The following is a 44,306-nucleotide window of genomic DNA, read 5'->3' on the forward strand; positions in this document are numbered from 1 at the left end:
TGCGTTTCCGACTCTATCAGACCGTTTCCGGTTCCGATTTCCTCGGTGCTTTCCAGGTTCCCGCTTCCGCGTTTCCCTTTCCGGCGGTTCCGACTCTACCAGATCCTTTCGGGCCTGATTCCCAGTCAGGGGGCTTGTCTTCCCGGCCGTTGGGCCGTTCCGACGTCTCAAACCTTAGCGGACTCTCGCTGCGGCCCCAAATCGAGGAGCCGCACCCAAATCGAATTGAATTCGGGCACACCGAATTCATCCCGGCTGGGAGATCGTTCTGATGGTTTGAGTGGCCGCTTTCGCGGCGAAGGTGCTGCCGCAGAACCGTTACGGCCCCGTGGCAACCCGAAGAACTCTACGGATCCAGCAGGGGGCTGTCAAGCGTCCTCTGTCAAGATCTTTTCAGTCGAGGTCGCTGAGGCGCCCGCCGGCGTCCGGCTGTGCGTGTTCCACCCTACGCAGGAGCCGGGTGAGGACGTCCCCGAGGGTGTTGCGCTCGTCTGCGGACAGGTCCTGGAGCAGGTCCTCCTCGAAGACCGTGGCGAGGCGCATCGCCTCCAGCCACTTCTCGCGGCCTTCGACGGTCAGCTCCACGATCACGCGGACGCGATTGGACTCGTCCCGCTCCCGGGTCACCAGTCCCTCACCGAGCATGCGGTCGATCCGGTGGGTCATCGCGGCCGGCGTGAGGCCGAGCCGCTTGGCGAGGTCACTGGGCCCCATCCGATAGGGGGCACCGGAGAGCACGAGCGCCTTGAGTACCTCCCACTCGGCGCTGCTGATGCCGAGGGCGGCGGTCTGACGGCCGTAGGCGACGTTCATCCGGCGGTTCAGCCGGGAGAGCGCCGAGACGATCTGCTCGACCTGGGGGTCGAGGTCCTGGAACTCGCGCTGGTAGGCAGCGATCTGCTCTTCGAGCGTGGGCTCGGGGATGCCAGGGGTCTCTGCCATGGCCGCAGTATGGCACGCACCTCCTTTGCCTTGAAGTCCTTCAGTATGTACTCTTTAGCTTCGAACTTTAGCTTTGAAGTCTTCACTCCTAACTAGTGAGAGAGGTGAACGTGACCAGGGCGATGGGCGCAGCGATGCGCCGGATCCACGTGGGCAACGCACTCAGTGCGTTCGGGCTCGGTTTCACCGTCCCCTACCTGTACGTCTACGTGGCGCAGGTGCGGGGGCTGGGAGCCACGACGGCGGGGCTGGTCCTCGCCGTCTTCGCCGTGGCGGCGTTGATCGTGCTGCCGTTCGCCGGGCGGGCCATCGTCCGGCGGGGCCCGCTGCCGGTGCTGCTCACCGCCCTGCTCACGGCCGCACTCGGAGCGCTGAGCCTCGGACTGTCGAGCCATGCGCCGACCGTGCTGCTGTCGGCGGCCGCGCTCGGGGCCGGTCAGGCGGTCATGCAGCCGGCGCTGGCCACGATGATCGTGGACTGCTCCACCTCGGAGACGCGGTCCCGGGCCTTCGCCATGCAGTTCTTCCTGCAGAACCTGGGGCTCGGTGTCGGCGGTCTCATCGGCGGGCATCTCGTCGACACGTCGAGCGCGGCGTCCTTCACTCTGCTGTTCGCGATCGAGGCGGCGATGTTCCTGCTGCTGGTGGTCGTGATGGCGACCCTGCGGCTGCCGCACGCGCCGCGCATCGAGGGCGCGCCGACCCGGTCCGGCACGGGCAGCTGGAAGCAGTTGCTCGGCAACCGGGCCATGGTGCAGCTGTGCGTGCTGGGCTTCGTGCTGTTCTTCGCCTGCTACGGACAGTTCGAGTCCGGCCTGAGCGCGTACGGCGTGGAGGCCGCCGGCATCTCCACCTCCGCGCTGGGGACGGCTCTGGCCGCCAACACCGCGATGATCGTCGTCGCGCAGTTCGCCGTGCTGAGGTTCGTCGAGCGGCGGAGGCGGTCCCGGGTGATCGCCCTGGTCGGGCTCATCTGGGCCGTGGCGTGGGTCACCGCCGGTTACGCCGGGCTCGGACACGGCAGCCAGGAGATGGCCACGGCCGCGTTCGTGTCGACGTACGCCCTGTTCGGACTGGGTGAGGCGATGCTGTCGCCGACGGTGGCCCCCCTGGTCGCCGATCTGGCGCCGGAGGGGATGGCGGGCCAGTACAACTCCGCCTTCGCCCTGGTGAAGCAGCTCGCCCTGGCGGTCGGCCCGGCGGTCGGCGGCCCGATGGGAGCCTCGCTGCACACGCCGTACATCGTGACGTTCCTGCTGTTCTCGCTGGGCATCACGTACCTGGCCCTACGGCTGGGCAGGCAGCTGACCCCGGTGCAGAACCAGCCGTCGCTGCGGAAGAGCCGAGTGGTGGCACAGGGTGGGGCATCGGCGAAGTCTCTGGCCGCCTAGCTGCGACTCCTCAGGGGCGCGGGGAGCTGCGCGGCAAGCTTTCATGCACCCGCAGCCGCCCCGCTCCCTCAGGCCGCTACCCCTTGGGCAGCACGAACTCGCACCAGACCGCCTTGCCACCCCCCGGCGTCCTCCGGGCCCCCCAGTTCGACGCGATGGTCGCCACAATCGCGATCCCACGACCGGATTCGTCGCCCGGTTCGGCCCTCCGACGCCGCGGCAGATGGTCATCCCCGTCCGTCACCTCGACAATGAGCCGCCGATCGGTGCGTCGAAGCCGAAGGCGCATGGGCGGGGTGCCGTGCTGCAAGGAGTTCGCCACGAGTTCGCTCACCGCCAGCACGCCCAGGTCGTGCAGCTCGACCGGGAACCGCCAGCTCGTCAGCACGCCGGAGGCGAACGCACGCGCGCGTGGAGCCGCCTCGACGCCGCCCAGCAGTTCCAGCGCGGCGTTGCGGAAGAGATCACTGTCCGGGCCCGTGTGGGCCGGGTGCTGGAGGACCATGACGGCCACGTCGTCGTCGTGCTCGGCGGTGACGCCGGCCGAGCGGACCAGGCGGTCGCAGATCACCTGGGGGGTGCCGGTGGCGCCGGCCAGGGCGCGTTCGAGGGCCGCGATGCCCTCGTCCAGGTCTTCGTTGCGGCGTTCGACCAGGCCGTCCGTGTAGAGGACGGCGGTGGAACCGGGGCCGAGCGGGATGGAGCCCGAGGCGTGCATCCAGCCGCCGGTGCCGAGCGGCGGGCCGGTGGGTTCGTCGGCGCGCAGGACGACGCCGCTCTCGTCGCGGACCAGGATGGGCAGGTGGCCGGCCGAGGCGTAGACCAGCTTGCCCTCGTTCGGGTCGTGGATGGCGTACACGCAGGTGGCGATCTGGTTGGCGTCGATCTCCATGGCGAGGCCGTCCAGGAGCTGGAGGATCTCGTGCGGCGGGAGGTCCAGGCGTGCGTAGGCCCTGACGGCCGTGCGGAGTTGCCCCATGACCGCCGCCGCGCGCACCCCGCGGCCCATGACGTCGCCGATGACCAGGGCCGTGCGCCCGCCGCCGAGGGTGATGACGTCGTACCAGTCGCCGCCGACCGCGGCCTCGGTGCCGCCGGGGTGGTAGGTGGCGGCGACGCGCAGGTCGTCGGGTTCTTCGAGTTCCTGGGGGAGAAGGGAGCGCTGGAGGGTGACGGCGGTCTCGCGCTGGCGGCGCTCGCTGGCTCTGAGGCGTTCGGCGGCCTCGGCGTGGTCGGTGACGTCGGTCGCGAATACGAGGACACCACTGCCACCACCGCCACCACCGCCTCCTTGGGTCACCGGTGTGCAGGTGAAGGTGTAGGAGCGGCCGTCGGGGGCCTTGCGGGACTTGACCGTGCGTGGCTTGCCGCTGCGCAGGACCTGGTCGAGCAGGGGGAGGAGGCCGATCTCGTCGAGCTCCGGGAGGGCTTCACGGGCCGGTCGGCCCGGGGAGCGCAGGCCGAAGGCGACCACATAGGCGTCGTTGACGTAGGCGAGGCGGTGGTCGGGGCCGTGGACGAGGGCGACGAGGGCGGGGACACGGTCGAGGACCTCGCGTACGGGGAGTTCGTCGACGGCGGGGACCGGCACGGTCAGTTGTTCGGCGCGGGCCGCGGGGACGGCACCCTCGCTCAGGCGGTCCTCGGTGACCAGGTCGTCGGTCCGCGCTGCGGCGCGGCGCTGCGTTCCGGGGAGGCGGGCGCTCCAGCGCGTGAAGTTCACGAATCCTTGCCTCGTGTCGTCGTCTTCGGCGTCTTCGGGCCGGCTCCGGGCCCGGCCGGGGGGCTGGGGACGGCAGCCCGGGGGTGCAGCACGGTGGGAAAACCTCTTGGTTCGAGGGGCGGGCGGCTGCCCGTCCGAAGTCGGGCACCAGTCTGGCAGGGTGACCGACCGGGTCGACATCCGTCAGACGCCGGGGCGGTCCGTGGAGTTCCTCGGTCCGGTCAGGACGACCCCTTCGGGTCGTTCGTCGGGTCGTGAGGATGTTTTCCACCGGCCGCGAGTTCGAACTCCGCTCGGGGGTGTTCGAGTGAACCGAGGGAGACGATCTCCCGCTTGAAGAGCCCCGACAGGGTCCATTCGGCCAGGACACGGGCCTTGCGGTTGAAGGTGGGGACCCTGCTGAGGTGGTAGACGCGGTGCATGAACCAGGCAGGGTAGCCCTTCAGCTTGCGTCCGTAGACCTGCGCGACCCCCTTGTGGAGGCCCAGGGAGGCCACCGAACCGACGTACTTGTGGGAGTACGTCTCCAGGGGCTCGCCCCGCAGCGCGTGCGCGATGTTGTCGCCGAGGACCTTCGCCTGACGGACGGCGTGCTGGGCGTTGGGGGCCGTCTCCTTGCCGGGCTCCTCGGCGGTGACGTCGGGGACGGCGGCCGCGTCTCCGGCCGCCCACGCGTGCGTGGTGCCGTCGACGGTGAGCTGGGGGGTGCATTTCAGCCGACCTCGCTCATTGAGCGGGAGGTCGGTGGCGGCGAGGAGCGGGCTGGGTTTCACGCCGGCGGTCCACACGACCGTACGCGTGGGAAAACGGTTGCCGTCGCTGAGGACAGCGACGCGGTCCACGCAGGACTCCAGGCGGGTGTTCAGCCGTACGTCGATGTTGCGGCGGCGTAGTTCGCTGACCGTGTAGCGGCCCATCTCCTCGCCGACCTCGGGCAGGATGCGGTCGGAGGCCTCGACGAGGATCCACTTCATGTCCTCGGGACGGACGTTGTGGTAGTAGCGCGCGGTGTAGCGGGCCATGTCCTCCAGCTCGCCGAGCGCCTCCACGCCCGCGTAGCCGCCGCCGACGAAGACGAAGGTCAGGGCCGCGTCGCGGATCGCGGGGTCGCGGGTGGAGGAGGCGATGTCCATCTGCTCGATGACGTGGTTGCGCAGGCCGATGGCCTCCTCGACCGTCTTGAACCCGATGCCGTGGTCGGCGAGTCCGGGAATCGGCAGGGTGCGCGCGATCGAACCCGGGGCGAGGACGAGTTCGTCGTACGACAGCTGTTCGCCGCCCGTGCGCTCCTCCTCGGTGGCGAGGGTGGTGACGGAGGCCGTGCGCTTGGCGTGGTCGATCGCGGTGACCTCGCCGACGAGGACGCGGCAGCGGTCGAGGACGCGGCGCAGCGGTACGACGACGTGGCGTGGGGAGATCGATCCGGCCGCCGCTTCGGGCAGGAACGGCTGATAGGTCATGTACGGGTCGGGTGTGACGATGGTGATCTCGACCTCGCCCCGGTCGAGTTCCCGTTTCAGCTTCCGCTGCAGACGCAGAGCCGTGTACATCCCGACGTAGCCGCCGCCGACAACCAGAATGCGCGCACGTTCCTTCACCATCCCATGACGCACCCGTCGCTTGAGTTTGTCCACAGCCTCGACAAATTGTGTGACCGGAAGTCGTCGGCGCGCCGGGTTGGCCGAATCGCCGGAGGGCGCGGAAGCTTCGCAGGTCAACGGGTGTGCGCCGGGCGGGCGGAGGGGGTGCAATCGGGGCGTTTGCCACCCGTACTCCGATCGGGGGGCGCTCCGTGCGGAACCTGCCCCTTCTGAATTGACCCCCACTCAACTATGTTCGTGTGTCGACGGGGTGTAGGGGGATGCGCTCCGGGTCCGCGACGGGCGGACTCGCGAAACGGGCTTGTTCCGCACGCTCCGGCTTTCGATGGCGGGGAGAGTCTCCGGGGGGAGACGTCATTACCGGGGGATTATTTATGCACATTCAGGACTCTCATTGGTCTACCGCGTCCGCCATCGCACCCGGTGGCGGGGCGATGGGCGGCGCGATGGGCTCGGCAATGAGCGCGGCGGGCAACGGACGGGACGGATCGCGTTCGGCCCCACTGCGCGTGGACGCACAGCGCAACCTGGAACACGTACTGCGCGCGGCGCGCGAGGTCTTCGGCGAGCTGGGCTACGGCGCGCCGATGGAGGACGTGGCGCGGCGCGCGCGGGTCGGCGTCGGCACGGTGTACCGGCGCTTCCCGAGCAAGGACGTCCTGGTCCGGCGGATAGCCGAGGAGGAGACCTCCCGGCTGACCGACCAGGCGCGGGCGGCGCTCGGTCAGGAGGACGAGCCGTGGTCGGCGCTGTCGCGCTTCCTGCGTACGTCGGTCGCGTCCGGTGCCGGGCGGCTGCTGCCGCCGCAGGTGCTGCGGGTCGGGGTCGCCGACGAGGTGTCCGACGGCTACGACGGGACGCGGGTGCCGCAGCAGCGGACGACCCCGGGCGCCGGTGAGCTGCGGCTGGTGCCGGAGGAGCCTCCGCTGGTCTCCGCGGACGACGACGCCGGGGCGGCTGCGCTGCTGGAGGTCGTGGGCCAGCTCGTGGACCGGGCGCGGGCCGCCGGTGAGCTGCGGACCGACGTGTCGGTGTCGGACGTCCTGCTGGTGATCGCGACCGCGGCGCCCTCACTGCCCGACGCGGCGCAGCAGGCGGCGGCCTCGGCGCGGCTGCTGGACATCCTGCTGGAGGGGTTGCGGTCCCGGCCGGTGTGACTCGAAAGGGTGACAGTGGGGTGCGGGCGGCTGCCGTCCGCACCCCACAACATTCCAGCGTTTTTCGGGCGCCTGAGCCAACTCCTGCACTAGCCACGACAGTTGAGTCTTCCCCATCCGGGTGATGCTCAGTACTGCCGTGCGGGAAGTCCCCACGGACGGGTGGATGCGCCGTACAGCGGGGCGCTGACCAAAAGCCAATATGGCACGCTGACCCGGTGTTCGGGACTGGTTGGGCCGGCGGCGGGGGCATTCCGCGATGAGCGTTGACGGGCGGAACGAACCCCTCGGTGAGGGCGACGAGGAAGCCGGGGGCACCCCCCGAGTGCCGGGCCAGGGCGGTCGCGGGGGCATCCCGCAGGGCGGCATCCCGGCCCAGGGCGGCGAACCCGTCGACGGCAGCGTTCCGGCGCAGCGCGACCGGCGCGAGGACGGCAGCGTCCTGCCGCCGCCCAGGGAGATGTCGCCCTCCGACGCCGACCTGATCGACCGGATGCGCGCCGGCGACGACATGGCCTACGAGGCCCTCTACCGGCGCCACGCGGGAGCGGTGCGCCGCTACGCCCGCACCTGCTGCCGTGACGGCCACACCGCCGACGACCTCACCGCCGAGGTCTTCGCCCGCATGCTCCAGGCGGTGCGCGGCGGCCACGGCCCCGAGCACGCCGTACGCGCCTATCTGCTCACCAGCGTCCGCCGCGTCGCCGCCGGCTGGACGAAGTCGGCGAAGCGGGAGCAGCTCGTCGACGACTTCGCGGTGTTCGCCGCCCAGGCCGCGCGCACCTCCGAGGTCTCCGACGACGACACGTTGGACCTCGGCGCCGACGTACGCGCGATGCACGTGGCCGAGCAGTCGATGGCCATGCAGGCCTTCCGGTCGCTGCCCGAGCGCTGGCAGGCCGTGCTGTGGCACACCGAGGTCGAGGACGAGTCGCCGAGCGAGGTCGCCACCCTCTTCGGGCTCGACGCCAACGGCACGCGCGTGCTGGCCAGCCGCGCCCGTGAGGGCCTCAAGCAGGCCTATCTCCAGGCGCACGTCAGCACGACCCTCGCCACCGACGAGGAGTGCGCCCGCTACGCCGACCGGCTCGGCGCCTACGCCCGCGGCAGCCTGCGCGCCCGTGCCGAACGGGGTCTGCGCAAGCACCTGGAGGAGTGCGCCAAGTGCCGGCTGGCCGCGGGCCAGATCAAGGAAGTCGCCGGGGGCATCCCCGCCGTCGTACCGATCGCGGTCATCGGCTGGTTCGGGGCCGCCGGGTACGCCAAGGCCCTCGGGCTCATCGCGGGCGGCGCCGGGGCGGGAGCGGCCGGTGCCGCGGGCGCGGCCGCCGCGGCGAGCGGGGGCTCCTCGGGCGGGGCGGGCACGGGCGGCGCCGCGGCCTCGGAGGGGCTCGGAGCTCCCGTGAAGGCGGGGATCGCGGCCGGAGTGGTCGCCGTGGCCGCCGCCGCGGTGGCGCTCGCGCTGATCGGCGACGACAGCCCGGCCAGGAAGCCGGACGCCAAACCGCCGGCATCCGCGCCCGTGGTCGAACCGGCCGTCCCCTCACCCGCTCCTTCGCCGAACAAGCCGGAGCCCCCGCTGGTCCCGGTCGCGGCGGCCGCACCCTCCCCGACACCGACACCGACCCCCACGCCCACACCGCCCTCGAGGCCCACCTCGACTCCTACGCCGACCCCCACCCCGAAACCGACACCGCCCACGAAGCCCACGCCTCCGACGCCCACACCGACACCGACTCCCCCGCCACCACCCCCGCCCCCGCCGGCCGTCTTCCAGTGGAGCGAGCTGGCCTACGACGTCTCCGGCGACGGCCGCGAGCCCGAGATGCGGATCGGCGAGAGCAGCTGGGTGTGGCAGCGCTACGGCGTCTCGATCGCCGACCAGGAGTACGCCCACGGCGTGACCGTGCACGGCCGCTCCTCCGTCACGATCGACCTCAACCGCGCCTGCTCCTCCTACGACGCGATGGTCGGCGTCGACGACATGACGCTCGGCCTCGGCAAGGTCTCCTTCTCCGTGTACGCCGACGGGGTCCGACTGTGGAGGTCCGGGCCGGTCAAGGGCGGCGACCCCGCCGTGCCAGTCCATGTGAACCTCGCCGGGCACAGGACCGTACGGCTGGTGGTCGAGCCGCACAGCCACTTCGACGACCTGATGCTCGCGGACTGGGCGGAGTCGAAGTTCAGGTGTTCATGAGGCGCCGCGTCCGCGTCACCGCGTCGAGCTCGGCGAGGGCCTCGGCCGGGGTGAGGGTCGTGCCCCGGGTGTGTTCCGCCGCGTAGCGCACGGCGCCCAGGCCGCTGCGGGCGCGGGCCTGCGCGCGCTCCACCTCCACCCGCTCGGGGTGAGGACGGGGGTCGCCGCCGCGCCACCGCTCGGCGGCGGCGAGCAGCCGGACCGCGCGCGGGAGGTCGCCGAGGTCGCAGAGCAGAACCGCCGCGCCGTCCACGAGCGTCGCCACGACCGTGTCGGAACACCGCTTCTCGATCGCCTCCCGGACGGTGTCCGCCAGCAGGGGCAGGCCGTGCTCCGGGCCCGACTCGGCGGCTGTCACCGTCGAGGCGATCGAGTTCAGCATCACCGCGAACTGGGGTGGCGTGGGTGACTGACCGATCTCTTCGCGGACCATGTCGACCAACTCGCGCGCGCGGGCGAAGTCCTTGTCCTCCAGGGCGATCTGGGCCCGCATCAGCCTGACGAACGCCCGGGTCTCCGGGACGCCGTACCGGTCACCGGCCGCGCTCGCCTCGTCCAGGGTGGTCAGCGCGGTGGAGCGGTCGCCGATGCGATAGGCGACCTCGGCGAGCCGGGCGATGAGGAACGGCGTCTCGGCGTACGCGCCCACCTCGTGGGCGAGGCTCAGTGCCTCCTCGTACTCCTCCTTGGCCTCGGCGGGGCGGCCGCGGGCCATGGCCGCCTCGCCGGCCGCGCTGCTGACCTGGGCGCGGAGCCAGCGGTCGCCGGCGCGGCGGCTGAGGACGCGGAGTTCCTCCAGGTCGTCGTCGACACCGGTCATGCCGCCCGGGGAGTCGACCGCCATGTGGGTGCGCAGCATCAGGGCGACAGCCACGGCCCAGTCGTCGCCGTGGGTCCGGCAGTGGGCGACGGAGGTGTCCATCAGGGGACGGATGTCCACCGAGTCCTTCAGCGTGAGACCGATCACGGGCCAGACGATGCCGGGGAGGCGGGCGGCGTCGGGGCCGCCCTGCGCGAAGTGGTTCCGGACGAGTTCCACATAGCGGCGCAGGCGGGGGTCCAGGTCGCCGTCCATGGGCTCCGTCTCGGCCCTGAGGAAGAGATGGAGCATGCGGAGGTTCATGCGCGGGCGGTGTGCCGGGTGGTCCGTGTCGGTGTGCGCGGCGGTGAGGTAGGCGTCGATCGGGTCCTCGGCCTCGCCGTCGGACGGGGTGTGGTGCCGGTCCGTCATGGCCGCCCTGTCCAGGGCCACCCCGAGGCGCAGGACCCTGTCCACCCAGGTCATGCCCTCACGGCGGTAGTTGCGCAGCCACCAGAACCAGCCCATGCCGAGGGCCAGGGCAGTGGCCTCGGTCTCGTCGTCCGCGATGAGGGTGCGGTCGAAGGCCGCGCGGATGTTGTCCAGCTCGGTCTCCAGGCGGGAGATCCAAGGGAGTTGCCCGGCCGAACGCAGCTGTGGTTCGGCCTCCTCGACGAGCCCGCGCACCCACGCGCGATGCCGGAGCTCGGCGGCGGCGCGCAGCTCGGGGCATTCGGCGGCGCGCTCGACGGCGTACTCGTGGATGGTCTCCAGCATGCGGTAGCGCATGCCGTCGGAGCCGTCCCGCTCGCACGGGGTGGCCACGATCAGGGACTTGTCCACGAGCGCGCCGAGGAGTTCGGCGGCCGGCCCTGTGCACACCGCCTCCGCCGCCTCCAGCTCCCAGCCGCCCGCGAACACGGACACCTCGCGCAGCAGGGTCCGCTCCCGCTCGTCGAGCAGCTCCCAGGACCAGTCGACGACGGCCCGCAGGGTCTGCTGGCGGGGCAGGACGGTCCGGCTTCCGGAGGTCAGGAGGCGGAAGCGGTCGTCGAGGCGGTCGGCGATCTGACGGGGGGTGAGCAGGCGCAGGCGGGCCGCCGCGAGTTCGATGGCGAGGGGCAGCCCGTCGAGGCGCCGGCAGATCTCGGCGACGGCCTCCTTGTCGGCGAGCACGGCGTCCGCGGCGGGGTGGACGGCGGCGGCGCGCTCGGCGAAGAGGCGGTGGGCCTGGTCGGGGAGGAGAGGCTCGACCGGGCGCACGGACTCGCCGGGCACGCCCAGGGGTTCGCGGCTGGTGGCGAGGACGGTGAGCCCCGGGCAGCGGGTGAGGAGGGTCTCCGCGAGGTGGGCCGCCGCCTCGATGACATGTTCGCAGTTGTCAAGGATCAGGAGCTGGCTGCGCGGGGCGCAGTACTCGACGAGCAGGGCGAGCGGGTCGCCCTGCGGGGCCGTCAGCTCGGTGGTCATGAGCACGGTCTCGCGCAGACCGAGCGCGCTGACCACCGCGCCGGGCACCGCCTCCGGCCGGTCGAGCGGGGCGAGCTCGACGAGCCACGCCTGCGGGAGCCCGGCGGCGGCTTCCTCGGCGAGACGGGTCTTTCCGGATCCGCCCGGTCCGGTGAGGGTGACGAGGCGGGCCCTGTGCAATTCGGAACGGATGGCGTCGAGCTCGGGTTCCCGGCCCACGAAAGAGGTAAGGCGCGGACGGATGTTGCCGATACGTTCGGCACGCGGGCGGCCGGGAGGAGCCGTGAGCAGCTCGCAGTGCAGGTTCCGCAACTCCGGGCCCGGGTCGGTGCCGAGACCTTCGGCGAGAGCCCGGCGGGCGGTCTCGTAGGCGGCGAGGGCGTCGGCGCCCCGGCCGCCGTCGCGCAGGGCGCGGATGAGCAGAACGCGCAGCGGCTCGTCGTACGGATGCGCCCCGGTCAGCTCCTTCAGCTCCGGCACGACGGCCTGCGCCCGGCCGAGCAGCAGATCCGCCTCGATCCGGGCCCGGGTGGCCTCCATACGCAGTGCCTCGGGGCGGGTCGCGGCGGTGCGGTCGGGAAGGTCGGCGAGAGCGTCACCGCGCCACAGGGCGAGGGCCGCGGTCAGGTCTCGGGCGGCCGTGAGCGCGTCGCCGTGCGCCAGGGCCGCGGTTCCTCGCCGTACGAGCTGTTCGAAGACATACAGGTCCACGTCCTCCTCGCCGGCGGCCAGCCGGTACCCACCCGGGCCGGACACGATCGCGTCCTTGCCGACGGTACGACGGAGCCGACCGACGAGGGCCTGGAGCGCGGCCGGGGCGTCCTGCGGCGGATCCTCCCCCCAGACCTCGTCGATCAGTGTCTCGGGGCTCGCGGTACGGCCGGGACGGAGGGCGAGGGCGGCGAGCAGGGTACGGAGGCGGGGGCCGCCGAGGGGTATGACGGTGCCGTCCTCGTCCGTTGCCTGGGTGACGCCCAGGATTCTGTACCGCACCGGTTCATTGTCGCCGGGTTCTGGCTCCCGACCGTGTCTTTTCACGGAGCCGGGCCGCCTATGGGGGTGCCGGGTTCGGTTGGGGGCGAGTGCGGGCCGGTGGGGGCTGGCCGCGCAGTTCCCCGCGCCCCTGAGTAGGCACAGTCACCCGCGCCACGACGAACCGTTCACCACCTGACGCGCCATGACGGACCGTTCGCCAGATCGCGCGCCACGATGGGCCGGTAGCCGCGTACGGCGGGAAGGGGACGGGGTGGGGGGTGTCCGCCCGCAGCGGCCGGCGTCCGTCACCGAGCACAGCTCAAGCAACAGCAGCCGCCGGACCGAGGACGGACACCCCCCACCCCGGTCCCGACCCACCCACCGAACCGAACGCGCTGCACAAGCCCCCACCGAAGCCGAAGCAGGCCGCCGCAGGCACCCAGGGGCGCGGGGAACTGCGCAAAACGCCCGCCCCCACCAAGCCGCACCCGAACCCGCTCAACCGCCGGAGGCCCCCGCCCCCAACGCCCCCCGCTGCGGCCGAATCCCCGCCGGCACCGCACGCGCGCGTGCCGGTGTTCCGGTCCAGCACGTGCCGCGGCGGGCCAGCAGTCGGCCCAGCCACAGTTCCAGGGAGACCAGGTCGGCCAGGCCGTCCAGAGGCAGCGGCTCGCCCTCCGCCGCCGCCCGGAGCGCCTTGCGGACCACCCGGGCCTCGACCAGCCCCGCCTGCGCGAGCAACGGCGTGCCGAACAGGGACATCAGGGAGTCCGCCGCCACCCGCAGCCCCGTACGGGTCGCCGCGGCCGAGGAGGCGTGGGACGGGGCGCCCCAGCCCGGCGGGAGGTCGGAGACACCGGCGCCCTCCAGGACCGTACGGAGGATCTCCGCACGGGCTCCCGGCCGGACCCGCAGCGCCTCGGGGAGGGCTCGGCAGGCACGCACCACCTGGTTGTCCAGGAACGGCGTGTGCAGCCGCTGGGAGCGGATCTCCACGGCCTGCTCCAGGACGCGCAGATCCGACGCGTGACGGGCGAGCGCCGCACGCGCGCGGAAGTCACCGGGATGCTGCCCCGGACCGACCCCGGAGCGGTGCGTGGCCCCCTGCAGGCGAACCGATACTTCAGCCAGCGCCTCACCCGTCAGCCACCGCGCCGCGGGCCCCGGTCTGGCCCAGGTGAGCGCGGCGAGAGACGCCCCCACCGCGCCGCCGGGCTCGTCGAAACGCTGGTGCATGAGCCGGTCGGCCAGCATCTCCAGGCCGACCCGGTACGGCGTACGGGCCAGTTTCCGCGCGGCGCCGTACACGCGCGCGGGGACGAGCACGGAACCGTCCGCCTTGGTCAAGGCGGCCACGGGCCGGACCAGATGACGCCGTTTGCGGTCCATCAGCAGGTCCGCGAGGCGCGCCGGATGCGCGTCGAGCACCTGCCGGGCCCCGTACCCGGTGAAGTGGTCGGCGCTGCCCGCGGCGAGCCGGGCCCGATGCCGCGCCGCCGTCACCAGACACGGCCCGGGTTCGTCGGTCAGGGGCCCGTCCAGTTCTGCGTACGGCAGCGTCTCCTCGGCGCCGGTCACCACGACGTGGTGCAGCCGCGGATTCGCCGCCAGCGTCCCCGCCCGCTCCAGTTCGGCCTCCCGGCCGCCGACCGCGAGGTCGTTGAAGGTGACCGCCAGCAGCCGCTCGCCGGCCCCGGTGCCGTGGCCGAGGACGGTCCCCGGCATCCCCGGCAGCCCGGCGGCCAGCAGGGCGAGCGTCCCCGACGCGGGCCCCCCGGACAGGTCGGCCCCGATCCCGGGCACCGGCATCCCGCGCGCGGCACGGCGTTCGGCGGGCCCCATGCCGGGCACCGGACCGGGGTCGATGTCGGGCACGTGCCGGGGCGCGGACAGCCGGGCCCGCACCGCCTCGACGAGCGCGTCCCGCACCCCGTCGACCGCGCTGTCCGGATCGGCGGAGGGCGCGGCGACCGCGAGGGAGGCGACCGGCTCGTAACCGGCGATCTCGCGGGCGCCGTTGCGCAGGATCAGCGCGTGCCCCGGCGGAATGCGCCGGACGCCCTCGTAGGGCGTGGAGTCGTGGAGCGCGGCCGGTACGTCGGGGGCGGCGAGCAGCGCGGCGAGGTGCCCGAAGTCGAGGTTGGCCTCGATGAGGTCGGCGAGGGGCAGAGCGGCGGTCGCGTAGGCGGTACCGCCCGCCCAGGGTGTGTGGAACACCGGCCGGGCGCCCGCCAGATCGCCGCCCACGGTGATCCGGCGGCCCACCTGGACCACCGCCGTGTACGCCCCTGACCAGGCCGTCAGATGCCGAAGTGCCCCTCCGCGCGCGGCGAGCAATCCGATCCGCAGCTGTTCGTCGGAGGCTCCGCAGGTGCCGAGGACCGCGATCCGGGTCTGCGCGTCGACCGTGACCACGCGGACCTCGTCGGGGCGCCAGTCGCCGACCGCCCACAGCGGATCCGGGTCACCCCACAGGAGGTGGGAACCCACCGGGTGCACGGTCTCGCCGTCGCTTCCGGTGGCCCCGGCCGTCCCGATCCCGGAGACACCCGCGGCGGTGCTGCTCCATCCCACCAACCACCGCATCGACGCCTCCACAGGCTGTGGACAACCAGTGCACCGTTCGAACCGGTCACCATGCTGCCATGAAGGAAGCGTGCCGGAGGGCCGGTGGAGCCGCTTGAGATGCGGAGAACGCGCCCCTGGGAACACCCGCGTACACCTGCGAACACATGGGCGGGGCAAGGGATGTGCGACGCGAATGCGCCCCCGATACGCTCCCCCATAACGCCTAACGCGCCCTCAACTGCCATGGTAGGAGGGCTGATCGCCTGCGAGAACGAGGGTCGATTTTCGGCCAAATAGACGGCATCGAAGCAGGCTCGCGCACGCTCCGTGCACAGTCCGCGCGCCGCACGACAGGCGCGCAGCCCGGGAGACGCCACTTCGCCCCCCGGGCCGGTCCGCCGCCCGCGGGGATGTAGGCGGCGGTGTCCCCCAGCCCACTGGATCCAGTACAGCGGGCCGACCCACGCATCATCCATGGAAGCGCTCTCCCGTTGGCCGGAGAAGAGCGCACGGGCGGGCGCACGGCCACACAACGGGAGCACGGCACAACTGCGCGTATCGGACCCGCACTTCAGTACGGACCACAATCCCGCCATCCGGAACAATGCCCCTTAACGCTTGGGATGCGGCGAACTACGCTGGGTTTACGAATGCCGGGTGGTTATGCCAGCGCGGCAGCCGTCTGTGTCGAGGGGTGGCGCATGTCCAGGGAGCAACGCGGGCCGAACGAAAAACTCGGCGCCGTTCTCGCCCTCGCGGGAATCAGCAACGCAGGACTCGCGCGTCGCGTCAACGATCTTGGCGCTCAACGCGGGTTGACTCTTCGCTACGACAAGACGTCGGTGGCGCGCTGGGTGTCGAAGGGGATGGTGCCGCAGGGCGCTGCGCCGCACCTCATCGCCGCCGCCATCGGCCAGAAGCTCGGCCGCCCGGTGCCGCTCCACGAGATCGGCCTGGCGGACGCGGATCCCGCGCCGGAGGTGGGCCTCGCCTTCCCCAGGGACGTCGGACAGGCGGTCAGGTCGGCGACGGAGCTCTACCGCCTCGACCTCGCCGGGCGCAGGGCCGGCGCGGGCGGCATCTGGCAGTCCCTCGCCGGTTCGTTCGCAGTGAGCGCATACGCAACGCCCGCCTCACGCTGGCTGATAACCCCGGCCGACAGCTCGGTCGCGCGCGAGGTGAACCACTCCGAGGGCTCCGGCGCACCGCTCAAAGTCGGCCACAGCGATGTGCAGAAGCTGCGGGAGGCCGCCGAGGACGCCAGGCGCTGGGACTCCAAGTACGGAGGCGGCGACTGGCGTTCGTCCATGGTGCCGGAGTGCTTACGGGTGGAGGCGGCACCGCTGCTGCTCGGCGCGTACTCCGACGAGGTGGGCCGGGCCCTGTTCGGCGCCTCCGCCGAACTCACCCGCCTCGCGGGCTGGATGGCCTTCGACACGGGCCAGCAGGAGGCGGCGCAGCGGTACTACATCCAGGCGCTACGGCTGGCCCGCGCGGCGGCGGACGTGCCGCTCGGCGGGTACGTCCTGGCGTCCATGTCGTTGCAGGCGACCTACCGGGGCTTCGGCGACGAGGGCGTCGATCTCGCGCAGGCCGCGCTGGAGCGGAACCGGGGGCTGGCGACGGCCCGCACCATGAGCTTCTTCCGGCTCGTCGAGGCGCGGGCACACGCGCGTGCGGGTGACGCCGCCGCGGCAGGAGCGGCGCTCAAGGCGGCCGAGGGATGGCTGGAGCGGTCCCGGGACGGGGACAACGATCCGTCGTGGCTCGGCTTCTACTCCTACGACCGGTTCGCCGCGGACGCCGCGGAGTGCTACCGCGACCTGAAGGCACCACGTCAGGTCCGGCGGTTCACCGAGCAGGCGCTGTCGAAGCCGACGGAGGAGTTCGTACGCTCGCACGGGCTGCGGCTCATCGTCTCGGCGGTCGCCGAGCTCGAGTCGGGCAATCTCGATGCGGCGTGCGAGCAGGGCGAGCGGGCGGTGGAGGTCGCGGGGCGCATCTCCTCGGCCCGTACCACCGAGTACGTGAAGGATCTCCTGCACCGGCTGGAGGCCTACGGGGACGAGCCCCGGGTGGTGGAGCTCCGGGAGCGGGCCCGGCCGCTGCTGATGGCTCCGGCTTGAGCCCCGGACGGCGGCACCGCCCCCCGCGTTTGAAGTGACTGTCAGTGGTGCAGTGCACTATCGGGGGTGGGAGGTGGTGCAGGTGCTGTCCGGGATCGCTTACGACTGTGACGTGCTCGTGATCGGTGGGGGCATTGTCGGGTTGTCCACGGCGTACGCGATCACGCGCAGCGCGCCCGGCACTCGGGTCGTCGTGCTGGAGAAGGAGGCGGGGCCCGCTCGGCATCAGACCGGGCGGAACAGCGGGGTGATCCACAGCGGGATCTACTACCGGCCGGGGTCGCTCAAGGCGCGGTACGCGGTGCGGGGCGCCGCCGAGATGGTCAAGTTCTGCGCGGAGTACGGCATCGCCCATGCCGTCACCGGCAAGCTGATCGTCGCGACCGAGCGCGACGAGCTGCCGCGGCTGCACGGGCTGGTGCAGCGCGGGCGGGAGAACGGCATTCCGGTGCGGGAGCTGGGCGCCGCCCAGATCGCGGAGTACGAGCCCGAGGTGGAGGGGCTCGCCGCCATACACGTCGGGACGACCGGGGTGTGCGACTTCGTCGGGGTCGCGAGACAGCTTGCCGAGGCGTCGGGCGCGGAGATCCGGTACGGCGCCGAGGTGCGGCGGATCGACCGGCGCCCGGAACTCGGGGTGGCCGTGCTGACGGGCGCCGGTGATGTCGTACGGGCGCGGGTGCTGGTGAACTGCGCGGGACTGCACTGCGACGAGATCGCCCGGCTGACCGGCGACGACCCCGGGATGCGGATCGTGCCGTTCCGGGGGGAGTACTACTCGTTGGCGCGGCCCGAGCTGGTGCGGGGGCTGGTGTATCCGGTGCCGGATCCGGCGTTTCCGTTCCTCGGGGTGCATCTCACGCGCGGGATCGACGGAGGGGTGCACATCGGGCCCAACGCGGTGCCGGCGCTGGCCCGGGAGGGGTACGACTGGGGGACCGTACGGCCCCGGGAGCTGGGGGCCACGCTGGCCTGGCCGGGGTCCTGGCAGATAGCGCGGCGGCACTGGCGGTACGGCACGGGGGAACTGCGGCGGTCGGTGTCGCGGCGGGCGTTCACCACGGCGGTACGGAGGCTGCTGCCGGCCGTCACGCCGGACGACCTGGTGCCCTCGGCCGCCGGGGTGCGGGCCCAGGCCGTACTGCGGGACGGGACGCTGGTGGACGACTTCCTGATCCGCGAAGGCGCTCGCGCGGTACACGTACTGAACGCCCCCTCACCCGCGGCGACAGCTTCCCTGCCGATCGGGCGGGAGGTGGCCCGGCGGGCGCTGGAGACACTGCGCACGGCATGACCGCCACAGACGTTGCCACCCCCACGGGACGGCCGGACACGGGGACCCGACGCCCGAAGCAGCCCTGAGCGGCACAGCCCCGCCCACAGCTCCGCCGCAGACCCGGGGGGAAGGTGGCCCGCCCGCGCTGGACACAGGGCCCGCAGGCACGGGGACCCGACGCCCGAAGCAGCCCTGAGCGGCACAGCCCCGCCCACGGCTCCCCTGCAGACCGGCCGAGAAGTAGCCCCGCCCGCGCTGGACACACTGCCCGCAGGCACGACCGGCACAGACGCCGCCACCCCCACGGGACGGCCGAACGCGGGGACCCGACGCCCGAAGCAGCCCTGAGCGGCGCAGCCCCGGCCACAGCTCCCCTGCAGAGCCGGGGGGGGAAGGTGGCCCAGCGGGCGGTGAAGGACACTGCCCGCAGGCACGACACACGCAGACGCCGCCACCCGGACAGGACAGCCCGGACCCGGCGGACCACCCGGACCGGACGGCGCCCGAGACGGCCGCCCGGACGTGTCGGTCGAAGCAACCCCAAGCGGCCCGCCCGCGGCCGCACCCTCCGCGCCGACCACCACGCGGGAAGTGGCCCGGCGCGCACGCCGGACACACTGCCCGCGGGCACGACACACGCAGTCGCCGCCATGACGGGACCGCCCGGACGCGGGGACGGCGCCCGGAGGTAACAGCCCGGAGTGGAGCGGCCCGGCAGGCGCTGAAGACACTGCCCGCGGGCACGACACGCGCAGGCGCCGCCACCCGGACGGGACAGCCCGGGTGCGGCCGGCCCCCGGCCGGGGCGGTGGCCGGAGATGGCCGCCCGGGCGGGCCGGCGCCGGGACATCGCGGCCAGGGCATCCCTGCTCGGCGTGCGTCCCCGGGGTCACCGTAAAATCGGCCTCACTGTGTCTGACTCCCTCAACGCCCCCGAAGCCCCCCGGTCCCGGCCCGCCGCCCCCGCCGAGTCCGCTGTGCACGTCCCCGGTGTCTCCGTCCGGCACACCCGGGGCAAAGGGGAGCCGCGGTTTCCCGACGGGCCCAGTGCCGATCCCGCGGGGTCGCACTTCGAGCGGCGGATCCGGAGTTTCCAGCCCCGGCGGAGCCGGGTGACGGCGGGGCAGGCGGACGCGTTGCAGCGGCTGTGGCCCACCTGGGGCCTGGACATCGACGGACAGCGCACGATCGACCTCGGAGAGCTGTTCGGAAACGACAACCCCGTCGTGCTGGAGATCGGGTTCGGGATGGGTGAGGCCACCGCGCAGATGGCCGCCGCCGAGCCGGGGACCAACATCCTCGCCGTCGACGTGCACACCCCGGGGCAGGGCAATCTGCTCAACCTCGCCGAGCAGCAGAAGCTGTCCAACGTCCGGGTCGGCAACGGCGACGCCATCATCCTGCTCCGCGAGATGCTCACCGAGGACTCGCTCGACGGACTGCGCGTGTACTTCCCCGACCCCTGGCCCAAGAAGCGTCACCACAAGCGGCGGCTGATCCAGCCGGAGTTCCTGGACCTGGCCGCGACCCGCCTGAGGCCCGGCGCGCTGGTGCACTGCGCGACCGACTGGGAGCCGTACGCCGAACAGATGCTCGACGTACTCACCGTGCACCCGGACTTCGAGAACACCCAGGCCGGCGGCGGTTTCGCGGCACGTCCCGACTTCCGGCCGCTGACCCGTTTCGAGGGGCAGGGACTGGACAAGGGACACGTCGTGAACGACCTGCTGTTCCGTCGCGTACAGCACGGCGACCGAACCGACCGAACCGATCAGTCCCCCACCGGCGCCTGAGCATCCCGCCCCGCCTGCGGGCGGCGCCTCTGTCTCGTTAAGGTCGATGCTGTGGCCACGTGTCCCCCGTACCCGACGTACCCCGGTGACCCCACCGGCGGCACCGCGCTGCGGCATGCGCACTGGTGGCAGCGGAAGTGGGTGCGCTACGGCGCCCTGATCACGCTCCTGGCGCTGTCCGGGCTCGTCATCCTCGCCCTGGTCCGCCAACAGACCGGTACTCAGGGGTTCCTGGTCGGGCTGGGGCTCGCCGTCCTGCCCGTACCGCTGCTCATAGCCGCGTTCCGCTGGCTGGACCGGGTCGAACCGGGGCCCTGGCGCAACCTGCTGTTCGCCTTCGCCTGGGGCGCCTGCGCGGCCGCGCTGATAGCGATCATCGCCAACAGCTTCGCGACGAAGTGGATAGCGACGGCGACCGCCGACCCGACCGGCGCGGACACCCTCGGCGCCACCGTGATAGCGCCGATCGTGGAGGAGTCGGCCAAGGCCGCCGCCGTTCTGCTCGTCTTCCTGTTCCGCAGACGGGACTTCACCGGGATCGTCGACGGCGTGGTGATAGCGGGGGTCACCGCCACCGGTTTCGCCTTCACCGAGAACATCCTCTACCTCGGCACCGCCTTCGGCACCGACCAGCTCACCGGCGACAGCGGCATCGCCTCCGTCACCGCCGCGACCTTCTTCGTGCGCGTGGTGATGTCGCCGTTCGCGCACCCCCTGTTCACCGTCCTCACCGGCATCGGCTTCGGCATCTCCGCGCTGTCGGCGGAACGCCAGCGCGTCCGGCGGGTTCTCGTCCCGCTGTCCGGGCTGCTGCTCGCGATGGGCATGCACGCCACGTGGAACGGCTCCTCGACGTTCGGGCAGTTCGGGTTCTTCGCGGTGTACGCGATGTTCATGCTCCCGGCGTTCGCGCTGCTGACCTGGCTGGTCATCTGGACACGGCAGCGGGAGCTGAAGACCGTGCGCGAGGAGCTGCCCGCCTACGCCGTCGCCGGGTGGCTGACGCCGACCGAGCCGTATGCGCTGGGCTCGATGCGGGCGCGGCGGGTGGCGCGGGACTACGCGCGGCGGCAGTTCGGCGGGCGGCCCGCGGCCCGGGCGGTCTCGCAGTACGAGGCGTTCGCGACGTCCTTGGCGTTCCTACGGCACCGGGGGCGGCTCGGGCGGGCGAACGCGGACTTCGTCGTACGGGAGCGGGAGTTGCTGCACGAGCTGTGGCGGCGCCGGGACGTGGCGCGCCCGGCGCTGGACCACGCGGCCCGGACGACGGCACCGCCGGTACCGGTGGCCGCGCCGCCCTGGCCGGTGTACGGCGTGTACGGATACCCGCCCCAACCGCCGCACCCGGCCCAGCCGCCTCACCCGCCCCACCCGGTCCCGTACCCCGCCTACAACCCGTACCGGACGTAGACGCACGTAGACCCACGTGGAGGGGGCCGGAGGGTCAGGCCGACGCGTCCGTCAGGCGCGCCAGCTCCTCCTCCGTCAGCACCAGGTCCCCCACCCCCAGCAGCGCCGGCAGCTGTTCCACCGTGCGGGCGGACGCGATCGGGGCCGCGACCGTCGGCTGGGCGGCGAGCCAGGCGAGGGCCGCCGTGGCCACCGGGACGGTGTGGGACTCGGCGATGTCGTCGAGCGCCGCGAGGACCTTCCGGCCGCGTTCGGTCTCCAGGTGCTTGCCGGCTCCCGCCCGGCGCGCGCTCTCGACCGTCGTACCGGGGCGGTACTTGCCGGTGAGGAATCCGGAGGCGAGGGCGTAGTACGGGACGGCGGCGAGGCCCTCCCGGGAGGCGACGGCCTGGAGTTCACCCTCGTACGTGTCGCGCGAGACCAGGTTGTAGTGGGGCTGGAGCGCGACATAGCGCGCGAGCCCCTCGCGGTCGGAGAAGGCCAGGGACTCCGTAAGGCGCGCGGCGGAGATGTTGGAGGCGCCGATCGCCCGCACCTTGCCCGCCTTCACCAGTTCGTCCAGCGCGCCGACGATCTCCTCGACGGGGGTCTCCGGCTTGTCGAAGTGGGTGTAGTAGAGGTCGATGCGGTCGGTGCCCAGGCGACGCAGCGAAGCGTCCGCAGCCGCCTTGATGTTCGCGGCGCTCAGGCCGGGGAAGTCGGGGTGCTGGCTGACCTTCGTGGCGATGACGACGTCGTCGCGGTTGCCGCGGGCCGCCACCCACTTGCCGATGATCGTCTCGGACTCGCCGCCGGAGTTCCCGTCGACCCATGCCGAGTACGAGTCGGCCGTGTCGATGAAGTTGCCGCCGGCCGCGGTGTACGCGTCGAGGACGGCGAAGGACGTGGGCTCGTCGGCGGTCCAGCCGAAGACGTTGCCGCCGAGGGCGAGCGGGAAGACCTCGAGGTCGGAGGAGCCGAGCTTGCGAAGGGAAGTCATGCCATACGTCAACGCCCGCGCCGGACGCCGGTCTTCCGCTACGGCCGCAAAGTCCTCGCAAACAACCGGAATCAGTTGCTCCGAAGCACCGGCAGCCCTGACGTCGGGGGGACGTCGTCAGGGCTGCCGGAGTTCGCGGGACTTCGCGGGAATGCTCAGGACCTCGCGGGAGGCCTCAGGGGGTGAGCCCCTTGCCGTGCAGCCACGCCATCGGGTCGATCCCGTCGGCCGAACCGCCCGGGTGGACCTCCAGGTGCAGGTGCGCGCCGGTCACGTTGCCCGTGGCGCCCACGCGGCCGATGACGTCACCGGTGCCGACCTTCTGGCCGACGCTGACGCTGATCGAGGACTGGTGGCAGAACCACAGCTCGGTGCCGTCGTCGAGGGTGAGGATCGTGCGGTAGCCGTAGGAACCGGCCCAGCCGGCCTCGGTGATGGTGCCGCTGTGGATCGCCTTGATGAGCGTGCCCGTGGGCGCGGCGAAGTCGAGGCCCGTGTGGTAGCCGGAGGACCACAGCGAACCGGCCTGACCGAAGGTCGAGGTGATGGTGTACGACGAGGTCGGCAGCGTGTACTGCTTGGCGAGCTCGGCCAGGCGCGCGGCCTCGGCCTTCTTCGCGGCCGCCTCCTCCGCCTTCTTCTTCGCGGCGGCGGCCTTCTCCTGAGCGTCCTTCTCCGCCTTGGCGGCGGCCGCGTCGGCCTCCTTCTGGGCGGCGGCCGCGACGGCCTGGGCGGCCTTGGTGTCGAGCTGGTCCTGCTGCACCTCGGCCTGGGCCAGGATGCGCGAGCGCAGCGCCTCACCGGCGTCCGACGTCCCCTGGGCGGTGTCGGTGGTGGTGGCGCCGACGCTGCTGAAGGCGCTCGTGTCGTCCGCGGCGGTGTCGGAGTCCTCAGAGATGAGCGAGCCCACGTTGGGCAGGTCCGGCATGGAGATGGAGACCGGCGGCTTGCCGGTGTTCGCGCTGGCCATCCCGCCCGCGCTGACGGCGGCTATGACGCCGACGCCCAGAACGGTGGAGCTACGGGCGAATCCCCCGCCACGCTGCTTGGCGACGCGGTGCCGGCCTCGTACAGGAGCGAGGGAGTCCGCGGTCGGGTTCCACTCGCCGAGCGGGGCCTCGTCGTCGGCACGGTAGCCGCCGTACACGAGGGTGTCGCTGGGTACGTACGGCGCCTCGGGGGCAGGCGGGTTGGACGCCACGTGGGCGCGCTCCTTTCCTTCCTTCTCGCCTACCGGGTTAGCTGACGGGTTCGGAGCAGGAAGGTCTCCTACGCGCGTATACCCGCCGTGCTGCCACGGCGGAGTACGAGCGATTCACCCCAAGTTGGTGGTTCCCCGGTTCCCTTGCGGAATTCGGCGCGTGAGCACGGAGCCGTCTCTTGTGACGGCTGGGACGACCGCGCTGCGTTATCGAACGTTAATAGACCCGGGGGCCCGATTCCAAGCTGTTCCGCTTGATCGTTAACGAAATCCCGCAGGACTTACGGCCCATGAACGGTTAAAAACGGGCGAGTTGACCTTGCCTCAGGCGTCACACAGGCATTGACGGTATGTCATTTGTTATGCGGAGGGCGGTCATCCGATCACCCCACGTCACGAAGACGTCGTACGGCGAGCAGTGCGCCGGGGTGAGGTGGTCAGAGCGCGCAGGCGAGCCGAGTGACCGACGGGGGGAAACACTCAGGGCCGGAGTCCATTAAATGGATTCCGGCCCTGAGCCTTGAGTAGCGGGGACAGGATTTGAACCTGCGACCTCTGGGTTATGAGCCCAGCGAGCTACCGAGCTGCTCCACCCCGCGTCGTTGTGTGACCAGCATACGTCATCCGCGGGGTGGTTCGCGCCAGGGTTGTTTCTCGGGCCCGGTTGCCCGCGTGGCGGCGTAGCGTGGCGCCCCTCACGCGAACGAGGAGGGGCCCATGGCGGCAGCCGACGAGCGACCGGTGGAGATCGGCAAGCGGGACATCCCGCTGTCCGGCGGCCGGACGCTGCGGGTGACGGAGTTCGGCAATGGCAGCATCCGGCTGGCGGTGCGGACCGGCTCCCCCTATGTGGTGACCGGCCTGGAGCAGATCGACGACGGGGCCGTACTGAAACTCTCTCCCGGCCGCGAGGGGTCCAGCGCCCACCGGAACTGGGTACGGGACCAAGGGGCCGCCGCACACGGCGACGGGGAGTGAGCCTCGCCCGGCCCCCGATGGTGTAGCGGGCTACACCGTGCGTGGGGAGTCGTTCGTCTAGCGTGAGCCACATGTGGAAGTCGGTGCGGCGTGCGGCGATGGCGACCGTGCATCTCGTCGTGGCCGCGGCGATGTGCTTCGGCCTGTACCTCTTCGTCACCGTGCTGCTCATCGCCGCCGTGGGCACGCTCGCCGTGGTCGGCTGCTGGCTGCTGCCCGAGGCCGTGCTGCTGATACGGCGGATCGCGGGCGCCAAGCGGAACCTGACCGCCCTGTGGACGGGGAGGGAGATCCCCGAGGCGTACACGCCGATGACCGGCACGCTCCGCGAGCGGCTGCGCATCTCGGTGCAGGACCCCGGCACGCTCACGGACTTCCGCTGGATGCTCTGCTACTACCTCTACGGCGCCCTGCTCGCCCTCGCCCTTCCGCTGTGGCCCCTCGGCCTGGTGGTCGACGGCGTGTGGGCCGGGGTGCTGCGCCGCGACCCTGTCGTCCTCCCGCTGATCGTGCGGCTCGCGGACACCGAGGCCCGCTGGTCGACCGTGCTGCTCATGCCCTCCCCGAAGGCCCGGCTGGCCCGGCGGGTCGAGGAGCTGAAGGAGACCCGGGCCGACGCGATCGCCGCGCACGAGGCCGAACTGCGCCGCATCGAACGGGACCTGCACGACGGCGCCCAGGCCAACCTGGTGGCGCTGTCGATGCGGATCGGACTCGCCAAGCGGGCCTACGACCGTGACCCCGACGCCGCCCGCAAGCTGCTGGACGACGCCCAGACCCAGGCCGAGCAGGCGCTGACCGAGCTGCGGCACGTGGTGCGCGGGATCCACCCGCCGATCCTGACCGACCGGGGTCTGGTCGGCGCGGTGCGGGCGCTCGCCGCCGGCAGTGGACTCGCCGTGCGCGTGGAGGACGGCGGCCTGGACGAGGGCACCCGGGCGCCCGCGGCGGTGGAGGCGGCCGCCTACTTCGTGGTCGCCGAGTCCCTCACCAACGTCGCCAAGTACAGCGGCACCGACCGGGCCGAGGTCCGGCTGGCCCGGACCCGGCGCGGGCTGACCGTGCGGGTGCGGGACGAGGGCCGGGGCGGCGCCGACGAGTCCGCGGGTTCGGGGCTGCTGGGGATGCGGCGCAGGGTCGCCGCGCTCGACGGGACCTTCGAAGTGACCAGCCCCGCCGGGGGCCCGACCGTGATCGATGTGGAGCTGCCGTGCGTGTGGTGATCGCCGAGGACAACGCCCTCCTGAGAGAGGGGCTCGTCCTGCTGCTGACGTCCTCCGGGCACGAGGTCGTGGCCGTCGTCGGCACCGGCCCCGAGATCCTGCCCGCCCTGCTGGAGCACCGGCCGGACGTGGCCGTGCTCGACGTACGGATGCCGCCCGGGTTCCGCGACGAGGGGCTGCGGGCCGCCCTGGAGGCGCGGGAGCGGATCCGGGGGCTCCCGGTGCTGGTGCTCTCGCAGTACGTCGAGGAGTCGTACGCCGCCGAGTTGCTGGCGGGTGGCACCAGCGGGGTCGGCTACCTCCTGAAGGACCGGGTCGGCCGGGTCGACGAGTTCCTCGACGCGCTGGAGCGGGTCGCGGCCGGCGGTACCGCGCTCGATCCCGAGGTCGTCACCGAGCTCCTGACCCGCCGCCGCGACACCCCGCTCGACTCCCTCACCCCGCGCGAGCGCGAGGTGCTGAAGCTGATGGCCGAGGGGCACGACAACACCACCATCGCGAAGACCCTCGTCGTCACCGAGCGTGCGGTCAGCAAGCACATCGGCAACGTCTTCCTCAAGCTGGGCCTGCCGCCGAGCGACAGCGGCCACCGGCGGGTGCTGGCCGTGCTGGCCTATCTGGCGCACACGCCCAAGTGAGGTTCAGCCGACGCCGAGTTCGGTCAGCTCCGCCAGCGGCAGCGTGTGCTGGGTCTGCAGGACCTTGGCGCGCAGGTAGCGGACGTTGTGGGCGGTGGTGAAGACACCGGTGGGGACACGGTCGTGGACTGCGATCCCCAGGTCCCTCAACTGGCCCGCCTTGTCAGGGTTGTTGGAGAGCAGGTCGAGCTCGGCGATCCCCAGGGCCTGGAGCATCTGCGCGGCCGCCGTGTAGTCGCGGGCGTCCTCGGGCAGGCCCAGTGCGGTGTTCGCGGCGTAGGTGTCGAGGCCCTGGTCCTGGAGGGCGTACGCGTCGAGCTTGTTGTAGAGGCCGATGCCGCGGCCTTCCTGACGGAGGTACAGCAGGACTCCGCCGCGCTCGGCTATGCGCTCGACCGCCTCGCGCAGCTGCGGGCCGCAGTCGCAGCGGGCGGAGCCGAAGACGTCACCGGTGAGGCACTCGGAGTGCAGGCGCACCAGCGGGACGGTGCCGGGGGCGGGATCACCGAGGACGACGGCGAGGTGCTCCCGCCCGTCGGCCAGACCGTGGAAGGTGACGAGCTCGGCGTCTACGCGGTAGCCGTCCCCGAAGCGCAGCGGGACGCGGACGCGGGAACGCTGGGTGGCGGCAGGCAGGTCGGGCATGCGGGTTCTCCGGTCCGTAGGCGCACCTGCTTCAGTTTTGAAGCAGTTCTACTGATCGCGACCCTACCCCATGCTTTAAATTTGAAGCAACGGTTTTATGGCGCTCGTCACGCAGGGCTTCTCACGAACAGGACGGGGACGACCGCCGACGCCACGGGACCTCCTCAGCGGGGCCACCCTCCCCCTGGAGACCGGCGGTGACACTGGTGAAGATCTCCTCCAACTGCCCCACCTGCTCCGGGGTGAGCCGGTCGAAGAGCGCGGTGCGAACCGTCTCCACATGCCCCGGCGCCGCCCGCTCCAGCACCGCCATACCCTCGTCCGTGAGCACCGCGACACTGCCCCGCTTGTCCCACTGACAGCTCTCGCGCCGCACCAGCCCGTCCTTCTCCAGCCGGGCGACGGCGTACGTCAGCCGGGGCCGGGTGATCTTCAGCCCCTCGGCGAGTTCGGTCATCCGCAGCCGCCGTTCCGGGATCTCGGAGAGGTTGGCCAGGATGGAGTAGTACAGGTGCGGCATGCCGGCCTCCTGCTGGAGCTGCCGGTCGATGGTGTCCTCCAGGAGGAGCGAGGCGGCGATGTAGGCACGCCAGGCTCGCTGCTCGTCGGGGCTGAGCCAGCGGGTCGTCATGCCCCCAGTGTAGGTTTGCTTCAAACTTGAACCAAGCCCAGCCGTCCTTTGGCCCCCGCCATCCGTCAGACCCGCCACCCGCCATCCGTCTCCGAGAGGGCCGCGCCGATGCCCCACCCCTACGTCCTCCTCTCCGCCGCGGTCTCCCTCGACGGCTACCTCGACGACACCGGCCCCGACCGCCTCCTCCTGTCCAGCCCGGCCGACTTCGACCGTGTCGACGAGGTCCGCGCCTCCGTGGACGCGATCCTCATCGGCGCGGGCACGATCCGCGCCGACAACCCCCGCCTGCTGGTGAACTCCCCGACGCGCCGCGCGGCCCGCGCCGCCGCCGGGAAGCCGCCGTACCCCCTGAAGGTCACGGTCAGCGGCTCGGGCGAGCTGGACCCGGCCGCGCACTTCTGGCACACGGGCGGCGAGAAGGTCGTCTACACGACGGACCAGGGCGCTGAGCGGGCCCGGGCGCTGGGTGTCGCGGCCGACATCGTTCCGCTCGGCCCCGAACTGGACTGGCGCCGCCTGCTGGAGCACCTGCACGAGGAGCGCGGAGTGGAGCGGCTGATGGTGGAGGGCGGCGGCCGGATCCACACCCAGCTCCTCCAGCAGGGCCTGGCGGACGAGGTGCAGCTCGTCCTGGCCCCCCTCTTCGTCGGCAGCCCACGAGCCCCCCGCCTCTTCGGCCCGGGCACCTACCAGGCAGGCCGGCTGCGCCTGGTGGAGACCCGCCGTATCGAGGACGTGGTCCTGATGCGCTACGAGCCCACCGCCCCCGGCACGGGCCTGGTCCCGGTCGCCGCGGACCACCACTGGCTCGCCCTGGCCTGCGAGTTGGCGACCCACTGCCCGCCCTCACGGACGGCGTTCAGCGTGGGCGCGGTGGTGGTCGCGGCCGACGGCACGGAGCTGGCGCGCGGCCACTCCAGGGAGGGCGCCGACCCGGTCGTCCACGCGGAGGAGGCGGCACTGGCGAAGATCGATCCGGCCGATCCCCGGCTGGCCACGGCCACCGTCTACACCAGCCTGGAGCCCTGCACCCACCGCGCCTCCCGCCCGGCCCCGTGCGCCCGGCTGATCCTGGACGCGGGAGTACGCCGGGTGGTGACGGCCTGGCGGGAGCCGGACACCTTCGTGGCGGGAGCGGACGGGACGGGACTGCTCACGGCGAAGGGCGTGGACGTGGTGGTGCTGGGCGAGTACGAGGACCGCGCGAAGGCCCCGAACCGCCACCTGGTTGACGCGGGACCTCAGCCGATGGCCTAGGCCCGGTACACCGTCCCCACCGAGCGGTCCCCTGCCGCGTCGGTCACCTGCGAGCGCGGGGCGACCCCACCGGAGGCCGGGAGGTGGACGGACGCCTGCCAGGTCGAGCCGGAGTGCCTGACGGTCGCCGCCTTCCCGGTCCTGCCCCCGTCGGCGAACGACCGGACCTCGGCCGAGGGTGACTCCACGACGGCCGTACCCCCCGGCTCCCTCCCCTTCCAGAGGGGGGACGTCGAGGTCGAGGGCCCCGCGAGGGCGACGACCCGGACTACGCCCGGCCGGTGACGGCCGATGAGACCGTGACGGTCCGCCTCACCCGGGTCCGACCCTCCGACGCACAGCCCCACCGCTCGCGCACCACCCCCAACACGCCACAGCGCCCGACCCGGCCGAAGCCGGGTCGGGCGCTGTGCGACAGGTCGGAGGGCATGTCCCCCGACTCTCACCCGTAGGCCCTGTGGGACTCGAACCCACAACCAATGGATTAAAAGTCCACTGCTCTGCCAATTGAGCTAAGGGCCCAGGCGATGTTGCCTCCCCGAGCATAGCCGGACGTGGCCGTGTCTCCGATCGGGTATCGGGGACACGGCCGCGTCGGGGGAACGGAACGGGGCGGTAGGTCAGGGATCGACCGGTTCGGGCGCGTTCGCGCGGGCGGCCACGCGGGCCTTGGTGCGCGCGTGCTCGGGGTTCAGGAACCAGTGCCGGGCCGAGGCCGCCCACCAGATCCAGGCGAAGCCGAGGACGACCAGCACGGCGACCGGGGCGTAGTTGAAGGTCTCCCAGGTGACCGGGGAGACCTGCGGGAGCATGAACAGGACCGTGATGACGGCCACCCACGCCACCGAGACCACGCCGATCGCGCGCGACCAGCGGCCCAGGTGCCACGGCCCCCGGTCGAAGGCGTCGCCCTTGCGCAGCCTCAGCAGGGTCGGGATGACGTAGGCGATGTAGAGGCCGATCACGGCGACGGACGTCACGGCCGCGTAGGCCGTGTAGTTGATCAGGTACGGCAGGCCCAGCAGCAGCGCCCCGCCCGCCGCCAGCCACACCGCCGCCACCGGGGTCCGGGTGCGCGGGCTCACCGTGTGCCACACGTGGGAGAACGGGAGGGCCCCGTCGCGGGAGAAGGCGTAGATCATGCGGCTGTTGGCGGTCACCGAGGCCATCCCGCAGAAGAGTTGGGCGCCGATCACGACCAGCAGCAGGAGCTTGCCCGCCGTCGCGCCCAGGGCATCCAGGAGGATCTGGGCCGGCGGCGCGCCGGTCGGGGACTTCAGGGCGCCGTCGTAGGACTGGATCGCGAACGTGAAGCCGAGGAGCAGCACGAAGCCCGCTATCCAGGACGTCCAGATCGACTGGACGATGCCCTTCGGCCCGGCCGTCGACGCGTCGTGGGTCTCCTCGGTCATGTGGGCGGAGGCGTCGTAGCCGGTGAAGGTGTACTGGGCCATCAGGAGGCCGATGAGGACGACGTAGACACCGCTGCCCCAGCCCGTGTTGTTCACGAACTCGCCGAAGACGAAGGACGCCGACTGGTGCTTGTCGGGGGCGAAGGTCAGCGCGCCGACGATCACCGCCACGCCGATCACGTGCCACCACACGCTCACGCTGTTCAGCAGCGCGACGATCCGCACGCCGAAGGTGTTGAGCAGACCGTGCAGGATCAGGATCGCGGCGAACAGCAGGATCGTGCGGCCCGGGGTCACCTCGAAGTCGAACTGGAGGTTCAGATAGGCGCCGAGGAAGGACGCGGCGCCGAAGTCGATGCCCGCCGTCACCGCGACCTGGCCGAGCACGTTGAACCAGCCCGTGAACCACGCCCACGCGGCCGCGGTCCGGGGCGGGGCCAGCCGGTGGGCCCAGAAGTACAGGCCCGCGGAGGTCGGGTACGCCGAGCAGATCTCGGCCATCGACAGGCCGACGAACAGCGTCATCAGACCTACGGCCACCCAGCCCCAGGTGATCACGGCCGGGCCGCCCGTGTTCATGCCGAAGAGGTAGAGGGTCAGGCAGCCCGACAGGACCGAGATGATCGTGAAGGAGACCGCGTAGTTGGAGAACGCCGACATGCGGCGGGCCAGGACCTGCGTGTAGCCGAGCTGGGCAAGCCGTTCCTCGTCGGAGAGGCCCGAGTCGGAAGGGCCCTTCTGCCCGCTCACTATGGCGTCATCTGTCATGCCCCCAGCGATTCCCACACCGGGGGCGTGACACACGTCACAACTTGGCCGAGAAGTGCCCCTCTAGAAGAGGCCCTTGTAGCCCTGCCAGCCGCTCGCGATCTTCGTACGCGCCCCGAACGACCCCTTGCCGGTGCCGTTGTTGCGCCAGACGTTGCCCGCGCTGTCCCGGGAGACCAGGTCGGCCCTGCCGTCCCCGGTGATGTCACCGACGCCGACGATCACGTTGTACGAGCCGCCCCACGCCGTGAACAACTTCGTCCGCGCCGAGAACGTCCCGTTGGCCTTGCCGTAGTACCGGTAGAGGTTGTTCGACTTGTCCTGCGCGAGCAGATCCCCGATGCCGTCGCCGTTGAGGTCCCCGGTACCCACGACCTTCTTGTACGTCTTCCAGTTGTCGTAGAGCTTCACGCGCGCGGAGAGCTTGCCGGCGCTGGTGCCCTTGTAGAGATAGACCGTGCCGGTCGAAGCACCCCGCGCGATCAGGTCGGGACGGCCGTCCCCTGTCACGTCACCGGGGTAGGTCAGCACGTCGTACTGGTTCCAGCCCGAACTGCCGAGCGTCGTGTACGGCGTTGACGTCTTGAACTCGGCGCTGCAACCCGGCTTGTACAGGCGCAGGGCACCACTGGCCGACCGCATCAGGATGTCGTTGCAGCGGTCGCCGCTCAGGTCGCCGAAGGGAAGCGGCTTGACCGTGGTCGCCCAGCCCCTGCTGGGAATGTCCCCGATGAACGTTCCCTTGCCCGTGCCCTGGTGGAAGTGCAGCGTGCCCGAGGAACTCTGGGTGAGCAGGTCGCCGATGGCGTCGCTGCCGCCGACGTGGTGGTGGCGGGCCGGGAGTCCGTCGATCAGCCCGACCGTGCCGGTCGACGACAGCGCGGCTCCGACGCCGTCCGCCGGGGTGACCGACAGCGTCCAGTCGTAGGGGCCGTCGGTCAGGACCTTCCCGTTGGAGTCGGTCCCGGGCCAGCCGACGTTCAGCCCGCCGCGCGCGGCGCCGCCGTCCCGCGTGTACACGACCTTGCCGGTCGCCTTGTCACGCACGGTCAGGCGCGAACTCGCCGTCGGCTTCGACAGCAGCAGAGAGACCAGGGTGTCCGGCGTCGTGTCGATCTCGTGCGCGGTGACGGACGCCGCCTTCGTGACCGGTGCCAGCAGTCTCAGCGGCTGCTGCGCCACCCCCGACGGCACGAGGTGCACCTGCTCCTGATCGTCCACATAGGCGGCGTTCGCGCCCGCCGCGTCGACCGTCCAGCGCACGTTCCGCTGCGAGACCCCGGTGTCGGGCAGGTCGCCGATCACCCGGCTCTCGGACGTCCCGCCGGCCACTCTCGTCAGTGTCAGCTTCCCGGCCTGCTTGTCGTGCGTGACGACGAAGCCGTCCCCGAGCTCGGCCTCACCCGCCGGGACGGGGACCGACTTCCCGGCCGTACGGTCGTAGACGCCGGCCTTGCCGTCGCAGGTCCAGTAGAGGTAGCGGCCGAGCGCCTGGAGGTCGGTGGGGGTGCAGCCGGCGTCGGTCGTCAGCGTCTCGGTGGTCTTCTTCGCCGTCAGGTCGTACGCCGTGACGGTGCCGGGGGTCGTACCGGCCGTCCAGAGCACGTCGCCGGAGAGAGCGGCGGCGCCGGGGGCGCGGGTGACGGCAGCGGTGCCGCTGTTGCCGATCTTCAGCACGGACTGCTGGGTCGCGGTCGTGTGGATCAGGTACTGGCCGGACACATCCGTGATCCGTCCGCCCGCGGGGACGCTCCGATACCAGGAGTCGTACTGGCCGGGCCCCTCGGCCTGGAGACGGTCCGAGGTGGCCGAGTCCTTCATCAGCCACACCGCTCGGTCGTCGGCCGTGCCGAACACCCGGCAACCGCCCTCCTGCGACGGGCAGTCGAAGAGCATCATCGAGGTCCCGTCGTACGAGGAGCGCCCCCCGTACCTGGGCGTGCCCGTCGCGGCGACCGTCCGGACGTAGGTGTCCCGCTCCCCGCCCCAGCTCTCGTCGGCGACCAGCAACCGCCCCTGCTCCAGGGCGAGCCCCTGAATCCGGTACGGCGGTTTCGGCAGCGCCTTGACCATGCTCACCACGGGCCTGCCGTCCTCACCGGCATGGATGCGCTGGAGCCCCCAGTCGTCGGCACCGGTACGGCCCACGGCGACGGCGTCCCCGTTCGCCGAGGCGGAGACACCGGCGTTCGAGGCGGCGAGCAGGGTGATCGGGGCGCCGCCCGCGATCGGTACGGCGGTCACCTTGGTGCCGCCGGCCGGGCGGTGGACGAGCCAATCACCCACCACCGAGAGCTCGTCGGCGGGGCTCCCGCCGTCGGCACCGTCCAGCGTCACCTCGACCGGCGGTGCCGAGAGGTCGGCACGGGAGTAGACGTACGCCTTCGAGGCGGTGTCGCCCGCGTAGTGAACCAGGTGGTCGGGCGACAGAACGGTGGAATTGCCGCCGGACAGCGCCGGGGTCCAGCTCAGGACCTGGCCGGTCTCCGGGTCGACGATCACCGACCGGATGCTGCCGTCGAGCGACGCGCGGAAGACGATGCCGGAGGCGTCGCCGCGCAGCGGCGCACCGACCTGCATGCCCGGGGGCAGGCCGGAGATCGTCAGGTCCCGGGTGCTTGCGTCAGGTCCCGGGCTCAGCAGATGCAGGACCCGGGTACTGATCCCGCCCTCACCGGTGACGTTCTCGATCGCAACGACCGTACGGCCGTACACACCGCCGAACACACCGTCGTACGCCGTGGGGATCCGGAGCGTGCCGGTCGTGCCGTCGGCGGCGTCGAACAGCTCGACGCGCCCGTCCTGGTAACGGCGCGCCAGGACGTCGCCGCCCGTGCCGTTGTCGACCGCCAGGCCGCTGCCGGCCGCCGGTACATCGACGGTCGTACCGTCCGCGTACCGCGTCCACACCAGCCCCGAGTGACCCTCCAAGCGGTGGAAGACACCCTGGCCGCCCGCTCCTTCGCCCCCGTAGGCGGTCTCCGCGTACGAGACGGAGGCAGTGGTGTACGAGCTCCGGAACGCCGCCGGCACCACCGTCTCCTGCGCGGTGTCCGCGACGGCGGACGACGGCAGCAGCGGGCTCAGTCCGGCCGCCAGTACGGCAGAGGCGGCGATGAGGCGTAGACGTACGGCGGCATGACGAGCCAAGGAAGACCCTCCCCGAAGAAGGAGACGGACGGCCCACCGCCGTGCGGTGTCCCTGGCCCCCCGGCCATCACATCCGTCTCACAAGTGGGCTGATCTTACCTTCTCTTCATCTTCCCGGAGAGCGCTTTCTGACGGGCTGTACGACAAACGCCGTGGCCCCCCGTCAGATACGACGGGGGGCCACGGCGTTCACTGCCCGAGAGGGTCAGCCGTTGCGCTTCCAGCGCGGCTTGTCGTCACGGCGGCCGAAGGAGGAGCCGGCCGGGCGGTCGTCACGACGGCCGTGCGGGCGGTCGTGGCCGCCGGAGCGGAAACCTCCGCCGGTGGGACGGTCGCCCTGGCGGTCACGGTTGAAGGGGCGGTCGCTGCCCCGGTGGGTGGACGGACGCTCGTCACGACGGTCGCGGTTGAAGCCACCCGACGGGCGGTCGTCACGACGGAAGCCACCCGAGGGACGCTCGTCACGACGGTCACGGTTGAAACCGCCGGTGGGACGGTCGCCCTGGCGGTCGCGGTTGAAGCCACCCGAGGGACGCTCGTCACGACGGTCACGGTTGAAGCCACCGGTGGGGCGGTCGCCCTGGCGGTCGCGGTTGAAGCCACCGCTGGGACGCTCGTCACGGCGTTCGAAGGAACGGCCACCCCGGTCGTCCCGACGGTCGTCACGACGGAACCCGCCACGCTCGCCGTCACGGCGGTCGCGGTTGAAGCCGCCACGGTCGTCACGACGCTCGAAGGAACGGCCACCCCGGTCGTCCCGACGGTCGTCACGACGCTCGTAGTTGCCCCGCTCGTCGCGGCGCTGACGCGGCTGCTCGTACGCGGGACGCTCGGCGGCCTGCTCGGCGACCACGGCCTCAGCCGCCTCCACCGCCTCGGCCACGGCGGCCTGCGCCTCGGCGACCGCCGTCTCCGGGTCCTCACCGCGCTCGCGGGCGGCGCGGGCGACCAGGCGGTCGGCCTCCTCGCGCAGCTCGGTCGCGCGGCGCTGCGCCCGCTCCAGCTCCTTGGTGAGGTGGGCGACCTCACGCTCGGCCTGCTGAGCCGCGTTGGCCGCGGACTCGGACTGGACCTCGGTCATCGAACGGGCGCCGGTGATCTCGGCGACCTCGGGCTCGAAGGCCGTACCGGAGTTGATGATGTGACGCCCGGCGTCGACGCCCGCGTCCTCCATCAGCCGGAAGATCTGGCGGCGCTGATGCGGCAGGGACAGCGATACGACCGTGCCGGTGCGGCCCGCGCGAGCGGTACGCCCTGCGCGGTGCAGGTAGTCCTTGTGGTCACCGGCGGGATCGACGTTCAGGACGAGGTCGATGCCGTCGACGTGGATACCGCGGGCGGCGACGTCGGTCGCGACGAGCGCGTTGACGTAGCCCTTCTTGAAGTCCTCCAGGACGCGGGTGCGGGCACCCTGCGTCATGCCGCCGTGCAGCGCGTCGGCCTTCACACCGGAGTCGCACAGCTGCTCGGCGATACGGTCGGCGCCCAGCTGGGTGCGGACGAAGATGATCGTGCGGCCCTTGCGGGAGGCGATCGCGGCCGTGACCGGCGCCTTGTCCTTGGGCTTCACGATGAGGATGTGGTGGGACATCGTCGTGACGTTGCCCTGGGCGCTGTCGACCTCGTGCGTGACCGGGTTGCTCAGGTAGCGCTTGACCAGCGTGGAGATCTCGTTCTCCATCGTGGCCGAGAACAGCATGCGCTGGCCGCCGCCCGGGATCTGGTCGAGCAGCTCGGTGACCTCGGGCAGGAAGCCCAGGTCGGACATCTGGTCGGCCTCGTCGAGGACGGCGACCTCGACGTTCGCCAGGGAGCAGGCACCGCGGTTGATGAGGTCGCGCAGCCGGCCCGGGGTGGCGACGAGGACGTCGACACCGCGCTCCAGGGCGTACATCTGGTTGCTCATCGACGTACCGCCGCAGACGACCTTCATCTTGAGGCCGAGGACGTCGCCGTAGGGCTGGAGGGCGTCCGCGACCTGCATCGCGAGCTCACGGGTCGGCGTGAGGATGATGCCGCGGGGCTTCTTCTTGTCGGTGTGGCCGCCGGACAGCTTCGTCAGCAGCGGCAGACCGAAGGAGAGGGTCTTGCCGGAGCCGGTGCGGCCACGGCCGAGGATGTCCTTGCCGGCCAGGGCGTCCGGGATGGTCGCGGCCTGGATCGGGAAGGGGGAGGTCACGCCGTTCTGGGCGAGCTTGCGCACGACGCCCTCGGGGAGGCCGAGGTCCGAGAAGGTGACCTCGACGGCGTCCTCGGTGCCCTCGTTCTCGGGCACGACGACGTGATCAGTACTGGAAATGGACATGCGTATGCGAAACCTTCCGGAGTCTCGTCGGCACGCGCCCGTCAACTCCGTGATTCGCAATACGACCGCCTCTATGCGGTCAGCCACGGCAAGGGAGAGAACGCGCCACACGGCGCTCTTCTGCTTTGGCGCCGGGCAAATGATCAAACGATCTATAACCATACGCACCCGTCGCCCCCGAAGGCAAACCGATGCCCTCGTATGTATCCGAGGTCACTCGCGGCACTTCGCCGTCGCCCCAGCGGTCGTCACACCGGCGACCCGGCGGTGGGCGCGGGCTCCCGCTGGCTCAGCTGCGGCCCCGTCTCCGGCTGCGCCGACGAGGACGGCTCGGCGGGCGGCGGCGACGGCGTGGGCGACGCGGGCGGCTCGCTCGGCGCCGGCGGCTCCGGGTCGGGCGTACGGGTGGGCTCCGGGTCGGTCTTCGTCGCCGAGGGCACCGGCCGCACCGAACTCCCCGGCTTCACCCCGGCCGAGGCCGACGCGCCCGGTCCCGCCGAAGCGGACGCCGACGGCGAGGCCGATCCCTTGCCGTCCTTCCCCTTGCCGTGCTTCGCGTGCTTGCCGTCCGAGCCCGTCCCGCCGAGCCCCACGGAACCGCCCGAGGCCGCGGACCCCCCGTCCGGCGCCTCCCCGCCCCGCTCACCGGCGGAGTGCGACGGCTTCGCGCCGCCGCCTCCCTCGTCCCCGCCCACGCTCATGCAGCCCGCGGCGGCGGCGACGGCCATGACCGTGGCGGCCAGTCGGACGGGTACGTACAAGGGGCGCACGAGCAGCCACCTCCGAGGGCGGTCGTCAAAGAGTCAACCTGCCCAACTCCCGCCGCCCACAAGAGGACACGCGGCCCGTTCGAAACGGCGTCAGCCGTACCCGAGCGCATGTAGCCGCGCGTCGTCGATCCCGAAGTGATGGGCGATCTCGTGGACGACCGTCACCTCGGTCTCCGCGACGACGTCCTCCCGCGTCTCGCACATCCTGAGCGTCGGCCCCCGGTAGATCGTGATGCGGTCCGGCAGCACCCCGGCGTACCACTCGCCCCGGTCGGTCAGCGGCGTGCCCTCGTACAGCCCGAGCAGCTCGGGATCGTCCGCCGGCGGTTCGTCCTCGACGAACACCGCGACGTTGTCCATCAGCCGCGTCAACTCCGGCGGAATCCGGTCCAGCGCCTCGGCGACCAGTTCCTCGAACTCCTCGCGCGTCATCTCCAGCACAAGCCCATTCTCCGGTACGACCCCGCCGTACGAGAGTCATGAGCACGCCCGCATATCCGCGGGCGGACCTGGGCATAGGGGACCAATGGCCCGCGTCCCCGCCGCAGTCCTGAACGTCCGGAGCATCCTGAACACCCTACGAAGGCCCCCGCGAGCCCTCGCCCGCCAGTACGGCAGGCGACGCTCCCACCCGTCCGTCGAGCTCGTCCACCAGCCGCACCCCTGGGCCCGCGCCCTCGGCCTGGTGGCCGTCGTCCTTCTGGGTGCCTGGCTCGGACTGCTGATCGTCGGCAACGTCCGGGTCCCGGTCGGCCCCATGAACACGACGATGACGCTGCGCCCGTCCCTGTCCGGCGGCACGAAGATCAACGTCTCCCCGCTCGGCGCGCTCCAACTGGACAGCCACCAGGCCCCGGTCCGCCTCGACGTCAACGTCGACCAGCTGGACCCGGAACGCTCCCAGGCCCTCGTCGACCACCCCGAGCGCCTCTCCGGCCTCCAGGACGAGGTCGCCACGGACGTCGAGCACGGCACCCTCGACCTCGCCCTGCGCTCCTGCGTCGCCGTGGTGGCGGGCGCCACGGCACTCGGCCTCGCGGTCTACCGCCGCCCCCGCCGGGCCCTCGCGGCCGGCGGACTCGCCTTCACCCTCCTGGCGGCCTGCGGCGGCACGGCGTACGCCACCTGGAACCCGGAATCGGTCCTGGAGCCGAAGTTCTCGGGGCTGCTCTCCTCCGCCCCCTCCCTGGTCGGCAACGCGCGCAGCATCGTCACCGAGTTCGACGTCTACCAGAAGGAGCTGGCCCGCCTGGTGACGAACGTGACGAAGCTCTACGACGTCACCTCCACGCTCCCCGCCTACCAGCCGGACCCCACCACCATCCGGGTCCTGCACGTCTCCGACATCCATCTGAACCCGGCGAGCTGGAAGATCATCGCCTCGCTGGTGGAGCAGTACAAGGTCGACGTGATCGTGGACTCCGGCGACACCATGGACCACGGCACGGCCGCGGAGAACGGCTTCCTCGACCCGATCCCCGACCTCGGGGCGCCGTACGTCTGGGTCCGCGGCAACCACGACTCCCTGACCACCCAGCGCTACCTGGAGGGCCTCAAGGGCGTCCAGGTCCTCGACAACGGCAAGGCGCAGACGATCGCCGGGCTGCGGTTCGCGGGCATGGGCGACCCCCAGTTCACCCCCGACCGCTCGACGAACCCGGGGGCCGACGAGTCACAGGAGGCGGCCGGCGACCGCCTGGCCGCGGCCCTGCGCGAGCAGCGCGCCGCGGGCACCCCGGTCGACCTCGCGATCGCCCACGAACCCTCGGCGGCGCGCGAGGTCGACGGCGAGGTCCCGATGATCCTGTCCGGCCACCTCCACCACCAGGAGATGGAGGTCATGAAGAAGGGCACGCGGCTGCGGGTCGAGGGCTCCACCGGCGGCAGCGGGCTACGGGCCGTCGAGGGCAAGTACCCCGACCCCATCGAGGCCTCGATCCTCTACATGGACCGCGACACCCGCCGCCTTCAGGCCTGGGACGAGATCAAACTCGGCGGTCTCGGCCTCACGACGGCGGAGGTCAGCCGCCACCTCCCCGAGGACAACCAGCCGGGGGCGACGCCCTCCCCCACGGGTTCACTCACGGGCTCGTCCACGGCCTCGCCCACAGGGAGCCCCTAAACCGTTTTGGCGATACCTCCCGGCATCCCATATGCTTCTCACGTCCCCGACGCGCTGAGAAGCGCCCAGGCGGGCCGATAGCCCTCATCGTCTAGCGGCCTAGGACGCCGCCCTTTCAAGGCGGTAGCACGGGTTCGAATCCCGTTGGGGGCACGTAACACCGTGTGCGACACTATTCGTGCACAACGCTTGGTCCTGTGGAGCAGTTTGGAGTGCTCGCCACCCTGTCAAGGTGGAGGCCGCGGGTTCAAATCCCGTCAGGACCGCTGAGGTTTCCCCGGAAGCCTCGCGGCTGGGTAGCTCAGTTGGTACGAGCGACCGCCTGAAAAGCGGTAGGTCGCCGGTTCGACCCCGGCCCCAGCCACAGCACAGACCCCGATCTCCGGATCGGGGTCTTGTTGTATGTGAACGTGCAGGCGAACCACCGGGGACAAAACCGTTCGCCAGTAATTTCCCGGGGATGAGATCCTGGATCGCGTATGTCTACGCACCCTGCCCCCGCCCCCGGCACCCCCGCCTTCGGGGATCTCGCCGCCCGCCTGACCGAGCTGTCCCTGCGTGACGCGCACCGGCTCGGGCGCAGGCTCGAAGGCGCGCGCAAGATCCGCAAGCCGGAGGCGCGAGCCTCCGTGCTGACCGAGATCGAGGCGGAGGTCGGCAAGGGCGCGGAGCGTGTGCGTGCGCGCCGAGCCCGCGTGCCCGCCGTGTCGTATCCCGAGCAGCTGCCGGTCAGCCAGAAGAAGGACGACATCGCGGCCGCCATCCGCGATCACCAGGTCGTGATCGTGGCCGGTGAGACCGGCTCCGGCAAGACCACCCAGATCCCGAAGATCTGCCTGGAGCTCGGCCGGGGCGTCAAGGGCATGATCGGGCACACCCAGCCCCGCCGGATCGCCGCCCGTACCGTCGCCGAGCGGGTCGCCGAGGAGCTGGACACCCCGCTCGGCGAGGCCGTCGGCTGGAAGGTGCGCTTCACCGACCAGGTGAACCAGGACGCGACCTTCGTGAAGCTGATGACGGACGGCATCCTGCTCGCCGAGATCCAGACCGACCGCGAGCTGCGCGCCTACGACACGATCATCATCGACGAGGCCCACGAGCGATCCCTCAACATCGACTTCCTGCTCGGGTACCTGGCCCAGCTGCTGCCGAAGCGCCCCGACCTCAAGGTCGTCATCACCTCGGCCACCATCGACCCCGAGCGGTTCTCCCGGCACTTCGGGGACGCCCCGATCGTCGAGGTCAGCGGCCGGACGTACCCGGTGGAGGTCCGTTACCGCCCGCTGCTCGAAGAGGACGCTGACGACTCCGACCGCGATCAGATCACCGCCATCTGTGACGCGGTCGAGGAGCTCCAGGGCGAGGGCAAGGGCGACATCCTCGTCTTCCTCTCCGGTGAGCGGGAGATCCGCGACACCGCCGACGCCCTCGTGAAGAAGAACTACCGCTTCACGGAGGTCCTGCCCCTGTACGCCCGGCTCTCGCACGCCGAGCAGCACCGTGTGTTCCAGCCGCACACCGGGCGCAGGATCGTTCTGGCGACCAACGTCGCCGAGACCTCCCTCACCGTCCCGGGCATCAAGTACGTCATCGACCCCGGCTTCGCCCGCATCTCCCGCTACAGCCACCGCACCAAGGTCCAGCGGCTGCCCATCGAGCCCGTCTCGCAGGCCAGCGCCAACCAGCGCAAGGGCCGCTGCGGCCGTACCTCCGACGGCATCTGCATCCGGCTGTACAGCGAGGAGGACTTCGAGGCCCGCCCCGAGTTCACGGACGCGGAGATCCTCCGCACCAACCTCGCCTCCGTCATCCTGCAGATGACCGCGGCCGGCCTCGGCGACATCGAGAAGTTCCCCTTCATCGACCCGCCGGACCACCGCAACATCCGCGACGGCGTCCAACTCCTCCAGGAACTGGGCGCGTTGGACCCGGCGCAGAAGGACGTACGCAAGCGGCTCACGGACACCGGCCGCAAGCTCGCCCAGCTGCCCGTCGACCCGCGCCTCGCCCGCATGGTCCTGGAGGCCGACAAGAACGGCTGCGCCCGCGAGGTCATGGTCATAGCCGCCGCGCTGTCCATCCAGGACCCGCGCGAGCGCCCGGCCGACAAGCAGACCCAGGCCGACCAGCAGCACGCCCGCTTCAAGGACGAGACCAGCGACTTCCTCGCCTACCTGAACCTGTGGCGCTATGTCCGCGAGCAGCAGAAGGAGCGCGGCTCGTCGTCCTTCCGCCGGATGTGCAAGCAGGAGTACCTGAACTTCCTGCGCATTCGCGAATGGCAGGACATCTACACCCAACTGCGCACGGTCGCCAAGCAGATGGGGATCCATCTCAACGAGGAGGACGCGGCCGACCAGAGCGTCCACGTCTCCCTCCTCGCCGGTCTGCTCTCGCACATCGGCATGAAGGACGTGAAGGACGGCAACAAGAACGAGTATCTGGGCGCCCGCAGCGCCAAGTTCGCGCTCTTCCCGGGCTCCGCGCTCTTCAAGAAGCAGCCGCGTTTCGTCATGTCGGCGGAGCTGGTGGAGACCTCACGCCTCTGGGCCCGCGTCAACGCCAAGATCGAGCCCGAGTGGGTCGAGCCACTGGCCGAACACCTGCTGAAGCGGACGTACTCCGAACCGCACTGGGAGAAGGACCAGGCCGCGGTGATGGCGTACGAGAAGGTCACGCTGTACGGCGTGCCGATCGTCGCCCAGCGGAAGGTGAACTACGGCCGTATCGACCCGGAGGCCTCCCGCGAGCTTTTCATCCGCAACGCCCTGGTCGAGGGCGACTGGCGCACCCACCACAAGTTCTTCGCCGACAACCGCCGACTCCTCAGCGAGGTCGAGGAGTTGGAGCACCGGGCGCGGCGCCGGGACATCGTGGTCGACGACGACACGCTCTTCGACTTCTACGACCAGCGGGTGCCCGAACACGTCGTGTCCGGGGCGCACTTCGACTCGTGGTGGAAGCGGAAGCGGCAGGAGCAGCCGGAGTTCCTGGACTTCGAGCGGGAGATGCTCATCCGGGAGTCGGCGGAGGCGGTCACCAAGGCCGACTACCCCGACTCGTGGCGGCAGGGGCCCCTGAAGTTCAGGGTGACGTACCAGTTCGAGCCGGGCGCGGACGCGGACGGTGTGACGGTCCACATCCCGCTCCAGGTCCTGAACCAGGTGAAGGACGAGGGGTTCGACTGGCAGATCCCGGGCCTGCGGGAGGAGTTGGTGACGGAGCTGATCCGTTCCCTCCCCAAGCCGATCCGCCGCAACTACGTCCCGGCACCGAACTTCGCCCAGCGGTTCCTCGCCACGGCCGTCCCCCTCCAGGAACCCCTGACGGTCACGATGGCCCGCGAACTCAAGCGCATGGTCGGCGTGCCCTTCGACGCGGAGGACTTCGACCAGTCGAGGATCCCGGAGCATCTGCGGATCACCTTCCGGATCGTCGACGAACGGCGTCGCAAGCTCGCCGAGGACAAGGACCTGGAGTCCCTGCGCCTGCAGCTGAAGCCGAAGGCACGCCAGGCCCTCTCGCAGGCCGCGGCGGCCACGGCGGAGCGCCAGGGCGGGGAGTCCCTGGAGCGCAAGGGCCTGACCGACTGGACGATCGGCACGCTCACGCGTGTCTTCGAGACCCGTCGGGCCGGGCAGCCGGTGAAGGCGTACCCGGCCCTGGTCGACGACGGCGACACGGTCTCCGTCCGTCTCTTCGACACGGAGGCCGAGCAGGCCGAGGCGATGTGGAAGGGCACGCGGCGGCTGATCGTGCGCAACATCCCGGTGAGCCCGGCGAAGTTCGCCTCCGAGAAGCTGACGAACCCCCAGAAGCTCGCCCTGTCGGCGAACCCGCACGGCTCGATCCAGGCGCTGTTCGAGGACTGCGCGACGGCGGCCGCGGACAAGCTGATCGGGGACTTCGGGGGGCCGGCCTGGGACGAGGAGTCGTACCGGAAGCTGTACGACAAGGTACGCGCCGAGATCGTCGACACCACGGTCCGTACGGTCGGGCAGGTGCAGCAGGTGCTCGCCGCCTGGCAGGCCTGTGAGCGGCGCCTGAAGGCCGTACGCAGCCCGGCGCTGCTGGCGAACCTGGCGGACGTGCGCAAGCAGTTGGACGCGCTCGTGAAGCCCGGCTTCGTCACGGAGACGGGCTTGCGCCGCCTGCCCGACCTGATGCGCTACCTGGTCGCGGCGGACCGCCGGCTCCAGCAGATGGCGACGAACGTCCAGCGGGACACGACCCGTATGGAGAAGGTCCACGAGATGCAGGACGAGTACGCCTGGCTGCTGGAGCAGCTCCCCCAGGGCCGGCCCGTGCCCCAGCAGGTCCTGGACGTCCGCTGGATGATCGAGGAGCTCAGGGTGAGCTATTTCGCCCACGCGCTCGGCACGGCGTACCCCATTTCCGACAAGCGGATCGTGAAGGCGATCGACACCCTGGCTCCGTGACGACGCCCGCACGGAGGGTGAGTTCGACCAGGACCCGCCAGCTCCTGTACAGTCCTTCTCGCAGCGCAACGCACCAGTAAGCGCCGCGAAACCTGGTCCTGTGGAGCAGTTTGGAGTGCTCGCCACCCTGTCAAGGTGGAGGCCGCGGGTTCAAATCCCGTCAGGACCGCAGCAGAAGCGAGGCCCGCATCCCGGCAACGGGGGCGGGCCTTCTTCACGCCCGGAGGCCGCACCCGCGGCGGAGCCGCAATCAGACACAGCAAATCCCGTCAGGACCGCAGCAGAAGCGAGGCCCGCATCCCGGCAACGGGGGCGGGCCTTCTTCACGCCCGGAGGCCGCACCCGCGGCGGAGCCGC

The 44,306-nt window shown here is 71.5% G+C and carries 28 protein-coding genes, 6 tRNA genes and 1 riboswitch; of the genes, 17 read left to right on the forward strand and 17 right to left on the reverse strand.

The features are described from left to right. Positions 1–393 precede the first annotated feature (393 nt). On the reverse strand, positions 394–942 hold the full coding sequence (locus ABZT02_RS37995) for a MarR family transcriptional regulator (protein WP_356026153.1): 549 nt from the start codon (positions 940–942) through the stop codon (positions 394–396). A 122-nt stretch (positions 943–1,064) separates the two neighbouring features. Between ABZT02_RS37995 and ABZT02_RS38000 the strand changes: the two genes are divergently transcribed. After that, complete coding sequence (locus ABZT02_RS38000) at positions 1,065–2,333, forward strand: MFS transporter (protein WP_356026331.1); 1,269 nt, start codon at positions 1,065–1,067, stop codon at positions 2,331–2,333. Positions 2,334–2,409: 76 nt separating this feature from the next. Here ABZT02_RS38000 and ABZT02_RS38005 read toward each other — a convergent pair whose 3' ends face one another. Both ABZT02_RS38005 and ABZT02_RS38010 read right to left on the reverse strand, forming a co-directional pair. Then, a complete protein-coding gene (locus ABZT02_RS38005; RefSeq protein ID WP_356026155.1) occupies positions 2,410–4,056 on the reverse strand; it encodes a SpoIIE family protein phosphatase in 1,647 nt (548 codons plus the stop codon). A 221-nt stretch (positions 4,057–4,277) separates the two neighbouring features. Then, entirely contained in the window at positions 4,278–5,657 is a 1,380-nt protein-coding gene (locus ABZT02_RS38010) for an NAD(P)/FAD-dependent oxidoreductase (RefSeq protein WP_356026157.1), read from the reverse strand. 374 nt (positions 5,658–6,031) lie between these two features. Here ABZT02_RS38010 and ABZT02_RS38015 point away from each other — a divergent pair, with 374 nt between their 5' ends. Further along, a complete protein-coding gene (locus ABZT02_RS38015; RefSeq protein ID WP_356026160.1) occupies positions 6,032–6,814 on the forward strand; it encodes a helix-turn-helix domain-containing protein in 783 nt (260 codons plus the stop codon). A gap of 259 nt (positions 6,815–7,073) precedes the next feature. Further along, positions 7,074–9,011, forward strand: coding sequence for a sigma-70 family RNA polymerase sigma factor (locus ABZT02_RS38020; RefSeq protein WP_356026163.1), 1,938 nt, complete (start codon positions 7,074–7,076; stop codon positions 9,009–9,011). On the opposite strand, the gene ABZT02_RS38025 is transcribed toward ABZT02_RS38020, so the two are convergent. Beyond that, positions 8,998–12,273, reverse strand: a complete 3,276-nt coding sequence (locus tag ABZT02_RS38025; RefSeq protein WP_356026165.1) for a BTAD domain-containing putative transcriptional regulator — start codon at positions 12,271–12,273, stop codon at positions 8,998–9,000. The two genes, ABZT02_RS38020 and ABZT02_RS38025, sit on opposite strands and share 14 nt — an antisense overlap. A 480-nt stretch (positions 12,274–12,753) precedes the next feature. Then, positions 12,754–14,841, reverse strand: a complete 2,088-nt coding sequence (locus ABZT02_RS38030) for an asparagine synthase-related protein (protein WP_356026168.1) — start codon at positions 14,839–14,841, stop codon at positions 12,754–12,756. 683 nt (positions 14,842–15,524) lie between these two features. Between ABZT02_RS38030 and ABZT02_RS38035 the strand changes: the two genes are divergently transcribed. The 4 genes from ABZT02_RS38035 (at position 15,525) to ABZT02_RS38050 (ending at position 21,428) form a co-directional block, all read left to right on the forward strand. After that, on the forward strand, positions 15,525–16,949 hold the full coding sequence (locus tag ABZT02_RS38035; protein ID WP_356026170.1) for an MFS transporter: 1,425 nt from the start codon (positions 15,525–15,527) through the stop codon (positions 16,947–16,949). A gap of 73 nt (positions 16,950–17,022) precedes the next feature. After that, on the forward strand, positions 17,023–18,243 hold the full coding sequence (gene lhgO / locus ABZT02_RS38040) for an L-2-hydroxyglutarate oxidase (RefSeq protein ID WP_356026333.1): 1,221 nt from the start codon (positions 17,023–17,025) through the stop codon (positions 18,241–18,243). Positions 18,244–19,136: 893 nt separating this feature from the next. Continuing rightward, entirely contained in the window at positions 19,137–20,018 is an 882-nt protein-coding gene (gene trmB / locus ABZT02_RS38045; RefSeq protein ID WP_356026173.1) for a tRNA (guanosine(46)-N7)-methyltransferase TrmB, read from the forward strand. 51 nt (positions 20,019–20,069) lie between these two features. Further along, on the forward strand, positions 20,070–21,428 hold the full coding sequence (locus ABZT02_RS38050) for a PrsW family intramembrane metalloprotease (RefSeq protein WP_356026175.1): 1,359 nt from the start codon (positions 20,070–20,072) through the stop codon (positions 21,426–21,428). A gap of 34 nt (positions 21,429–21,462) precedes the next feature. Here the strand turns inward: ABZT02_RS38050 and ABZT02_RS38055 are convergent, their stop codons facing one another. The 3 genes from ABZT02_RS38055 to ABZT02_RS38065 all read right to left on the reverse strand — a co-directional run bounded on the left by ABZT02_RS38055 (position 21,463) and on the right by ABZT02_RS38065 (position 24,207). Continuing rightward, positions 21,463–22,407 (reverse strand): aldo/keto reductase, encoded by a 945-nt coding sequence (locus tag ABZT02_RS38055; RefSeq protein ID WP_356026178.1) that lies wholly within the window; start codon positions 22,405–22,407, stop codon positions 21,463–21,465. A gap of 175 nt (positions 22,408–22,582) precedes the next feature. Further along, the gene (locus tag ABZT02_RS38060; RefSeq protein WP_356026181.1) at positions 22,583–23,608 is read right to left on the reverse strand and encodes a M23 family metallopeptidase; all 1,026 of its coding nucleotides are present in this window, start codon (positions 23,606–23,608) and stop codon (positions 22,583–22,585) included. A gap of 11 nt (positions 23,609–23,619) precedes the next feature. Then, positions 23,620–23,777: riboswitch (cyclic di-AMP (ydaO/yuaA leader) on the reverse strand. A 356-nt stretch (positions 23,778–24,133) separates the two neighbouring features. Continuing rightward, a tRNA-Met gene (locus ABZT02_RS38065) sits at positions 24,134–24,207 on the reverse strand. A 118-nt stretch (positions 24,208–24,325) separates the two neighbouring features. Here ABZT02_RS38065 and ABZT02_RS38070 point away from each other — a divergent pair. The 3 genes from ABZT02_RS38070 (at position 24,326) to ABZT02_RS38080 (ending at position 26,447) form a co-directional block, all read left to right on the forward strand. Continuing rightward, on the forward strand, positions 24,326–24,586 hold the full coding sequence (locus ABZT02_RS38070; protein ID WP_356026184.1) for a hypothetical protein: 261 nt from the start codon (positions 24,326–24,328) through the stop codon (positions 24,584–24,586). Between the two features lie 71 nt (positions 24,587–24,657). Continuing rightward, complete coding sequence (locus tag ABZT02_RS38075; protein ID WP_356026186.1) at positions 24,658–25,809, forward strand: histidine kinase; 1,152 nt, start codon at positions 24,658–24,660, stop codon at positions 25,807–25,809. Further along, complete coding sequence (locus tag ABZT02_RS38080; RefSeq protein WP_356026189.1) at positions 25,797–26,447, forward strand: response regulator transcription factor; 651 nt, start codon at positions 25,797–25,799, stop codon at positions 26,445–26,447. The genes ABZT02_RS38075 and ABZT02_RS38080 overlap by 13 nt, the downstream gene beginning before the upstream one ends. Positions 26,448–26,450: 3 nt before the next feature. Here ABZT02_RS38080 and ribA read toward each other — a convergent pair whose 3' ends face one another. Then, positions 26,451–27,092 (reverse strand): GTP cyclohydrolase II, encoded by a 642-nt coding sequence (ribA, locus tag ABZT02_RS38085; RefSeq protein WP_356026191.1) that lies wholly within the window; start codon positions 27,090–27,092, stop codon positions 26,451–26,453. A gap of 121 nt (positions 27,093–27,213) precedes the next feature. Beyond that, complete coding sequence (locus tag ABZT02_RS38090) at positions 27,214–27,723, reverse strand: MarR family transcriptional regulator (protein WP_356026194.1); 510 nt, start codon at positions 27,721–27,723, stop codon at positions 27,214–27,216. A 108-nt stretch (positions 27,724–27,831) separates the two neighbouring features. Between ABZT02_RS38090 and ABZT02_RS38095 the strand changes: the two genes are divergently transcribed. Beyond that, the gene (locus tag ABZT02_RS38095) at positions 27,832–28,983 is read left to right on the forward strand and encodes a dihydrofolate reductase family protein (RefSeq protein WP_356026196.1); all 1,152 of its coding nucleotides are present in this window, start codon (positions 27,832–27,834) and stop codon (positions 28,981–28,983) included. Here ABZT02_RS38095 and ABZT02_RS38100 read toward each other — a convergent pair. The 7 genes from ABZT02_RS38100 to ABZT02_RS38130 form a co-directional block, all read right to left on the reverse strand. Further along, positions 28,980–29,171 carry a hypothetical protein gene (locus ABZT02_RS38100; RefSeq protein WP_356026199.1) on the reverse strand — a complete coding sequence of 64 codons (192 nt, stop codon included), beginning with the start codon at positions 29,169–29,171 and terminating at the stop codon, positions 28,980–28,982. The two genes, ABZT02_RS38095 and ABZT02_RS38100, sit on opposite strands and share 4 nt — an antisense overlap. Positions 29,172–29,432: 261 nt before the next feature. After that, positions 29,433–29,505, reverse strand: a tRNA-Lys gene (locus ABZT02_RS38105). Between the two features lie 98 nt (positions 29,506–29,603). Then, on the reverse strand, positions 29,604–31,163 hold the full coding sequence (locus ABZT02_RS38110) for an amino acid permease (RefSeq protein WP_356026202.1): 1,560 nt from the start codon (positions 31,161–31,163) through the stop codon (positions 29,604–29,606). Between the two features lie 63 nt (positions 31,164–31,226). Next, a complete protein-coding gene (locus tag ABZT02_RS38115) occupies positions 31,227–34,313 on the reverse strand; it encodes an FG-GAP-like repeat-containing protein (protein WP_356026204.1) in 3,087 nt (1,028 codons plus the stop codon). Between the two features lie 205 nt (positions 34,314–34,518). Next, positions 34,519–36,618: a DEAD/DEAH box helicase gene (locus tag ABZT02_RS38120; RefSeq protein WP_356026206.1), complete on the reverse strand. Its 2,100-nt coding sequence runs from the start codon at positions 36,616–36,618 to the stop codon at positions 34,519–34,521. Positions 36,619–36,866: 248 nt separating this feature from the next. Next, complete coding sequence (locus ABZT02_RS38125; RefSeq protein WP_356026209.1) at positions 36,867–37,388, reverse strand: hypothetical protein; 522 nt, start codon at positions 37,386–37,388, stop codon at positions 36,867–36,869. Positions 37,389–37,478: 90 nt separating this feature from the next. Then, the gene (locus tag ABZT02_RS38130) at positions 37,479–37,829 is read right to left on the reverse strand and encodes a metallopeptidase family protein (protein WP_059249887.1); all 351 of its coding nucleotides are present in this window, start codon (positions 37,827–37,829) and stop codon (positions 37,479–37,481) included. Between the two features lie 85 nt (positions 37,830–37,914). Here ABZT02_RS38130 and ABZT02_RS38135 point away from each other — a divergent pair, with 85 nt between their 5' ends. The 6 genes from ABZT02_RS38135 (at position 37,915) to ABZT02_RS38160 (ending at position 44,118) form a co-directional block, all read left to right on the forward strand. Next, positions 37,915–39,510 (forward strand): metallophosphoesterase, encoded by a 1,596-nt coding sequence (locus tag ABZT02_RS38135; protein ID WP_356026213.1) that lies wholly within the window; start codon positions 37,915–37,917, stop codon positions 39,508–39,510. 80 nt (positions 39,511–39,590) lie between these two features. Then, positions 39,591–39,663: transfer RNA gene (locus tag ABZT02_RS38140), tRNA-Glu, on the forward strand. Between the two features lie 38 nt (positions 39,664–39,701). Further along, a tRNA-Asp gene (locus ABZT02_RS38145) sits at positions 39,702–39,776 on the forward strand. 24 nt (positions 39,777–39,800) lie between these two features. Further along, positions 39,801–39,874: transfer RNA gene (locus ABZT02_RS38150), tRNA-Phe, on the forward strand. Between the two features lie 115 nt (positions 39,875–39,989). Continuing rightward, positions 39,990–43,949, forward strand: a complete 3,960-nt coding sequence (gene hrpA, locus ABZT02_RS38155; protein WP_356026216.1) for an ATP-dependent RNA helicase HrpA — start codon at positions 39,990–39,992, stop codon at positions 43,947–43,949. 94 nt (positions 43,950–44,043) lie between these two features. Then, a tRNA-Asp gene (locus ABZT02_RS38160) sits at positions 44,044–44,118 on the forward strand. The last annotated feature ends 188 nt before the right edge of the window (positions 44,119–44,306 follow it).

Origin of the sequence: Streptomyces sp. NPDC005402, from assembly GCF_040606575.1 — a bacterium.
In the GTDB taxonomy this organism is placed as follows: domain Bacteria; phylum Actinomycetota; class Actinomycetes; order Streptomycetales; family Streptomycetaceae; genus Streptomyces.

What these genes read in the sequence shown, in the direction of transcription:
- ABZT02_RS38030 (WP_356026168.1), bottom strand. Translation starts at nt 14,841, where the DNA reads ATGCGGTGGTTGGTGGGATGGAGCAGCACCGCCGCGGGTGTCTCCGGG.
- ABZT02_RS38070 (WP_356026184.1), top strand. Translation starts at nt 24,326, where the DNA reads ATGGCGGCAGCCGACGAGCGACCGGTGGAGATCGGCAAGCGGGACATC.
- ABZT02_RS38020 (WP_356026163.1), top strand. Translation starts at nt 7,074, where the DNA reads ATGAGCGTTGACGGGCGGAACGAACCCCTCGGTGAGGGCGACGAGGAA.
- ribA (WP_356026191.1), bottom strand. Translation starts at nt 27,092, where the DNA reads ATGCCCGACCTGCCTGCCGCCACCCAGCGTTCCCGCGTCCGCGTCCCG.
- ABZT02_RS38010 (WP_356026157.1), bottom strand. Translation starts at nt 5,657, where the DNA reads ATGGTGAAGGAACGTGCGCGCATTCTGGTTGTCGGCGGCGGCTACGTC.
- hrpA (WP_356026216.1), top strand. Translation starts at nt 39,990, where the DNA reads ATGTCTACGCACCCTGCCCCCGCCCCCGGCACCCCCGCCTTCGGGGAT.
- ABZT02_RS38000 (WP_356026331.1), top strand. Translation starts at nt 1,065, where the DNA reads ATGGGCGCAGCGATGCGCCGGATCCACGTGGGCAACGCACTCAGTGCG.
- ABZT02_RS38120 (WP_356026206.1), bottom strand. Translation starts at nt 36,618, where the DNA reads ATGTCCATTTCCAGTACTGATCACGTCGTCGTGCCCGAGAACGAGGGC.
- ABZT02_RS38015 (WP_356026160.1), top strand. Translation starts at nt 6,032, where the DNA reads ATGCACATTCAGGACTCTCATTGGTCTACCGCGTCCGCCATCGCACCC.
- ABZT02_RS38075 (WP_356026186.1), top strand. Translation starts at nt 24,658, where the DNA reads ATGTGGAAGTCGGTGCGGCGTGCGGCGATGGCGACCGTGCATCTCGTC.
- ABZT02_RS38090 (WP_356026194.1), bottom strand. Translation starts at nt 27,723, where the DNA reads ATGACGACCCGCTGGCTCAGCCCCGACGAGCAGCGAGCCTGGCGTGCC.
- ABZT02_RS38035 (WP_356026170.1), top strand. Translation starts at nt 15,525, where the DNA reads ATGTCCAGGGAGCAACGCGGGCCGAACGAAAAACTCGGCGCCGTTCTC.
- ABZT02_RS38135 (WP_356026213.1), top strand. Translation starts at nt 37,915, where the DNA reads ATGGCCCGCGTCCCCGCCGCAGTCCTGAACGTCCGGAGCATCCTGAAC.
- ABZT02_RS37995 (WP_356026153.1), bottom strand. Translation starts at nt 942, where the DNA reads ATGGCAGAGACCCCTGGCATCCCCGAGCCCACGCTCGAAGAGCAGATC.
- ABZT02_RS38110 (WP_356026202.1), bottom strand. Translation starts at nt 31,163, where the DNA reads ATGACAGATGACGCCATAGTGAGCGGGCAGAAGGGCCCTTCCGACTCG.
- ABZT02_RS38095 (WP_356026196.1), top strand. Translation starts at nt 27,832, where the DNA reads ATGCCCCACCCCTACGTCCTCCTCTCCGCCGCGGTCTCCCTCGACGGC.
- ABZT02_RS38055 (WP_356026178.1), bottom strand. Translation starts at nt 22,407, where the DNA reads ATGACTTCCCTTCGCAAGCTCGGCTCCTCCGACCTCGAGGTCTTCCCG.